This window comes from Bacillus sp. NPDC057893 (genome assembly GCF_042796455.1).
GTDB lineage: Bacteria > Bacillota > Bacilli > Bacillales > Bacillaceae_G > Bacillus_A.
Genome location: NZ_JBHVNG010000008.1, coordinates 57,672 through 114,911 on the forward strand (window position 1 = coordinate 57,672; position 57,240 = coordinate 114,911).

The 57,240-nt window shown below is 33.9% G+C and carries 37 protein-coding genes and 5 pseudogenes (1 of these 42 cut by a window edge); 9 read left to right on the forward strand and 33 right to left on the reverse strand.

Translation table 11 applies throughout. The features are described from left to right. On the forward strand, positions 1–870 hold the 3' portion of the coding sequence (locus ACFVQC_RS24755; RefSeq protein WP_002151156.1) for a TetR/AcrR family transcriptional regulator. 36 nt of this gene lie to the left of the window's left edge; the window shows 870 of its 906 coding nt (coding positions 37–906); its start codon lies beyond the left edge, outside the window; the stop codon is at positions 868–870. A gap of 169 nt (positions 871–1,039) precedes the next feature. Here the strand turns inward: ACFVQC_RS24755 and asnB are convergent, their stop codons facing one another. Next, on the reverse strand, positions 1,040–2,863 hold the full coding sequence (asnB, locus tag ACFVQC_RS24760) for an asparagine synthase (glutamine-hydrolyzing) (protein ID WP_377899497.1): 1,824 nt from the start codon (positions 2,861–2,863) through the stop codon (positions 1,040–1,042). A 410-nt stretch (positions 2,864–3,273) separates the two neighbouring features. Here asnB and ACFVQC_RS24765 point away from each other — a divergent pair, with 410 nt between their 5' ends. Together ACFVQC_RS24765 and ACFVQC_RS24770 are read left to right on the forward strand one after the other, a co-directional pair. Next, on the forward strand, positions 3,274–3,843 hold the full coding sequence (locus ACFVQC_RS24765; protein WP_002151152.1) for a TetR/AcrR family transcriptional regulator: 570 nt from the start codon (positions 3,274–3,276) through the stop codon (positions 3,841–3,843). Between the two features lie 362 nt (positions 3,844–4,205). Next, positions 4,206–4,301: pseudogene (locus ACFVQC_RS24770) on the forward strand (IS6 family transposase); the annotation flags it as partial. Between the two features lie 589 nt (positions 4,302–4,890). Here ACFVQC_RS24770 and ACFVQC_RS24775 read toward each other — a convergent pair. From ACFVQC_RS24775 to ACFVQC_RS24840, 14 genes are all read right to left on the reverse strand, one after another. Continuing rightward, positions 4,891–5,343: a CBO0543 family protein gene (locus ACFVQC_RS24775; RefSeq protein ID WP_002151150.1), complete on the reverse strand. Its 453-nt coding sequence runs from the start codon at positions 5,341–5,343 to the stop codon at positions 4,891–4,893. A gap of 463 nt (positions 5,344–5,806) precedes the next feature. Then, positions 5,807–6,244 (reverse strand): GNAT family N-acetyltransferase, encoded by a 438-nt coding sequence (locus ACFVQC_RS24780; RefSeq protein WP_002151149.1) that lies wholly within the window; start codon positions 6,242–6,244, stop codon positions 5,807–5,809. 44 nt (positions 6,245–6,288) lie between these two features. Further along, positions 6,289–6,660 (reverse strand): GNAT family N-acetyltransferase, encoded by a 372-nt coding sequence (locus tag ACFVQC_RS24785; protein ID WP_377895936.1) that lies wholly within the window; start codon positions 6,658–6,660, stop codon positions 6,289–6,291. Positions 6,661–7,199: 539 nt separating this feature from the next. Then, the gene (locus tag ACFVQC_RS24790) at positions 7,200–8,864 is read right to left on the reverse strand and encodes a M4 family metallopeptidase (protein WP_377899499.1); all 1,665 of its coding nucleotides are present in this window, start codon (positions 8,862–8,864) and stop codon (positions 7,200–7,202) included. A 431-nt stretch (positions 8,865–9,295) separates the two neighbouring features. Next, the gene (locus ACFVQC_RS24795; RefSeq protein WP_002151145.1) at positions 9,296–9,457 is read right to left on the reverse strand and encodes a glycine zipper domain-containing protein; all 162 of its coding nucleotides are present in this window, start codon (positions 9,455–9,457) and stop codon (positions 9,296–9,298) included. A gap of 970 nt (positions 9,458–10,427) precedes the next feature. Next, positions 10,428–12,674, reverse strand: coding sequence for a putative mucin/carbohydrate-binding domain-containing protein (locus ACFVQC_RS24800; protein WP_377899500.1), 2,247 nt, complete (start codon positions 12,672–12,674; stop codon positions 10,428–10,430). A gap of 262 nt (positions 12,675–12,936) precedes the next feature. After that, positions 12,937–14,934 carry a DUF3472 domain-containing protein gene (locus ACFVQC_RS24805; protein ID WP_377899501.1) on the reverse strand — a complete coding sequence of 666 codons (1,998 nt, stop codon included), beginning with the start codon at positions 14,932–14,934 and terminating at the stop codon, positions 12,937–12,939. 140 nt (positions 14,935–15,074) lie between these two features. Continuing rightward, a complete protein-coding gene (locus ACFVQC_RS24810) occupies positions 15,075–17,315 on the reverse strand; it encodes a M60 family metallopeptidase (protein WP_002166558.1) in 2,241 nt (746 codons plus the stop codon). Positions 17,316–18,554: 1,239 nt separating this feature from the next. Beyond that, positions 18,555–19,973 (reverse strand): 6-phospho-beta-glucosidase, encoded by a 1,419-nt coding sequence (locus ACFVQC_RS24815; protein ID WP_098361944.1) that lies wholly within the window; start codon positions 19,971–19,973, stop codon positions 18,555–18,557. A 12-nt stretch (positions 19,974–19,985) separates the two neighbouring features. Continuing rightward, on the reverse strand, positions 19,986–21,854 hold the full coding sequence (locus ACFVQC_RS24820) for a beta-glucoside-specific PTS transporter subunit IIABC (RefSeq protein WP_377899502.1): 1,869 nt from the start codon (positions 21,852–21,854) through the stop codon (positions 19,986–19,988). A 274-nt stretch (positions 21,855–22,128) separates the two neighbouring features. Then, positions 22,129–22,980: a BglG family transcription antiterminator LicT gene (licT, locus tag ACFVQC_RS24825; RefSeq protein ID WP_063218359.1), complete on the reverse strand. Its 852-nt coding sequence runs from the start codon at positions 22,978–22,980 to the stop codon at positions 22,129–22,131. Positions 22,981–23,466: 486 nt separating this feature from the next. Then, on the reverse strand, positions 23,467–24,882 hold the full coding sequence (locus tag ACFVQC_RS24830; protein WP_377899525.1) for a phosphatidylinositol-specific phospholipase C: 1,416 nt from the start codon (positions 24,880–24,882) through the stop codon (positions 23,467–23,469). A gap of 469 nt (positions 24,883–25,351) precedes the next feature. Next, positions 25,352–25,921 (reverse strand): methyltransferase, encoded by a 570-nt coding sequence (locus tag ACFVQC_RS24835; RefSeq protein ID WP_071745336.1) that lies wholly within the window; start codon positions 25,919–25,921, stop codon positions 25,352–25,354. Between the two features lie 1,816 nt (positions 25,922–27,737). After that, the gene (locus ACFVQC_RS24840) at positions 27,738–29,198 is read right to left on the reverse strand and encodes an alanine/glycine:cation symporter family protein (protein WP_377899503.1); all 1,461 of its coding nucleotides are present in this window, start codon (positions 29,196–29,198) and stop codon (positions 27,738–27,740) included. A gap of 563 nt (positions 29,199–29,761) precedes the next feature. Here ACFVQC_RS24840 and brnQ point away from each other — a divergent pair. From brnQ to glsA, 3 genes are all read left to right on the forward strand, one after another. Further along, positions 29,762–31,087: a branched-chain amino acid transport system II carrier protein gene (gene brnQ, locus ACFVQC_RS24845; RefSeq protein WP_377899504.1), complete on the forward strand. Its 1,326-nt coding sequence runs from the start codon at positions 29,762–29,764 to the stop codon at positions 31,085–31,087. 631 nt (positions 31,088–31,718) lie between these two features. Further along, a complete protein-coding gene (locus tag ACFVQC_RS24850; RefSeq protein ID WP_377899505.1) occupies positions 31,719–33,176 on the forward strand; it encodes an alanine/glycine:cation symporter family protein in 1,458 nt (485 codons plus the stop codon). Between the two features lie 243 nt (positions 33,177–33,419). Then, a complete protein-coding gene (glsA, locus tag ACFVQC_RS24855) occupies positions 33,420–34,349 on the forward strand; it encodes a glutaminase A (protein WP_377896022.1) in 930 nt (309 codons plus the stop codon). A 164-nt stretch (positions 34,350–34,513) separates the two neighbouring features. On the opposite strand, the pseudogene ACFVQC_RS24860 reads toward glsA, so the two are convergent. From ACFVQC_RS24860 to ACFVQC_RS24870, 3 genes and pseudogenes are all read right to left on the reverse strand, one after another. Then, positions 34,514–34,966, reverse strand: a pseudogene (locus tag ACFVQC_RS24860) (GNAT family N-acetyltransferase); the annotation flags it as partial. Positions 34,967–35,558: 592 nt separating this feature from the next. After that, positions 35,559–36,404 carry a DUF2785 domain-containing protein gene (locus tag ACFVQC_RS24865; protein ID WP_377896373.1) on the reverse strand — a complete coding sequence of 282 codons (846 nt, stop codon included), beginning with the start codon at positions 36,402–36,404 and terminating at the stop codon, positions 35,559–35,561. After that, positions 36,401–37,159, reverse strand: a complete 759-nt coding sequence (locus tag ACFVQC_RS24870; RefSeq protein WP_377899507.1) for an alpha/beta fold hydrolase — start codon at positions 37,157–37,159, stop codon at positions 36,401–36,403. The genes ACFVQC_RS24865 and ACFVQC_RS24870 overlap by 4 nt, the downstream gene beginning before the upstream one ends. A 348-nt stretch (positions 37,160–37,507) precedes the next feature. Between ACFVQC_RS24870 and ACFVQC_RS24875 the strand changes: the two genes are divergently transcribed. Continuing rightward, entirely contained in the window at positions 37,508–38,215 is a 708-nt protein-coding gene (locus tag ACFVQC_RS24875; protein ID WP_377899508.1) for an IS6 family transposase, read from the forward strand. A gap of 20 nt (positions 38,216–38,235) precedes the next feature. On the opposite strand, the gene ACFVQC_RS24880 is transcribed toward ACFVQC_RS24875, so the two are convergent. The 8 genes from ACFVQC_RS24880 to ACFVQC_RS24915 form a co-directional block, all read right to left on the reverse strand. Continuing rightward, positions 38,236–38,571 (reverse strand): GNAT family N-acetyltransferase, encoded by a 336-nt coding sequence (locus ACFVQC_RS24880; RefSeq protein WP_377899510.1) that lies wholly within the window; start codon positions 38,569–38,571, stop codon positions 38,236–38,238. 482 nt (positions 38,572–39,053) lie between these two features. Then, entirely contained in the window at positions 39,054–39,758 is a 705-nt protein-coding gene (locus tag ACFVQC_RS24885) for a CPBP family intramembrane glutamic endopeptidase (protein WP_377899511.1), read from the reverse strand. A 257-nt stretch (positions 39,759–40,015) separates the two neighbouring features. Beyond that, entirely contained in the window at positions 40,016–40,585 is a 570-nt protein-coding gene (locus ACFVQC_RS24890; RefSeq protein ID WP_377899512.1) for a GNAT family N-acetyltransferase, read from the reverse strand. 192 nt (positions 40,586–40,777) lie between these two features. Next, the gene (locus tag ACFVQC_RS24895) at positions 40,778–41,320 is read right to left on the reverse strand and encodes a GNAT family N-acetyltransferase (RefSeq protein WP_377896143.1); all 543 of its coding nucleotides are present in this window, start codon (positions 41,318–41,320) and stop codon (positions 40,778–40,780) included. Positions 41,321–41,624: 304 nt separating this feature from the next. After that, positions 41,625–42,038, reverse strand: coding sequence for a GNAT family N-acetyltransferase (locus ACFVQC_RS24900; RefSeq protein ID WP_377899513.1), 414 nt, complete (start codon positions 42,036–42,038; stop codon positions 41,625–41,627). A 21-nt stretch (positions 42,039–42,059) separates the two neighbouring features. Further along, positions 42,060–43,097: a serine hydrolase domain-containing protein gene (locus tag ACFVQC_RS24905; protein WP_377896141.1), complete on the reverse strand. Its 1,038-nt coding sequence runs from the start codon at positions 43,095–43,097 to the stop codon at positions 42,060–42,062. Between the two features lie 438 nt (positions 43,098–43,535). Continuing rightward, complete coding sequence (locus ACFVQC_RS24910; protein ID WP_377899514.1) at positions 43,536–44,609, reverse strand: phosphotransferase enzyme family protein; 1,074 nt, start codon at positions 44,607–44,609, stop codon at positions 43,536–43,538. Between the two features lie 251 nt (positions 44,610–44,860). Continuing rightward, positions 44,861–45,061: a hypothetical protein gene (locus ACFVQC_RS24915; protein WP_377899515.1), complete on the reverse strand. Its 201-nt coding sequence runs from the start codon at positions 45,059–45,061 to the stop codon at positions 44,861–44,863. A gap of 364 nt (positions 45,062–45,425) precedes the next feature. On the opposite strand from ACFVQC_RS24915, the pseudogene ACFVQC_RS24920 reads away from it, so the two are divergent. Continuing rightward, a pseudogene (locus ACFVQC_RS24920) lies at positions 45,426–45,626 on the forward strand (hypothetical protein); the annotation flags it as partial. A gap of 501 nt (positions 45,627–46,127) precedes the next feature. On the opposite strand, the gene ACFVQC_RS24925 reads toward ACFVQC_RS24920, so the two are convergent. The 5 genes and pseudogenes from ACFVQC_RS24925 to ACFVQC_RS24945 all read right to left on the reverse strand — a co-directional run bounded on the left by ACFVQC_RS24925 (position 46,128) and on the right by ACFVQC_RS24945 (position 51,510). Continuing rightward, positions 46,128–46,535 carry a hypothetical protein gene (locus tag ACFVQC_RS24925; protein ID WP_377899516.1) on the reverse strand — a complete coding sequence of 136 codons (408 nt, stop codon included), beginning with the start codon at positions 46,533–46,535 and terminating at the stop codon, positions 46,128–46,130. Positions 46,536–47,079: 544 nt separating this feature from the next. Then, positions 47,080–47,274: pseudogene (locus ACFVQC_RS24930) on the reverse strand (hypothetical protein); the annotation flags it as partial. Positions 47,275–47,573: 299 nt separating this feature from the next. Beyond that, complete coding sequence (locus ACFVQC_RS24935; protein ID WP_377899517.1) at positions 47,574–48,578, reverse strand: VanZ family protein; 1,005 nt, start codon at positions 48,576–48,578, stop codon at positions 47,574–47,576. Positions 48,579–48,830: 252 nt separating this feature from the next. Then, the gene (locus ACFVQC_RS24940) at positions 48,831–50,765 is read right to left on the reverse strand and encodes an FtsX-like permease family protein (RefSeq protein ID WP_377899518.1); all 1,935 of its coding nucleotides are present in this window, start codon (positions 50,763–50,765) and stop codon (positions 48,831–48,833) included. Further along, positions 50,740–51,510 (reverse strand): ABC transporter ATP-binding protein, encoded by a 771-nt coding sequence (locus ACFVQC_RS24945; RefSeq protein ID WP_377899519.1) that lies wholly within the window; start codon positions 51,508–51,510, stop codon positions 50,740–50,742. Before ACFVQC_RS24945 ends, ACFVQC_RS24940 begins: the two co-directional genes overlap by 26 nt. Positions 51,511–52,698: 1,188 nt before the next feature. Here ACFVQC_RS24945 and ACFVQC_RS24950 point away from each other — a divergent pair. Continuing rightward, positions 52,699–53,868 (forward strand): serine hydrolase domain-containing protein, encoded by a 1,170-nt coding sequence (locus ACFVQC_RS24950; protein WP_377899520.1) that lies wholly within the window; start codon positions 52,699–52,701, stop codon positions 53,866–53,868. Positions 53,869–54,377: 509 nt separating this feature from the next. Here ACFVQC_RS24950 and ACFVQC_RS24955 read toward each other — a convergent pair. Together ACFVQC_RS24955 and ACFVQC_RS24960 are read right to left on the reverse strand one after the other, a co-directional pair. Beyond that, entirely contained in the window at positions 54,378–56,462 is a 2,085-nt protein-coding gene (locus tag ACFVQC_RS24955; RefSeq protein ID WP_377899521.1) for a serine hydrolase domain-containing protein, read from the reverse strand. A gap of 94 nt (positions 56,463–56,556) precedes the next feature. Continuing rightward, positions 56,557–56,883: pseudogene (locus ACFVQC_RS24960) on the reverse strand (serine hydrolase); the annotation flags it as partial. Positions 56,884–57,240 lie beyond the last annotated feature (357 nt).

Sequence of the window (57,240 nt, forward strand, 5' to 3'; positions counted from 1 at the left end):
CATGAGCTATTTATAGAACAGGGATATCACGCGACATCTATTCAAGATATTTTAAATCATAGCAATATTTCCAAAGGTTCTTTTTATAATTATTTTTCTTCCAAAGGAGAACTATTCAAAGCTGTATTTAAACTTATCCAAGAAGAGATGCAAGTGGAAAGAGACAAATTACTTATTGGAGAAGATTGTAAAGATATTGCTATCTATATAGAACAAGTCAGCCTCATGATGGAACTTAATAAAAAAAACAAGTTAATGCAATTAATTGAAGATGTGCTTGTATCAAACGATCCAGATCTCATACAATTTATTAAGCAGTCTAAATACTTATTTTTAAGTTGGGTGTATAAACGCTTTACAAATATTTTCCCCGAGGATAAATCAAATTATTTAGTGGATTGTGCGGTTATTTTCATAGGTATGATGCAGAATATTCTTCATACCAATAATGCATGGAATCAAACAATTACCATAAAGCAAATTGTTACTTATTGTATGGATCGGATAATTATCATTTTGGAAGATATTAGTGAAAAGAGCATTCAATTATTTACACCCGCATATATAAATGAATTTTTACCTCAATCAGATTATAATGATTTTTTTAACAATGAATTTTCAATTGCTACGCTAAACTTAAAAAAAGTGATTGAGAAAAAAAATGGTTTCGAAAAGCAGAAAATGACAACATGTTTAAACCTGTTGTACTTTATTCAAGAAGAGATTATGTATAATAAAGCAGATTCAAGAAAATTTTTAATTGAAAGTGCTTTAACAACTTTAAAAAATAGTCCAGAAATCAATGCCACTCAGGAATATATACAATATGAACAAATTTTAGGGAAAATGGACTATTTTCCGATTACATAAAACGTGTTTTTTTAGTTAGGGCCTTTTGCTTTTGGTAATGAGTTTTAAAACTGGTTTTTGAGCGTATTTCTTTCAGTTCCGTTAAATCGATACATAAGAAACCCCCACCTCAGGTCTATACTTAGGTGGGGGAGTATTCATCTACACTCTATATTTGAAGTTACAGCCATTATACTAATTTAATATTATATTCCTGAAGCCAACTATTAACTTGAAGTAGATAATCTATTAGACCTCGTGCATCATTACCAGAAATAACTTTGTCTTTTCCTTCTGCAATAGTACGAACTCTTTCTACATTAATTAGCGGCAAAATTGGTGATTGAGAATCGTTCAACACATTGAGCATCCAATTACTAATCCCTTGTAAATAAGAAGCATCCTTTGTACTTGGATATGCACTTTTTTTGCGATAACATACATCCTCAGGAAGTATAGTTTGAAAAGCTCGACGTAAAATACCTTTTTCAATATTGTCTATACTTTTCATTTCGAATGGGACATTCCATAAGTATTCTACAAGCCGATAGTCGCAAAACGGAACTCGTACTTCAAAACCATTCATCATACTTGTACGGTCTTTACGTTCTAGCATAAATGGCAAGAAACGTGTAATAAACATATAAGACATTCGACGTTGCTTCATTTGCAGATCATTTTCGCCTTCTAAAAAGGGAATCTCACTAACTGCCTCTTGGAATTTTTGTTTATGATATTTTTCAGGACTAATCTTCGCTTTAAGATCTTCTGATAAAATGTCTGTACTATACCATAAGTTAACACTCCAAGGGAACACTTCTGCATCTAAAAACTGTTCTTGATGGAACCATGGGTATCCTGAGAAAACCTCATCAGCCGATTCTCCTGAGAGCGCGACTGTTGCGTCCTTTTTCATTTCCTTAAATAACAAATAAAGAGACGTTTCTAGTTCCCCAACTCCAGGTAGATCACGTGCTCGCATTGGAGCTAATAAATGCTCTATTAACTTATCTGATCCCAACTCTATAGAGTGGTGTTTTGTTCCAACATATTCAGCCACACGTTTCACCCAAGGTTCATCGCGATCAAAACGAAGGAAATCTTGTTCAAAGTCTTTTTCATCATTCGTAAAGGTAAGAGAATATGTATGAAGACGTTTCCCTTTATTCCCAAATTCATTTCCTGCTAAACCTGTTAGACCACTTGAATCTAGCCCTCCAGAAAGCATAGATACCACTGGTTTATCAGCAATTAACTGTCGTTTAACCGTATCTTGTAAAATGGAGCGGATTGTTGTGACTGTCGTATCAATATCATCTATATGTCTTTTACTTTCAAGTTTCCAATACTGTTTTGTATTCGAACCGTTGGACGTAAACGTCATATAATGACCAGCACGCACTTCATGTATGTCTTTAAAAATAGCATGACCAGGAGTACGTGTTGGCCCAAGACAAAATATTTCAGAAAGTCCTTCTTTATCTACTTCTGCTTCTACAAGTGGATGCGAGAGTAAAACTTTTAGTTCTGAACCAAAGAGAATTGCACTTCCACGTTGAGCGAAAAATAAAGGCTTCACACCCAGATGATCACGACCAAGCATCAATTTTCCAAACCTTTCATCCCAAATACCAAAAGCAAAAATTCCATTTAAGTGTTGCACACAATCTTCTTGCCATTCTAAGTAAGCATGTAGTAATACTTCTGTATCTGACTTAGTCTGAAATTCATGACCTTTCTCCTCAAGTTCTTTACGTAATTCTTGATAGTTATAGATTTCTCCATTGAACGTAAGGCCAATCGTATCATTTCCATCTTTATACAGCATAGGTTGAAGGCCACCTTCAGGATCAATGACGATGAGACGTCGATGACCCAATGCCGCTCGTTTTGAAAACCAAAACCCCTCTGCATCAGGTCCTCGGTGAATAATAGCATCTGTCATTTTTTTTAACGTTTCTTGTTGATCTGAAAGGTCTTTAGACCAGTCTATCCATCCTGCAATTCCACACATAGTGTCTACCTTCTCTCAAATAGTATAGAAATCGACTAAAACCAAGCATTGGTCGATTTCCCACAAAAAAATCCGACTAAAAATACATTTTAGTCATGTTTATATAATAAAATGAATTGAATAAAAAATCAAATTATTCACCCAAAAAAGAATTTTTCACCTCCCTTCACCTGAATTCTAAACATTCAATTAAAAAAATACTATTCCAAACTTTCATTTTTATCTTCAGCGTATAAAATTCTATTTCTTCATGGCATACTCTGGGTATACTTAAGTGAGTAGCATAGGAATAATATATGATATTCTATAACAAGCAAATAGGGGATTTTCTATTAGAAGCTACAAGTAGAATGATAGCGAATTTAATTAAAGAAAGCTTCGCTAAATATTTCAAGGATAGGGTGTAGACAATGATAAAATTAGAAAAAGAAAATAAAAAGATAAAAATTATTCAATCAGCCACAATACTTTTTTCTACGCGTGGTGTCCGCAGCACAACGGTTGACGAAATTGCAAAGAAAGCTAAAATTGGTAAAGGTACTATTTATTATTACTATACAGATAAAACTGAAATATTGCGTGACTGCTATATGCGTTATATTCAGCTTACACGCTCACAATTATTTAATTTATATAAAGAAGAAAAAGATGTTTTACTTCGAATACAAAGGGTCCTTCATCATATTAGTACAGAATACCATCAAGATCCTTTTGTCTCTACACTCTTTCAAGAATATAAAGAGTACCGTTCGCCTGAAATTACAGCTTGTTTTAAAGAATCTGAAGAAGAGGCAATTAAAATGATAAGTCATTTACTTGAAAAAGGTTATCAGCAAGGAGTTCTGCATAACCTACCGTTACCGCTAACAGCTTTTATGTTAGTACGAATGATTTTTGACTATGAACAGGATTATATAAAAAGTGAGAAAAGCGATAAAGAATTTTTACAATTACTAAAGCATATGCTTCTTAAAAACTAGTTTTACCAGCATAAAAAAACAACAAAATAGAAAATGTTAATTTAGCCAAGTGAACGATAACGTGTGTGATTCTAGTTTTAAAAGAGTGTTGATAATTGTATTGTGGGCAATAAGAATAGGAAATGTGAACTCCCCCCTTTTAGTAGCTCTTACGTGCTTACTTGAAGCAGGACTTCTTGGTTAGTCATTACTTTTGATAGCTAACGAATTCACCTAAGATATCTGGGTTATGTTCACGATTTATTTGTGAATTTAATACAAAAAAGGAATCCTTATAATAAGGGTTCTGGTGTGAAAATTCCAACACGCTTGTAAGTAGCCTCCTAAACTTGGACATACTGATACTAGTACTCTAAAAAAGGATGCATATAATTAAAAAAGGCCAACTTATTTTACAGGACAAGTCTGTCCAAAATGAAATGAAGTTTTTTCATCAACTATTCGGAATGGCTGCATAAGAATAGATTCCATTAGGAATCTATATACCTCTTTCAAATAAAGGACATCCAACCTTCTTTATATTCTTCATGTATATTACCATTTAGATTAGCCAGCTCCTTCAATTGGAATAGGTAATGCAGGGATATCAAATTTAATATCTGGAGGACGTCGATTCGAATCTAATCGATATTTTCCGAAGTGGTTCACATGAATTGTTAAATACGGAACTCAAATCAGACAATACTTCCGCATCCAATTTAGAGGAACTAAAAAATCCGATTTCTGAATTATTTAGAAATCGGATTTTTATTGACAAGATTTACTCATAGGGGCTGTTTAGTCTTTGGTTATTTTATTTTAGATTATCTGTATAAATCCATTGAGATTGTTACTTTGGATATTTCTGATACCCACTCTTTCATTTCTATTCCAAAAAAGTATATTTATCTAAAATCAATAACGAAAGTATACATTCAAAACACAATAAATAAAGAGGTTTAAATTTATGAACAAAAAAGAAAAACCTAGATCCATGCTAGCTTTTTTACATAATTTTCGTTATCGGCAATCAAAAATATTCGATTTCTATTATGTTTCCTTCAAAATTTAGCTAATGACTTGTAACTTTCTTAAATAGAGGTAATACCAGTACACCCACATATAAGGGATGATATAGGAGAAAAATGTCCAAACAATATTCCAACCGTTACCATATACGACCTTCCCGCTTAAAACTAATGTCATTTCAAGAGAAGTAGTAAATAGCGATATGAAAAAGACCATCAAGTACGGTCTTTTGGTTTTCTTTATAAAGAATATCAAGTAACTTGCCAAAATCGGATAAAGTCCTATATTGAAAGGTAAGCTAGACAAAGTTTTTTGACTAAGGAAAGGGGCAATTCTCCAAAAACCACAATAAAAGCCGAATTCATTTACAACAAAAGCAACAACACAAAAAAATGAGCCAATCAGAGGTATAATCATTCTATCTTTTTTGTAAAGATGACAAATTCCAACAGACCAAGGTAACACAAATGCAATTAGAATATTAAATAGCATTTTGACTCTACCTTCCTTTCCTTATAACCATCTTCACCTTACTCCTTATAATTTAAACTAAAAAAATTTTCCAAACCAACGCAATATGATAAGTACAATCAACTGAATTATGATTAAATTATAAGACTGCTTAACTTTTATTTTGTTTTCAAAAATATATCCCATATACAAATTTACTTTATATAACCCCACTTATCAGAAGTACAAAAAAGCTAGCCTTATGCTAGCTTTTCTTACAATTATAATTATCCATAAGTAAATAATATTATTGTTGATTTTCTTTTTCTTTTTCACCTACAACCCAAGCTAGTAATAAAATCGAGCTAGTTGCTAAGAATGCTGTGAAAACTCCCATTAATCATTTCTCCTTTTATAAACAGAATTAATCATATTACACCATAATAATTACAACGACTTACCCTATATAATTTTTGTTATTATAAAATCAATTATCGGTAGTTCATTATGTACAGGTTAAACTCATTGAAATCTGCCGATCTACAAAGCCAAATTCTTTATATAGTTCCCTTGCAAAGTTCTTTGCATGAACATTTAAGCGTATTTCTTTATGTCCTTTTAAAGATAATTCGTCTATCCCTGCCTTCATCAATTTCTTTGAAAGGTTTTGACCACGATACTCTGGTAAAACGTATAATTCGTAAATAAATCCTACATTTTCTTGCGAAAAATAATCTTTACCACTTCCAATTAGAATCCATCCCTTTAAGTCGTCATCTTCTTTAAGTACTAGGTAGTATGCTCCTTGTTCTAATGCTGTTTGTACAATCTCTTTTACTCGTTTTTGTGTAGGTTTAAAGGTCTTAGACGTTCCTTCATATAGAGCATTATCTGATTTTGCTAAAATTTCTTCTAGATCATTTTTACTAGCTTGTTTAAGCATATTTTTCCCCCTTTGTTTACATAGTTACCGAATATGGAAGTAATTTAATCTAAATATTCTTCTGCTAAAGCTGGATTTAAATACTGTGCCATAGCTGTTTTCATATCCCTGAATCCTGATTTACAATAAAATTCTTCATTACCAGTGGTTGAAACAAGATGAATACAAGAAATATCTTTGAGTTGATCGAGTAAGCTGCTCATAATCTGTTTGCCTATTCCTTTACTGTGATAATTCTTATGAATGACAACGTCGTATATAGCAGCATTAAATATGCCATCAGACATAGCTCTTCCAAAACCAATGATTTTATTTTGGTTATAGGCAATTGCTAGTATGTTACTAGCAGTAAATACCTGTTTTATTTTATCTTCATCATGTTTTCTCCAACCTACAGAATGATAAACCTCTTTCATTTGAGTCCAGTCCATATTGTCTAAGTTAGTATGAATCTTAATTTCTATATACTTACTCCTTTTCTTCTTATATATTAATGTTAAGTATTAATTCAATGCTGAGAAAGAAACTCCTTTATTGTGTAACTCCTAGTTAACACAACCAATCATTATTGGCACCCTTCCTAACTTTAAAAAAAGAGGGATTTTTCATAAAAAAGGTAAAGTTAAACATTATGTAGATTATAGCACCTCTAATTTAAAATTAGATTCAATTCAAACAATGAATAATACAAAATAAAAAAAGTGGATTCATAATCAAAAAAGCATCTAATGTATATTAGATGCTTTAGTTCTATAAAAATATATGAATAAAAGTGTTCTTATTTTTTAAAAATTAACTAGAATTGTATTGTGTTACTATAACCATTATGTTGTCATAGTTCATTGTTACCTATGTTTCTAACTAACACTTTTACACTAGAACCCCCTTTTTAGAGTCATACTATCAGTATGTTCAAGTTTAGGAGATTACTTGCAAGAGCTGCACCAGAACCAAATCATTTAACACCAACAGCATCAAATGCTTTGTTTACAGTGGTAACCTCAGCCGATTGTGTTCCATATAAATCTGCGGCTGACTGTACAAGGGCTTGTCTTGTCTGAGAGAATGTTGCCGATTCTGTGAGATATTGAGTGTTTGCGCGATAAAATATTTTACCCATTTTATCTTTACCAATACCGTTCACAGTTACTCCATAATGAGTACCGCCCTCTGCAACAAGATACGCTGCTTTATTGATGATCCCACTATTTGTGTGTACTAATGTGCTTTGATCCTTTCCTGTATAACGTTTAGAATAATGGTCTGGATCACCGTATTGTGTTGGATCACTCATAGAACGAAGGGCTTGTCCCGATTGGAAGAATAAATCTTCTCCAATTAGATAATCGGGATTTGAGTTATTATAATATTCGATCAATGTCCCGAAAATATCTGACATTGATTCATTAAGTGCACCAGATTCATTCTGATAAATTAAGTTGGATGAAGATTCTGTTACTGCATGTGTTAGTTCATGACCAACAGCATCAATTGCGGCTGTAAATGAACGTGTTGATCCATCCCCATCTCCATAAACCATTTGTTTTAGGTCTGGATCCCAAAATGCGTTTTCATACTGTTTTCCAAAATGAACAGATGAAACAATTTTGGCCCCATTTCCGTCATAGGAATCTCTTCCCTGAACATTTTTATAATAATCATATACAATTCCGGCATAAGTATGAGCATCCACAGCTGCCTGTGCATTTTTGCTTGTAAAACTGTTAGTGCTATTACTTAAAAGGACACCTGGGAGAAACGAAGTGTCATCCTCACTTCCTTGACTTTGTGCATCGTACGTATAAACTCCCTTTCCGCGGGTCTGATCTACTAAATAAAAAGTATTATTAGATTGTAAGAGATTCAACTTTTTTGTATTTCCAAATGAATCTTTTCCTGTTCCCGTTGTTGTTGTCCCAATAATATTTTTTTTGGTGCTTGCTGTATGTAAAACTTCAATATGATCTAAGATTTTTCCAGTCTCTGCTTCTACAAAATAATCATGGTTACCTGGTTGTGGAGATAAAAACCCTAAATGAACATGATATGCATAGGATACTGTGTCATTTTTTGCATATACTACAAGTTCAGATGTCGGTTTTACATCATAGTTTGGTTTAAAACCTAGTTCCTTTTCAGCAATAGACACTGCCTCATCGGCAGAGACTTTTTGATTTGGTTGTTGTAATTTTTTATCTAAATCAGGAATCACGGTTCCAGAAAAAACGGTTAATACTCCCTTATTATCAACATGTGCAACTTGTGTAGATCCCCATACTGGAACACCACTATATGTTTGTTGTAATCGAACAACTTTTGCACCCAACTTGTCATCTTCTTGTTTCTTTACAGTGAATGATTCTTTAGCACTTTTTGTACCTAGTTTATATTTGTCCTTATTTTCATCAACATATCGAAATACTACATCCTCAGTTTTTGTTGAAGATGGTGTAGTCAGCTGTCCAGAAATAAATTCTGGAGACTTGATGACCTCATTATACTTCTCTGTAGACAGCACATTACTTGATGTAGCGGCATAGCTATGTGTCGGTAAACTAATTGATGTAGCAATAACACCAGCTGACAATAAAACTGCTAGACTTTGTTTCTTTGTTTTCATATTTTATTCTCCTTTGTTTTTACACCCTGTTTTAAACAGAATATTTATATTTTTTGAAAATTATATTTTTATATATAGATTCTGTAAAGGTAGGAGATTGTAATAAATGGGAAATAATTCATATTATTTATACCTATTTACTTATAATTCTGGTTGTACAAGACCTTAAAGTGTTGAGTTTTCTAGGTTTTCATAATGAATATGCAATTTCGCATATCGGATAAATTTTAATTGGGAATCGTTGTCCATCCTCCGAAAAAGGGGTACGGCAACGATTACTTCTTTTTGGATCCACTTACAAAACTAAAACAAGAAGCTGTATATAAAAGGGGGCATCATACACGCCCATCAAGCTAAAATTTATAAGAATAACCCCTTACTACTTCAAAAGTAAGGGGTTATTCTACCGCTGTTGTATAGTATAAATATAGTTATTTTTTTTGTTTTATTTTAGAAACTCCGAATCCAATAGTAATGCCAATCATCATCCCCAGAGCAAGGTTATTAATAAGCAACCCGAAAGTTGTCCCCAAAAACAGTCCTATAGATATTCCAATTACCGTTTTTGCATCACTTTGTATATTTTTATTCAAAAAGGTATACCTCCTTTCATTAGAATTATGAATTGTAATTTTTAAATAAATTCCATATTTATAGTGTCTTAAAGATAACCAACAACGTATTATTTTAATTATATAATACGTTGCTGTCGGTTGTTAATCTATATTATAACCTCTTAATTTGCAGCGTTTTGAATGTATACTTTTTCACGATTTTTGAGGATATCAGGAGATTTGGATTGAGATTAATGCTTTTATTCCTTGAATAATTTATATCTAATTTTGTAATAAATTTCTCAATATAAATTTACTTGTTAATTGTGGTATTAATATTCAAAATTAACAAAAATTAAATTACAATAAAAATATAATGGTTATCACTTTTGTTTACTCCTTGCGCTAAAGATAAGATTGTGTTCCCGATCTTATCTTTTTTCTTTGTAGATTTTTGATACAAAAAAGAGAATCCTTAATATCTTAAGGATTCTGCAACAGGAATATTCTTTATTTTTCTTCGATATCATCTGGTAGTGAACTACTCACCACTTAGCAAAGCTTGAAGTGGGAGCTTCTCAGTTCCACGACGAAAGTAACCTTTCGTCTCCCTGAGCGTTACTTAGGGGTGTTCCATCCCTAGATGTCCAACGCTTGGACGCTCTTTTGGTACGGTTGATATTTTACGCAGGAACCGAATGGCTTGGTTTTCGCACTCTATTTTCTTCCTGCAACCTCATATATCAAGTTATCAAAGAACTTCATATAGCTAATTTATCAAAAGTTTTTGGCTATGCCAAACCGAAATTCATCTCCCTCCTACCGTTGGGCTACGCCCTTCACACGCTTGAGGAAGGAGCATTCTTTCGGGGAATTCGTTAAATATTTAAAATTTGCACCCGGTGATGGAAGATCATTCTTTTCACCTTTCATCCTTACAAAGAGCAAAACTTCTCCCTGACCATAATTACCATAAACATTTGGGCGTAGTTTCAATATATATCAGCCCCTATGTAAGTGGCTTCCATAATGCCAAAGCGAATATCCAATTCGGATCACCATTACCTTGATGATTTTGAACAGCTTCATACACTTTCCCTTGATGTTCTACTTTGTCGCCCTTTGTATATGCCTTCCTTGGATCCCATTTTTCATAAGATACATTTTGATCTTTTGTTTTTATCAGAAGAATGTTACTTTGGATCGATGTATTTCCAGCTGCATCTACAGCCTTCACTGTATATTTATATTCCTTATTAGCTATAAGATTTTGATCAGTAAACGTCGTTCCTTGTAGCGTTTGAATCAATTGTCCATCACGTAATACCTGATATTCTTTTACACCCACATTATCTGTAGAAGGATTCCATTTTAGCTCTACACTGTTAGAAGTAACGTTGCTTGCATATAATCCTTGTGGCTGTGTGGGAGCTTCTGTATCTGGTTTCGGATTAACAATTTTATCTACTTTTTTCAATCCCTCTTTTGTAATCTCATAGACTGCTTTATTCCCAAAGCTTTCCTGCATGTTATTTTCCATATTTTTGATAATAGCTCTGTTCGCACCTTCTAAATGTGTGAATTCAATAAAATCGCCTACTTTTACCGGAACTTTGGCTTGCACAGCATTTTGTTGCTTATTTCCATAAATTTCTTTGTTATATACCACTTTACCTGATGTGTTTTGCACTTTAATACTTGCGTATGTACTATCAAAGTAAGGGTGTGGTACACCTGCTTTTAGATCCATTTGCATTTCTTCTGTTGATTTATTTAAATTTACTTTTGCGAATTCAAAATCTCCAATCCCTTTCAGTGACCATGAAAACTGTTTTCCTTCCAAGATATCATCTGTATTTGGTACATGGCTTTTTATTTGAGTAAGAAGATCCATCATCGGTCGCGGTTCATTCGCAAAAACAGAAATGATACTGTTATTTAATGCTTTCCACTCAGCATCTGTTACATTTAGGCTTTGTAACATAAGAGAAACGTAATCTTTCCATACTAAAAAATTGATTGGTAAAATATTGGTGGATATTTTATAAATTGCAATTTTATTATCTGCTGAAGTCATCGCTTTCGCTAACCAGCGTAATCGCTCTGATTGATCTAGTTTTACTGGATCACGTTCAGCATTTTCAAATAGTAGCATATACGGTACTTGATTTGTCGGGCTATTATCTGACCAAGGAATAACAGTTGCATCATGACGGCTCGATTCACTCCATCCGGATATATCATTTCCTAAATTCCAAGAAGATGGTTTGTTGTTCCATATAAGTGCACAATGTCCAGGTTGTCCAACAGGCATAGCTGCCACTCCAAAGGCTTGGCTTACTTGCGTACCAAACTTCGAAATATTACCGCATACCCCGCCAAATCTGTAAATGGAAGAAAGATTCCAACCTAAACCGTAGAATGCATCATTTCCAGCGTGAATGCTAACTCCATCTTTGTTATGGGTTACATAATTAATCAAATATGCACTTTCCCCTACCTTATCTTGTTTTTTAAGTTCTGGATGTTCCGTATTAATCATATTTCTTGCCCAAGTTAAATCTTCTTCTGGTGACCAAGTATTCACTACTAATCTTAAATGCCAAACATCATATGTTCTAAAGCAAGGAAGTAACTCATTATTTTGATCTGCTAATTTATAATGTTGGTACCTTGTTAATGGATTAATAGGTTTATTGTTTGTCCAATATTTTATAGGTTCAGCATGAGCTAACGATGTAGCTATCGCTAATTTTAAATACAATCCTTCGTGAGAATTTGCATCCGCATTCCAAATTGTATTCCATATCTCAAGTGCATTTACAGGATTTTTTCCAGTTGGACTACCACCTTCAAGATAGGTATTCATCACATCTGTATTTTTCATAGCCCAGCCAAGAAATTTCTGATGGTCAGCATTTTTTTTAGCAAATGTAGCCATTGTTGCAGCACCTGTTTGTGATATGAATTGCCACTGAGCCAATGCTGCTGCAAATACTGGGTCTGCAAGCTTCTTTTTTAAATTTTCTTCAGTCATACCCCCAATATTTCCATTCAGATATGCTGTTAGATTATTCAAATGAGCTTCAAAATTACCATTTGCAATTGCTTGATCCGTCTGTTGGCTCAATGTTTCTAAAGTGAATGTTCCTTGATTGAGTGAAATCGTTTCAGCTGAAACTTTTGTATGCGGAATCGTAGCAATACTTCCTAAAATAATCGGCATAGTTAATAATAAAGATGAAATCCTTTTCAAAATAATTTCCCCTTTTTTTGTTTTTGACCTTTGACTGCTGCATGATTCTCGTTTATATAAAATAATTTCCATACTTAAAGGCATGAGGAATTAAACAGCCAACATGAATATAATTTGGTAGTTTCCAAACCTTTCGCAACTGGCTGACATAGTGGAATGCACCTTAGTCCCTATAACTTTCACTAATTTTACCTTTATCGAATTTCATTCTCAGATGAAATCATAACAAATTTCATTTTATAACGTGGTATTCCCACGCCCATCAACTTAAAAAATTCAAAGTAAGTGGTTTCCATAACGATAAGGCAAATATCCAATTCGGATCACCATTTCCTTGATGATTTTGAACAGCTTCATACACTTTACCTTGATGTTCTACTTTGTCGCCCTTTGTATATGCCTTCTTCGGATCCCATTTTTCATAAGATATATTTTGATCTTTTGTTTTTATCAGAAGAATGTTACTTTGATTTGATGTATTCCCAGCTGCATCTACAGCCTTTACTGCGTATTTATATTCCTTATTAGCTGTTAGATTTTGATCAATAAACGTCGTACCTTGTATTGTTTGAATTAGTTGTCCATCACGTAATACCTGATATTCTTTTACACCTACATTATCTGTAGAAGGATTCCATTTTAGTTCTACACTGTTAGAAGTAACATTGCTTGCATATAATCCTTGTGGCTGCGTGGGAGCTTCTGTATCTGGTTTCGGATTAACAATTTTATCTACTTTCTTCAATCCCTCTTTTGTAATCTCATAGACTGCTTTATTCCCAAAGCTTTCCTGCATGTTCTTTTCCCTATTTGTAATAGTAGCTCGGTTCTCTCCTTCTAAATGTGTGAATTCGATAAAATCGCCTATTTTTACCGGAACTTTGGCTTGCTCAGCATTTTGTTGCTTATTTCCATAAATCTCTTTGTTATAGATCACTTTACCTGATGTGTTTTGCACTTTAATACTTGCATATGTACTATCAAAGTAGTTATGTGGTACACCTGCTCTTAGATCAATTTGCATTTCTTCTGTTGATTTATTTAAATTTACTTTCGCAAATTCAAAGTCTCCAATCCCTTTCAGCGACCATGCAAATTCGTTACCTTCAAAAATGTTTGGAGATTGATTTTTGATTTGTACCTTTTTCTCAACAGTTTGATCAAATAAATCCGTTAATACAATTTTTGCATAAGCATTTGTTGGTAATGATATAGATTGACTGATTCCATTTTGATAAGATTTAATATCATCAATTACGTTAATAGGTTGGCCCGTCATATTTTCATTGTTATAAATTTCAATTTTCCCCTTAAATTGCGGTGTACTATTTTCTTTTAGTTTCCAAGATACATTTAATTTTTCATTTTCATAATATATAGATTGGATATCAAAATCTAGTTTTCCTATTTCAGGTTGATTAGGTTGATTTAGCGTGAATATTTTTCCTGATCCAATGGTAGACTGCGTATTACCTCCTGCTTTGACCCATACATATTCTGAAGTAGCTCCTCCATCATATTGATAAGTATTATCATGCGTTCCGGAAATATTTTGATTATTCCAAGAACTCCATTGTTTATCTACTAACTTTCGGCTATAACCATTTTTTAGGCGCGCTTCCCGAACATTCTGTCCACTATCCGCCCAGTCTTCTTGAAACATTCCTAATCCATGATTAAATGCCACATTAGCTACCGGAAAGTCCATAATTGCAATTAGATGCCATTTATTCTTTGTTACATCTTTCATCCATTGTCCAAATTTAGTATGACCATCTTCTTGCCATGAACGCATTGTCATTCTGTACCAATTGTAGTCTTTCCAACCATAAGTTGTTTGAACCTTCAGTCCTGTTCCTTCTCCTCCAAAGAGTCCAGCTTGTGAATTCGGAGATAAGTATTCGGCCTTTATTGCTTCTTTAGAGGAAATTGGATCCCATATGGCAAAATGTAAAGTACGTTTTCCATTTTCATCAAACCCACTTTGTTGTTGAAAACCAGCATATCCTCCAGCTTCACCACCTGCATTCCAGTTGTGTACAGCCCAATACGTATAAGGTGCAGTCTGAACTGGTGACCAGTCTATACTAATAATATCTGAGGCAGGTATATTTTGAGGACTCACATAAACTGCTGGAGCAGCTGAATGTGTTTCGGCTTTAGTGTGCGAAATAGACGTCCCAAACATAGAAAACATGCTACATGCTGCGGTAATTATAATAACTTTATTAAAACTTCTCCTAGTTTTCTGAATAATCACTAATCTACTTCCTTTCCTAATTTTTATTATTGAATAATAACTTAGTAGAGAAATCTATCAAAATTCAAGCAACATCCAGTAATTCTTTAAAATACTGCCCCAATTTATGTTGTTCTATCTTCACATCTGATTCTTACATATTACTTGATTGTAATTGGTTTCCATAACGATAATGCAAATATCCAATTCTGGTCACCATTTCCCTGATGATTTTGAACAGCTTCATACACTTTCCCTTGATGTTCTACTTTGTCACCCTTTGTATATGCCTTCTTCGGATCCCATTTTTCATAAGATACATTTTGATCTTTTGTTTTTACCGGAAGAATGTTACTTTGAATTGATGTATTTCCAGCTGCATCTACAGCCTTCACTGCATATTTATATTCCTTGTTAGCTGTTAAGTTTTGATCAGTAAACGTCGTTCCTTGTACCGTTTGAATCAATTGTCCATCGCGTAGTACCTGATATTCTTTTACACCTACATTATCTGTAGAAGGGTTCCATTTTAGCTCTACACTGTTAGAAGTTAGGTTGCTTGCATATAATTCTTGTGGCTGTGTCGGAGCCTCTGTATCTGGTTTCGGATTAACAATTTGATTTACTTTTTTCAGGCCATCCTTTGTAACTTCGTATATGGCTTTTTTTCCAAAGCTCTCTTGTTTACTATTATCGACATTCATAAAAGTAGCTCTATGCACACCTTCTAAATGTGTTAACTCGATAAAATCTCCTACTTTGACTGGTACCTTTTGCGATTCAGCATTTTGCTGTTCGTTTCCATAAATATCTTTATTGTATACTACTTTCCCTGATGCACTTTGTACTTTAATACTCGCGTATGTTTCATTAAAATAATGATGCGGTATGCCTGCTTTTAAGTCGATTTGCATTTCTTCTGTCGACTTATTGAAATTGATTTTAGCAAACTCGAAATCGCTAATTCCTTTTAGTGACCATGCAAACTGTTTTCCTTCTAAAATATTATTTCCATTAGGCATATCTGGTTTAATTGGATTAGAATCCGTACCCTTCCAAATTTCTGCTGTTAATATTGGATATCCTAATGCAGTCACTTTTTGAATGGTATCGTTATTTGGACGTAATCCCCACTTCTCAAAGAAAGGAATCAAATTTTGTTTGGCTACTTTTGATGCTGAAATCATAAATAATTGTTTTTTATTTTCATCAGTTTGTGGAAGTTCATTTGAAGGCATGTCTCTATACAATTGATGCAAATTAGGATAGAAATCCTCTCCATATGCTAACTGTAGTTGCCAAAGCATAACAAGCTTAACAAAAACATCACTAATTTCGTCATAATTTTTATTCGTTTGTTCTAGATATTGAAACGCTTTTGGATAAATTCCACTTTTCTCTAAATTGGATGGTTGATTAAATGCTTTTTCTACAGAAAGGCTGTATATATTATTTTGTACTTCTGTCATATTATAAAAATTCCAGGGCCATTGTTGTCTCAAATGCCCTGCCTCATGCCATGGACCCCAGCCATCTTTTACAAATTTATTAATATCTAACACGTATTGGATTGCATCTCCTACATAAGCGGTTCGATAAGGATACGCATACATATAATAATCAGGAGAATGATTTTCCTCTACGTAATGAACATAATGTTTATCTACTTGTTCTTCGGATAATCCAGCTACTTTGTCTTGAATTCGAGTAGCTTCATCCATCTTTTTTAAGAGTTGTACAGGATCTGTATTAGAACCCAACAAATATTTCTTAACACGTGCCGGGCTGGCCGTAATTAATACACGTTCTCCTTTTAACTCTACTGCATGTGCATTAGGATATTGGTCCAGCATGTTTATTAAATCTTGTTTCGTATGCTTTCCTAGTTCAAAGAAAGGCGTAGTCGTTCCACCTGTTGTGACTGTTGTTCGAATGGTACCGCCTTGTTGTTTATTATAAAAATAAATCATCCCTCCATTTGGAGATTGGATTGTGTTTATCCCCGGTTTTAATGTAAATGATTTTATTTTAGAATCTTCTCTCCAAGAAGCATCATACGAATACGTTCCAATGTATGCTTGAATATCTTGATTTCCTTCTACATTAATCGTTATTTGTTCATTTGGTTTTGCATATAAACCAGTTGGTTCATATGGACTAAATGCCATACTTTTTCTTTCCTGTTGTTTTAGTACCTCAACATCCCCTTTTCCTGGGACTGTATACGTTCTATTTTCTGATTTAACTGACTTTTCTTCTTGCAGTGATGTTGATAATTTTTTTTGCTGCTGCCTTTCCTCTGCAAAGACATCCGATGAAGAAATCATTCCAGTCGCAAGCATAGTTACTGTAGCAGTAGCTGCAAGCATTTTTCTAGTTTTATTTTTTGAATTATTCCCCATATTTTCTCCCTCTCATTTCCTTGATAAATTTAATAGTTTTCGTTTCTTTAGCATGTGCTTACGTGTTAAAACAGTTCATGAACTCGTATTTATTACTTTTTACGTAGCCCTTCCTTTATTATGTTTATATTTAGATGTTATTTTATGACACATATTATTACAACTTTATAAAATATCAATCAATAATGCGCTTTTATGTTTTGATTTGGTATTCTTAATTATCATATAAATCGAACAAATTACATAAAGGTATTCATTTCGTGTGAATAATACTCTAAATCAAATTATTTACAGATTAATAATTCACAAAAAATTAATATTATGTAAAATCCTATCAAGGAAATAAATACAAGCTGATTCGTCATGTATACATTGAAATCACTAAGGTGATTACTACCATCAGATTACTTCATTCCTTTTTCTATTTCAGTTTAAGTTTGTAAGTTATTAGAAGATAAAAAACGTTATTTTTTCTAATTTCAATATTAAATAAAGCCACTTTATTTAATATTGAAATAACTGTTGGTTTGGAATAAAGTTTAATCAGAAATATTACGCAAACACATATTATATGGTAAATAAGAAGCATCCATTTTGAAATAGTATACAATTTTTATAAAAAAGTTTGATCATTTTGTTCTCTGTAAATTTAAGTGCCTTTATTCGGATCATATAATACCATTTGAACTCAAAAAATATCACTGTCCGTGAAACCTAAAATATTCATTTCTTCTTTCAATGAACGCCATGGTTCTATTTTAATGAATTTCGTAATTTTGTCCCTTAGCACACATGCAGATAATATGCTTCTTCTTTCTTTTTCAAAATCCCCCCTACTGCAAAATAATAAACCATATAGCTATATAAAAATTATATAATTACTAAGTGCATTATGAAGTAATATGTGTTAGTTAGGTGGTTCATAACTTTACTTTATTTCTTCTCTTTATACTCTTTAATTATAGATTCCAACGAAATAAACAAAGACGAAGTCTTCAATCAGACCTCGTCTTTTCGTCGTATAACGTATTACAAAAATTATTAGCGGCTTCATAAAATTCAATTGTAATTTCCTCACCGTTTTATGTGTTAAGAAACTTTACAACAGAACCGTTTCTAGTTTATCAGAAATCTTTTGGCTGCACCAAACCGAAAGATTTCTCCCACCTATCGTTGGGCTATCCCCCTGTACACACTTGAGAAAGAGAATTTTTTCGGATAATGTGTTAAAATTTAATTTCAAAATGAATCCAAATTATCACCATTAGAGGCAATAACATTTTTATACCATGCAAAGCTTTTTTTTCTATAACGTTTTAGGGTCCCATTTCCATCATTATCCTTATCTACATAGATGAATCCATAACGCTTTTTCATTTCTGCTGTTGATGCACTTACTAAATCAATTGGTCCCCATGTAGTATAACCTAATAAATCGACTCCATCAGCGATGGCCTCTTTCATTTCTGTAATATGAGATTTCAAATAATTAATTCGATAATCATCATGTACTGTCCCCTCTGTATTTAGTACATCTACTGCTCCAAAACCATTTTCAACAATGAATAGAGGTATTTGGTATCGATCATATAACAAATTCAAGGCTATGCGTAAACCTTTTGGATCAATTTCCCATCCCCAATCTGAGACCTTTAGGTATGGGTTTTTAACACCGCCAACCTGTAAGTTACCGGCAGAAGTTTCATGTTTATCAGGAGAAGCAGATGCCGTACCGCTATTATAGTAGCTAAAACCTAGGTAATCTACTTTATGGGATGAGAGAATTTCCTCATCACCAGGTTCCATTGTGATTTGTATTTGATTTTCAGCGAAATATTTTTCAGTATATGAAGGATAATACCCTCGAACTTGAACATCAGTAAAGAATACTGTTTCACGATCTAACATCATGGCTTTCCATACATCTTCAGGATTACAAGTATGCGGATAAGTTGGCGCATAGGCAAGCATGCAACCTATCTTACTATTCTTTATCGTTTCATGACCTGCTTTTACAGCTAAAGCGCTTGCGATAAATTGATGATGAGCCGATTGATACTGTATATTTTGCTTATGATCCCCTTCTTTAAACTCGAGTCCCCCACCAGTAAAAGGAGCATGAATTACAAAATTAATTTCATTAAACGTCAACCAATATTTCACGTGTTTATAGCGTTCAAATAAAGTAGTGGCAAAATTTAAATAAAAATCAATAAGTTTACGATTTCGCCATCCTCCATATTTTCTCACTAAATTGAGAGGCATTTCATAATGAGATATTGTTACGATAGGCTCAATGTGGTATTTTTTCAATTCGGCAAATACTTGATCATAGAAAGCTAATCCCTCTATACTTGGTTGAGACTCATCACCATTTGGAAAAATTCGAGTCCATGCTATACTCATACGGAAGCATTTAAATCCCATTTCTGCAAAGAGAGCAATATCTTGTTTATAGTTATGATAATAGTCAATTGCAGTATGATAAGGGCAATCTCCATTTAGTAAGAAATTTGGTGGGCTAAAGACACCATTTGGTAGTACATCTGCTGTAGAAAGACCCTTTCCACCTTCTTTATAAGCCCCTTCAATTTGATTCGCTGCTGTTGCTCCACCCCATAAAAAATTTTCAGGAAACGGTTTAGTGAATGGTTTCATATTTAATACCCCCTATTTAACTATTGTTAATAAATTAGTATTAGTTGAGACGGATTGATTCGTCGTTTGAATAATATCTAGAAATTGATTGCTATTTGTCACAATAATAGGTGTCGTTGTTTCATATCCAGCTTCTTTAATTTTATCGATTTCAAATTGAATTAAAGATTGCCCCATCGACACTGAATCTCCTGTCTCTACAAGCTTAGTGTAATACTTTCCATCTAATTGAACTGTATCAATTCCTACATGAATCAAAATCTCGATTCCATCATCTGAGGTAATTCCCACTGCATGTCCAGTTGGAAACATAGTAGTCACAGTCCCGTTTACTGGGGAAATCACCTCACCCTTATTAGGATTAATGGCTATACCTTTACCCATTGCTTCGGATGAAAATACTTGATCTTTTACTTGTGATAATGGGATGACTTGTCCAGATAATGGACTGTTAATTATTTGTTTGTTTAATACTTTTTTCGTGTTATTAGGATTACTCAGCTGCTTAGGTTCCCCTTCCATCTTTCCCTTCTGTTTTGAAGGTTTATCTTCATATCCAAAGAAATAAGTAAGCAGTGTAGTTCCACCAACTGTAAGTAAGATCATTAAAAAGTAAGGTAACCATGGAGTGGTAGAACCACCTAGTGTAAAAATACTATGCAGCATAAACGCTTTCGCTTCGGCTTTAAATGACCCAATAAATGCGCCTCCGATAGCACCAACAATAATGACGTAAGCTAGGGTACGTTTATGAGTTAAAATTAAGCCATAAATAATTGGTTCTGTTACACCAGAAAGTAAACCAGTAATTGTAGTAGATCCTGCTAGAGATTTTAGTTTTTTGTCTTTCGTTTTCAGGAAAATCCCTAAAGCGATTCCCATTTGTGCAAATGTACTTGCTGCCCACATTGGATCTATTGGATCTCCACCATTCGTTAAGTTTTCGATACTCATTGGAATGAGTGCCCAATGAAGTCCAAAGACAACTAAAATAATCATTGTACCTCCAATCACAGCACCAGTCAGTAATCCACTGTGTTCGCTTAAAAAGTTAATACTAGAGGTAATCATTTTTCCTACATAAATTCCGAATGGCCCAAACGCTAGTACTGTTAATGGAACTATAATAATCAATGAAATCATTGGAGAAAGAAATAATTGTAAATCTTTATGGATAACTTTTTTTAGGAACTTCTCCAATTGTGCATAAATAAGTACAGCAATAAAGGATGGAACGATACTTGAAGAATAATCCATTAATAGGACAGGAATTCCCAAGAATGAAGTTGTATCTCCATTACTCATTAGACTAGTAAAATTCGGTTCTAATAATGAAGCTCCAATAATTCCACCCATATATCCATTAGCACCAAGTTTAATAGCAAGAGTAATACCAATCATAACAGGTAAAAAGTATAAAATAGCATTTCCTGCTGCTGCTAGGATTCCATACGTACCACTTTTTTCAGAAAGAACACCAAACATAACTAATACTGCTAATATCGCCTTTAACATCCCAGCTCCAGCAAGTGGTGCTAAGAGTGGTGTAAACGTACCAGAGATTAATTCGAAAATCATTGCTGTGAGCTTTACCTTTTCTTTTGGTTGATTATTTGATTGAACAGATCCACTATTAAAGTTTCCTACTTGAACTAAATCATTGTACACATCTGCAACATTTGAACCAATTACAATTTGAATTTGTCCTGTACTCTCAACAACACTAAGTATCCCTTCTAAATGTTCTAACTTTTCTTTGTCTAAAAGCGTTTTATTATTTAGTTGGAAGCGAAGACGCGTAGCGCAATGGACAACGCTTTTGACATTCTCCTTTCCTCCAATTCCTTGTATAATCTTTTTTGATAATTTTTCATATTTCATTCTACACACTCCTTTATTATTAAAAATTATTATATATATCAAGATATCCTGAATTTCCTTAGAGATTTGTACTCAAAATCTTAATCCCTTGGACACAAAAAAGGAAATTGGAGAAACAAAAGGTTTCTTCTAAGAGAATTTCTTAATTTTTGATTAGATAAGGATCAATGCTATAAAATGTAGCATCAGAAATATAAAAAACCTGAGTTGAAACTATGTATATACATAAGCTTCAACTCAGGTTTTGCCTGCCAAACAGTCACAATCCTGTAAATTAATCATTTTGATTTAATTTTCTTTGAGTAACACGATTTATATGAATAACAAAATAAGTAATCTCATTTTTTGTAAGTTTTTGATTGTAGTTAGATTTTAAAAGTGCCATTATCTTCTTTGCACAACCGTAAGCTTCCGGATAACTTTCCTTCACTTGTTGATATAATAAGCTATCTTCTTCTACTATTTGTTCATTACGAGAGAGACGATAAGCAAAATACCTTAAATGTGTAACAAAACGATTATAGTTCAGAGATTTTTCATCTAATTTGATTCCAAAATGGTAGTTTACAATTTTTAAAATTTCTCCTACTATTTTTGTTACCATAATGGTTTCTTCCATTACTATATTATCTTGTTGTGCATTAATTACATGTAAGGCAATGGAACCAGCTTCTTCTTCTGGTAGTTCAAATCCAGTATGTTCTTTAATTATTGTAAGAGCTGTTAAACTAACATTATACTCTTCTGGATAAAACTTTTTTATTTCCCAAAATAAAGGATTCCTAATAATTTGACCTTGTTGAAATCGATTAATTGCGAAGTTAATATGATCAGTTAAGGTAAGATAAATATTATCACTAATTGAGTTAGAAATTTGTTTCTTTATATATTCCACAATTTGGGTAGTAAGCTCGAAGTGTTCCGTAGGAATCTCATTAATTAATTGTAATAATTTATTCGATACTTGACTTTCCTTCTCTAGCACAAATACTTTATCCACTATGGATTCATCAATATATTCACCTACTTTTTTTTGAAAAGCAATTCCTTTACCCATGACAATCATTTCTGTTCCAGTTCGGTTTACCAAAGCAACATTATTATTAAAAACTTTTTTTATGAGCATATATCATCACCTTATTAGGTTTTTAGATATTGATTGCTCAGCAGCAGCTACATACTTTAGAGTATAAAAAAACCTAAATTAATTAGAATCCAGTATTTCAAAATCTGGTTTCACCATAATTTAGGTTTTGCCTGCCGAACAGTCACAATCCATTTGAAGTTTTATACCCTGATTATAGCCAACTATGTTAGCGTTTTCAATAAGTTTTTATAATTACATATTATTTCCTGTTTTTTTAACTGGTTTGACAGTACATGTTGACCATAAGGTTCGTAGCATAAATTGAATACGAATCATAGCTAGCAATACTCCACTATGCTTTGATTTGAACTACTCAACACTTCAAATAGTCCGTGAGGGTATTAAGTATTGACGCTCTTTTTTGTTATCATAAGAAAACGAACAGTTCTATTAGCATAGTCTGTTCGTTTAAAAAAGAGATAAGAATAGAGCCTTACCCTTATGAAGAAACTTTACACTAAAACCTTAATTTGTAATAGCGTATATTTTCACTGTAAATTTGTTAGTTGCGCCACTTGGGTTTGCAATATAGTATTTAGAATTTGTATATGCTTCAGTCCTAGATCCATTCGAAATGTTTCCCCAACGAACAGAATCCGTCCCCAGAGAAACATCAATCATAACATTGAAGGAAATAGTAGAAGCATTATCTTTTTCTGTAGGCTCGATAACCCATTTTAATCCCTTTGTTCCTGTGGGTAAATTATTAACGCTAAAGTTTTGACTTGATCGATTTTTTTGTCCAGATAATGGCTTCGATTCAGAAGAAATTTGGGAAATTAATATATCTTTTTCACTTGAGTCTATCCCATTTAATCTGATAATACTATCTATTAAACCTGGTCCAGGAAAATCAGCAGCAATAATACCAGAATGCTTAATCCCACCTTGCTGTATGAAATCAGTTCCAAGTGTATTCATTCCCCCATAAAATACTTGTCCATTTATGTCACGAGGGAAATCCCTCCATTCATTTGTTACATTTTTTTGAATCAGTTTTGGATTACTATTAGTATTTCTGCTCTCTTTTCCGCTTGCAACAAACCAAGGGTAACAATTATTCAATAATGCTGCTGCACCACCCGTGCCACTAAAATGGTTGAGATAGATCTTACCATTGTTAAAGTTATTATTTGCATTTAGAAGATGGGTTTTCACCGCATTCCATTTTTCATACATTCCGTCTGGTCCAGTGCCAACTTCAAACTTATCTTGGATATTCAAAGATTCATAATTAATACCATATTCTTGAGATGCCGAGAAATTTTGTAATATTACAATTTTCCCTCGAACATCTCCTAGCTTAGGATTATTTTTTTCTGAGGATGGTACAGAATTCGGATCCCAAAAATAGGAAGCATTACGGTCTTTATAATTTTTAAATATTTCCTCGAATGATAGCGAGCTACTTTCAGGATCAGTATCTTCCTTTAAACGCATTAAAATAGTTTCTTTAGGATTATCTCTTAGAAATTGAATTGTCTCTTTTAATACATCTTCAAACATTGCTTTTTGATTTACAATTCCATGGTGCATCGCAAAAGAATCTTTTACACGTTTAACACGCATGTCTACATAACGAATTCCTGCATTGAATTGTTGAGATAGGGTCATTGTTTGATTTCTTGTCAAATTTTCATCAATAAAACTTGCCCCATGTAAAGCCATTGAACCATGAGTCCCCGGGATAGATACTTCGCTTATTCTTTTTGTATCTTCTAGTTTTGACATCCATGTTGGATTTTGATAGCCTATATTGGATTCATAGGAATAACCTGGATGACTATCAGCAAATACTGTAGAAGTCGTACATAAACTTGCAAGTGTAAAACAAGTAAGGATTCCACTTTTTAAGATGTTTTTCATTTTTATTTTCTTCATTATATCTCTCCTAATTTTTAATAGATTAGTCTCATAAAATAAGGTGCGTTTTTTTACAATATACATTGCTTCTTTTCCCAGAATAATGAGATTTTCTGCTTGAAAATATTTTTGATAGCGGTCAGTTACTTGAAATTTTGAAGGGCCATAGCGGTTCATCCAACAACCATCAGATTCATACATATACAAATCTGAACCCTAGACATGTAAAGACACCATTCTTCATCATACTTCACGGATTTTAAAAAGAATCGAAGCCACTCATTTTTTAAACAAACAAAACAGAAGTCTTAAACAAGACTCCTATTTTGTGACATATAATGATAGACAAGATGCTTAACAAATTAAGAAAATACAACAGATGTGTTAATACTTGGTTTATATTTATATAAAAGTTTTTTATAACAAGGATGCTTACGAAAAATGGGCTTCTGCAAAACTAAACAATAACTTATTTCCCCTTCAATTTCTACTCATTAAAAGTTAAACTAACTACAGTGGCAATTGATTGTGCTGCTTGTTCCCAGCTTCCATCTATAACTTTTCCAAGCTGTTGACCAAGTGAGTTTAAATCGTTTGGATTAACTGGGATTCCATTATACGCAGCAAGAATTGATAAAAGCGGAGCCACAAATGGTGTAAAACCACCCCTATCAATATTAAATACAGGCTTATCTATCACCTTTCCATCTTGTACTGTAAACTCATAATAAAATTGATCATCTGGACGAAAACTTAAATGATGAGAAATTTGTCCCTTAACATATTTTTTACCGCCAGCTAAATTTACAACTTCAATTGGTTTTACATTAAATTCATGATCGAATACTTTGATTTTTTTGACTTCTGGACCATTTAAAGCAGCATTAACAGCTGTTTCCAAATTACTCTGTGCAAACGGTTGAATACTAATTTGTGACTCTTTTTGTTGGATAGGAGCTTCTTTTTCTGCAGCAAATACCGATGTAGTAGGTAATGCACCTGTAGCTAAAGTAGCTGCAAGCGCTGTTGTCATGATCATCTTACTCTTCATTTTCATAGTTTTCTTCCCCCTTTAAGTTATGATATATAACCTTTTAAATACTGACACCGTACATTGTATTTATCACAATATACACCAAAGATTATTATAAGAATACCGATAATTAATGTCAGAAAATTAAAATGAATTATATATGTATTTACAATAATATCTATCTACACATCTTTTCGCAATTTTCAGATAAATGATTAGATAATAGCCTTTTATAAGATAGTTTATCATCTTAAATCTTTATATATACTCTATAAACATAGTAAAATCATATTGCTAATACTATAATTGAAGCGAAAAATCATATTAAAGTTAATAAATTAACACAAATTTTCATATTCATTTTTAGGTTCTGTTGCAAACTTTCTTAACAGGTAAAAGATGAGAGGGTTTACAAATTGTGTATCTTAAATTCATAAGTTATTATCTAACTGGTGGTGCTCACCATCCAATGAAACCAGTAACTGCATCAAAAAGAAGTGCTCCTAGATTTATCTAGGAGCACTTCTTTTTGAAATACTCTTCTCTCTTTCAGGTCAATTTTTTTCATAAATTGAACCCCAATGATTTCACTATTTTGGTTAAGTTTCTTCCATAGAAAAATTAAATTTGATATGAAAGATTGGAATACCTTCGCATTATACTTATTTTTTCATTATAATATTCAAGGGAAGTAGGCAAAATGCAACATAATAATTCATCAGACGGAGAGAGAATAATATATGTACCCAAAATTCATTGACAAAATAGCACTTTCGAAAGCTCATAAAGATTTATTAATTAAACTGTATAATAAAGAAATTTCAAGAAGTGAGTATAATCGGTTGGTAGATAAGTTTTATCGGCCACAACAGAAAGAAACTATGAAGTAAGCGTTTATGTAAAAATAAGGAATCACATATAAAGTAAAGCTACATCAAGAACACTTCAAAACCTATATATCAAGTAACCATTATAAAATATACCTTTCAGGTACCATGCGGATCGACAGAATCAAAGCGTTGCCAGATGTACAAAAAATAATTATGAGCGGTGAAGAAATTCAAAATAATATCAACTTTTTCTGTTTTACCGCTTAGTATGATGTTATTAATTTTTAAAAAGAAGAAAATGATTACATTTTTTAACTATTCCACTAAAATATAACGATAATTTTAGTGCCCTATCACAAGCTGGATAAATAAAATCCCACCTGAAATGAAAAAATACGCTATCCTTTCTGTAGAATCATAGGAAAGGATGGCGTATTTTTGAGTGAATTTATACCCAGGTCTATTTACTTAATATGGTGACCCTCATTGTAAAAACTAAAATAAATTACATTTTGCAGCAAAATCAATTCATAATAATTAATCAAGAGACGATTATACAAATAGCTGCTGATCCTTTCTATATAGACGTTTTCATCCCCCTTAAAAATAATGAATTAACTAAATTTCACCACAATTAAATGACATAATCACTCATTATCTTAGTAGACAAAAAAGCTAGTTTTGGGGGTACCTCAAAACACTACTATCAAGCTAGCCCCCAAAAAACTAATATTTTAGGCATATAAAAACACCATAAACCATCATTTATGATGTTATAGTAACTATCTTGGTTTAATCATAATAAAAAAGTAAAAGGAACTAGTATTATACTAGTTCCTTTTACTTAGAGGCTCATATTAGGCAGGGTACCATAGAATATGAATCAATTAAACATGAAGAAAAAAGATACCAATCTTTTATAATTAAATACTAGCAAATAATTTCAGAAAAATCAGCATTTATTTGTTGGATATTTATTCCTTATTATATTATCTATTCACACTAGGATTTCATGAAGCGTTTTTTTCATTATCTTTTTTGTATTTAGTCTCCCAAAAATCAGCATTTTTAATGCCCAATCCTTGCGGATTAAATACAGGATCCTTGCCTTTTTTCTTTTGCCTTTCATAATCTTTTAAAGTTAAAAGTGCTGGTTTTTGTAGCAATAAAATAGCAACAATATTAATCCAAGCCATAATCCCAACACCAATATCACCCAAAATCCATGCAGTCGTAGAACTTTTTACACAGCTATAGAACACAGCTCCTAGAAAAATAAATCTTAATACAAATGACATCCACGGACGATCTTTATATCGGTTTAAATATTCAATATTTGTTTCGGCAATATAGTAATATGCCATAATGGTTGTAATAGCAAAAAATAGTAAGCTAATCGCAATAAAACTATTTCCGAAACCAGGGAATACTGATTCAACAGCTGCCTGTGTATATCCAGGGCCCGGTTGTGCCCCATTCAAATTATTCACAATAAACGATTTTCCGCTTACATCAAATACGTTATACATACCCGTAATAATCATCATAAACGCTGTTGCTGAACAAACAAATAATGTATCAATGTAAACGGAAAATGCCTGTACAAGACCTTGCTTAGCCGGATGTGACACTTCAGCTGCCGCAGCAGCATGTGGGCCAGTTCCTTGTCCAGCCTCATTTGAATAAATACCCCGTTTTACACCCCAAGAAATCGCTAACCCAATAATCCCTCCGAAAGTAGCTTCTAATGCAAATGCACTCTTTAAAATCAACATGAATGCTTCTGGTAATTTTTCAATATTCATAAACACAATTACGCAGGCAACCAGAATATATCCAACGGCCATAAACGGCACAATAACCTGTGCAACATTAACAATACGTTTAACCCCACCAAAAATAATAAGTGCCAATACTATAACTAATATGACACCTGAAATAGATGTATTTATACCAAAAGCTGTTTCTAAACTAGAGACTATACTATTTGCTTGTACGCCTGGAAGCAGTATTCCTGTTGCTAGAATGGTTGCTATAGCAAAGAAAATTGCATACCATTTAATTCCCAATCCTTTTTCAATGTAATACGCTGGGCCACCGCGAAATTGACCTCGATGCTTAGTTTTGTATATTTGAGCCAGTGTCGATTCTACATAAGCTGAGCCTGAACCTAAGAAAGCTACAATCCACATCCAAAACACGGCTCCTGGTCCTCCAAAAGCAATCGCTGTTGCAACACCAGCGATATTACCCGTTCCAACACGTCCTGATAAAGAAAGAGCTAATGCTTGAAATGAAGAGACACCAGCTTCGGATTTTTCTCCTTGAAAAGTAAGCTTTATCATTTCGCGCACATGGCGTATCTGTAGAAATTTCGTGCGGGCTGAAAAATATAACCCCGTTCCTAGACATAAATAAACCAATGCAGGACTCCAAATAAGATTATTTAACCAATTTATGAAAGAATCCACGTATCTCACTCCTTTTATTTTTCTTAAAAACTGAATAGACAGATTTTAAAAACACATCTGTTTTTTGAAGCCATTTTAGGTGTTAATAGACATCCCATTGAACTTATGATTAAGATTATAAACAGGAGCGTAGTGCAAGAAATGCAATAAAATAAATTTCTAAAATTACTATTATTGATAAAAATCAGTTCATAAAACCCCTCCTTTTCGCGAAAAATGTCGATTTTTCTGCAATTCCTGTCCATAATAACATGATATTTGATAAAACACATTTATTTTTTAAAAAAATCAGATTATTGAGAAGAAGGCGATACGAAATACAAGATAAATATAACTTATACATTAAATTTCAATATAATAATGTTCAGTGTAAAGATATTTCTATAATTAGAGTAAGACAGCACAATGAATTTGAGTATTCATATCATCTTATTTAAAATAGTATTTTAAGTAAAACAAGGGATTTTTTTCATTTTTATTTTTCTGTATTTTCTAATTTCATATGTTATAATGAAAAAAACTTAAATTTCGACATTTTTCGTCAAATAAAAGGAGAGTGCTTTATGAAACAATCGTTAACTTTTAAAGAAACAATCCCTATTGGACTTATGTTATTTGCAATATTTTTCGGTGCGGGTAATATGATATTCCCTCCATTATTAGGATATTCATCTGGAACAAATATTTGGATATCAATTTCGGGATTTGTTGTGAGTAGTATTGGACTTCCATTATTAGCCATCGCTGCTATTTCCCTTTTTGGTGGAAATGTTAGTACCCTTGCTAGTAGGATTCACCCCGCCTGTGGTGTTATTATCCCTCTAATCATTTATTTAGCAATCGGCCCTTTTTTCGCCATTCCTCGTACAGGCACTGTTTCATATGAAATGGCAGTTGCCCCCTTTTTAAGTACCACCATGCAAAATCAATGGTATATATTACTTTTATATACATTTATATATTTTAGTATAACGTTTTATCTATCTTTAAATCCCTCTAAATTGGTAGATAGAATTGGAAAATATTTAACCCCGCTGTTACTAATCATGATTAGTATTATTATCGTTAAAGCAATTTCTTCACCAGTTGGATCTATTTCAACACCCTCTGATTCATATCAGGAAGCTCCTTTTTTCAAAGGATTTATTGAAGGATTTTTAACAATGGATGCCCTTGCTGCTCTCGTATTTGGAATTATTGTAATTAACGCTATAAAAGAAAAAGGTGTTACAAATAAAAAATCCATTGCTAAATCTACTATAGTAGCAGGGCTTATAGCCGCACTTGGATTATCTATCATATATATATCACTTGCTTATATTGGAGCTACTTCTCAAACATTTGGCACATTTGAAAACGGAAGTGTGTTATTAACAAATGTAGTACAACATTTATTTGGTCAATATGGTCTTTCCTTATTAGGAATTACAATGTTATTTGCATGTTTAACTACATCTGTAGGACTCGTTTCAGCATGTGGGAGATTTTTCACAACACTATTTCCAAAGATTTCTTATAACAAAATCATTTTAATTATTTGCTTATTTAGCTTTGGAGTATCAAACCTTGGTTTGTCTATGCTAATTAAACTTTCCCTACCTATCCTAATTGTTATCTATCCTGTAGCAATTGTGCTAATTATCCTCGCTTTTTTTGATCGGTTTATAAAAGATAAGCAGGCTGTCTATGTTGGATCAGTTTTAGGAGCATTACTGATTAGTATAGTACAAGGATTAGAAACAGCAGAACTTGCTAGTGACTCGTTGCTTACTTTCATGCAATACGTTCCTCTATACAATGAAGGAATGGGATGGATTTTAATAGCCTTACTTGGTAGTTTGATTGGTTTGATGATTTCAGGAAGAACTAAACAATGTTCTACTACCTAAAATCATTAAGGCAATTGTAATCATTGGAACAATGTAACTCTACAGGGGCGTCTGATTCGTGTACAAAAAGAAAATATATAAACGAAAATAGTATCGGGATTGAATTTTTCCTGGTAATAACATTATGGTAGCTTCTTTGAACTCCCCCCACTTAACACTCTTACTAGATGTTTGAAGTGGGGGATTCCTGCGAACATCGATATATCCACCAGTTATCTTAGCAGGCTCTTCCCGTAGTTCCTACGGTAAGAACTGAAGTGTCTTGTACGTTGACTCATCACGCTTCCTACTTTATCTTGGTTTTCGCAACTTCGGCAAACGTGGGACGATGGAACGTTGAAGATTTTACGATTGCAACGATTTTTCTGCAACCATCCTCATATCTTCAGTTTTCAAAGAGCAATCTGTACAAGTATATGGTAGCAAACGTTTTGACTTACGCCATCCGACATTTATCTCCCACCCACCTGCTGGTGCTATCACACCTTCACACAAATTGAGGAGGAAGTGTTCTGTCGGAAAAAGATAAAATAATCTTTGCACATCATGTTTCCGCTTATTTTCTTTGTCATACTGAATCCACGTCTTTTTAGATAAATATATATTCATTAGAATAAGGAGGAGTAAGCATATGGATTTTATTAAAGATGTAATCACTCCCATCCACAAATTCATTGGAATTACAAATGAATTTTTATGGGGTTACATCCTAATTGCTCTTTTAATTGGGGTTGGATGCTATTTTACAATTCGAACAAGGTTTGTACAATTTCGCTATGTTGGTGAAATGATTCGCTTACTTAGTGATGGTGCAAGTTCCTCAACCCGTAAAGCACAAAAAGAAAAAAATGGAGTTTCTTCTTTTCAAGCATTTTGCATGAGTACAGCTTCTCGCGTTGGTACAGGAAATCTAGCTGGTGTCGCCATTGCGATCTCCACCGGCGGACCCGGTGCAATATTTTGGATGTGGCTTATCGCAATAATTGGAGGAGCTTCTGCATTTGTTGAAAGTACACTTGCTCAAATATACAAAGTAAAAGATGGAAATAAATTTCGAGGCGGTCCAGCTTACTATATGGAAAAAGGATTAAATAAACGCTGGATGGGAGTTATTTTCTCAATTTTAATTACAGTTTGCTTTGGTCTTGTGTTTAATGCTGTTCAAGCGAATACGGTTACGCTAGCATTTGAAAACGCATTCAACCTAGAGCCTAAAATTGTCGGCTGTATACTAGTAGGTTTGATAGCACTAATCATTTTTGGAGGCGTAAAACGGATTGCTCGTGTCGCAGAAATGATTGTACCATTTATGGCGATTCTTTATGTTGGTGTTGCACTATTTGTGGTTATTACAAATATTACGCAAGTTCCTATTTTATTCAAAGAAATTTTGCTGCATGCTTTTGGTATTAAGGAAGTTGTAGGCGGAGGGCTTGGTGCTGCGATTCTTCTAGGAGTAAAGCGTGGTTTATTTTCAAATGAAGCTGGCATGGGAAGTGCGCCAAACGCAGCTGCGACTGCCAATGTTACACATCCTGTTAAACAAGGATTTATTCAAACGCTTGGTGTTTTTACGGATACACTAATAATTTGTAGTTGTACTGCATTTATGATCCTTCTATCCGATATGCACAATGCTACAGACCTGAATGGGATTCAATTAACACAAGAAGCATTAAAAACTCATATTGGACCATGGGCACCTACCTTTGTAGCAATAGCTATTTTTCTATTTGCCTTTAGTTCTCTCGTTGGGAACTATTATTATGGGGAAACAAACATTGAGTTCTTAAGTGGTAGTAAGACATTATTACTGATATATCGTATTTCGGTAATTGGTATGGTAATGCTAGGTTCTATAGCAACGGTTAAAATTGTGTGGGATATTGCAGATTTATTCATGGGGATTATGGCCATTTTCAACCTAATTGCAATCATCCTCCTTGGAAAATATGCTTTCTCCGCCCTCAAAGATTATATAAGGCAAAAGAAAGCCGGAAAAGATCCTATTTTCTATGCAACTAATATTCCTAATTTAAATAATACTGAATGCTGGAACAGCGAAAGCACCCAAGAAAAGATTGGATAACAAAAATCTTTTCTTAAATACAGAGGAGTCAATTTTTAGAATACCGAAGATGCACCTTTATTCAGGTCGTTTATTAAATACAGATTATATGAACACAACTAAAAAGTTGTGAAAATAGGAAATTATGAACTTGCACGTTTATAATATTTCAGACAATATCTATCCATTTCACCAAAAATTTTATTAACCTTCAGATGAATTAGAGAGAATACATTTAATAAAAAGGAAAAGGACGTTTTAGTTATGCACTGTATTCAAACAAATAACCTAGAACAATTACTAGAGCAAGTACAATCATATACAAAAAAAGGGAAACTGGCTACTTATATCCCAGAACTAAGAAATGCAAATCCAGATGATTTAGGGATTGCAATTTATCATAAAGAAACAGATTATATCCATGCTGGGAACTCCCAAACGCTTTTTACCCTTCAAAGTATTTCAAAAGTAATTACGCTTGCACTTGCACTTTTAGAGCGTGGCAAAGAGAATGTATTTTCTAAAGTTGGAATGGAGCCAACTGGTGACCCATTTAATTCTATTATTAAACTAGAAACAGCTAACCCTTCTAAACCACTCAATCCAATGATTAACGCAGGAGCATTAGCGATTACAAGTATACTAACAGGGAATAGTAATGACGAGAAGATGGAACGGATTCTTTCCTTTGTGCGTGATATTACGGACAATCCTACAATTAATTACTCTTCAAAAGTAGCCGGCTCTGAATTAGAAACAGCTTACTTAAATCGTTCTCTTTGCTACTATATGAAACAAAATGACATTATCAATGGCGATGTAGAGGCGTTAATGGACTTATACACACGTCAATGTGCAATTGAGGTAAACTGCATTGATTTAGCACGGATTGGTTTGATTTTTGCAATGGATGGATATGATCCATATAGAAAAAAACAAATCGTTCCGAAACATATAACAAAAATTTGTAAAACATTTATGGTCACATGCGGCATGTACAACGAATCTGGTGAATTTGCAATTCGTGTCGGAATTCCCGCCAAGAGTGGGGTTGCCGGTGGGATATTCGGCTGCGTAAAAGGAGAAATGGGAGTTGGTATTTTTGGACCCGCTCTAGATGCTAACGGAAATAGTATAGCTGGTTTTAAAATACTAGAACTACTTTCCGCACAAGAAGGCTGGAGTATGTTTTAACGAATGCCGCGAAAGAATTCTCCTTCTGTAGCTTTAGAATAAAGATTGATCAAATTAATACTATTAGCCTTGATAAACAAGCAAAAAGAAAGAGCGTGTTTTGAAAAAAGATTAATCAAAACACGCCCTTTAGTTAAACAAGAAAATATCCTAATAATATCGTTTGATTTAGTAGTCATAATAATTGAACGTGGATAGAATCCCAATTTCTGATAAAACGATACAGCTTCATTCCCGTACACTACTGTTAATTCAATTTCATATACTTGTTTTTCTTTAAACCATTCCATTGTACTATTCATTAATTTCAAACCCAATCCGTTTCTTCGATATTTTTCGTCAACAAATAGAACCTCGATCTTCCCGCTTACTTTTTTACTATATGCTATACAAAATCCTAATATATTATCTGTTTCCGACTCAATCAATAATTCTATTCTGTATTCTCCATACTTTGAATTTTTTTCATATTCTTTAATGCGTTCCTCAAATGTAATTCTTGGATAATCACCAGAAAAAAATTCCGATTTACTGTTATGGTATTCATGCAATTTATCTAATGGTTTTCTTATTATTTCTATTTCTTCGAGAGTTATCTGTTTATTAATAATTCTCATACTTCAACATTTCCAATAATATATATTTATTTAAGTATAAATATATATTATTTATTAAACTAAAATACTTCATTACTTCAATAAGAAAAAAACGGAATTCTTCTTTATTGAAATAAGATATTTCGATCATCTTTTTACAAACGGTTGAACTTTTTTCAAAGCGGTACGACTTTTTTATTTTATTTAGAACCAAGAAATAGGTATTTAGCATATGTATATCAATAATAATTATATAATGTTACACATTGTATAGACGAAAAAGAAGAGGATAGATAAAGCAGAAAGTATATGCCTTATCTATCCTTTTTTGTACTACATATGACCTCATTTACTACAACAACATTTTTAGACCTTATTGAACTAACGCATGCGTTAGTTCAATAAGCATTTTTTCACAATCTTTACAGAAATGCTGCCCTTTAGTTCAATGAGAAAAAACTGCCTTAATTGCAGCCCTTGCCTCTCCTTTTGTGCGTGGTGGGTGGTACTTCCATTTTACCAATGGATGGTTTTTTTTGTTTTTCTTGACATAAAAAGGGGCAAAATCCCTCAGCCAATTTTCCATGACTTTTGGGACGGCCCCTCTAACCCTTTAACTGAAAGAAAACCTGTTCAATATTGCCTCAGTACCAAGTATGACAGTGTTAAGCTCATTCCCTCGGCTATCTTGTCCCCTTCTGAAATAGAGACTGCGTAAAAAATTCTTGCTGTTCACGCGAGCAATCATTTGACTGCGACTTCTCGGAAAATTATAGCATTGCGCTAAGCCGCTAATCCAATCAGCGATTTCTTGATGTGGAAGTAACTCTTTGTCAATCATCGTATCCACGATGTTTACCAACCGCTCATCATCCTCATCGCTAAAAATGTGTCTACCATTATGAAGCATGCCAGAAATAGCGACAAGAACCTCACGCAGCATTGCGACGCTGCTCTCCTCGCACTGAACCAGCTCGACAAAAACATCCGCACCGTGAGACGCGCTGTGAGCCCAGCCTCCTACTGAAAGGTAACCTCGCAGATCCTTCTCCTCTTTATAATAACGGAACATTGCATGCATTAATTGCTCAATTTCCGCTTGATTGAAAAATGGATTCTGTCTGTGGCGTTGCACAATCAAAGCGATAGGCAAGGCAGAGAACGTCCTTGTAAAAACTGACTGATCATCCTCGCTGCCAATTCTATAGAACAAATGGTTCTCATCAGTCAGAACAGTTAAGAGGCTGCGCAACTCCTCTCCACTGAACCTATTCTCTTCCTTAATCCACATATAAAACATCGGATAAATCAGGTTATCCCGTAATTCTGGCTGAGGATCGCCAATATATTGAAGTAACAAAGGTAAGAAATCTTGATGCTGCTCACCTTCGCGTAACTGATACTCATCCTTCTCAATTCTTTGCAAATCCATCATGAATTTCAATCTTATATCGCTCATTTTCCTATCTCCTTCAACATTAACATAATCTCCTCTATAACAATTTCTGGCTCATCATGTTGAATATAATGTCCACTTCGACTAGCAATCCGGTACTTGCTTGACGTTGACAGCCATTGGAATTCTGCTTGGAGTCTTTGCTCAATTTCCAATATTTCTTGAGATGGCCATCCCTCTTCACTATTGTCAGGTAAACCTCTTGTAATAATTGCGAGAGGGAGGTTACTTTGTTTTGAATGATCAACAATTTGCTTATAGCTTTGTATTTTATCAATCTTCTCACTATTCAACATAGGATTCTCGTAATATTCCCTATTTCCTGCAAGCAGATTTTCGGGTAGAACCTTTTCATAGGCAAGTTCTTTATATTCCGGTGCAGCGTCAACCAAAACCATACCACAGATGTTCAGTGGATAAAGGCTGGCATATAATCTAGCGACCAAACCACCAAAAGAATGTCCCACCAATATATAGGGCTTCTCCACTTCAAGCGCTAGCAACAATTCGTTGAGCTCCTCGACTAGATCATAGCAAGTCGTCGGGACGGATGCGACTTGACTCCTGCCAATACCCGACCTGTTATAGGAAAAGGTTGATGTTTTTTGCGATATTCGGTCTTGGACTTTTTTCCATGTCTCATAGCTATCTCCTAACCCTGCTATGAAGATTACGCTTGGAATACTGTTACGTGAATATTTATTTAATAGTCTGCGGTTATCACAGATATCAATTATCTTTTTATTTTGTATAGTCACTTTTAATCACCCAGTTCAATTATAAGCTGCACACTATCAATATTTCCATAATAATTTAATTATTATATATTTTGTGAACTTTCCCGTTTTTTATTTTGTAACTTCAGCTGAAACCACTCCAAAAGAAATCTGTAGAATACCAATTGATAATTTGCTTACTTCCAAGTTTTTGTCGTTTTAAACATTTCACACTGAATCGCCGAAATCTACTTGATGTTCTGTACATAAAAATAAACCATCGAAATGATGGTCTTGTTGGTTCTGGTGCAAAAACTTCAAAATATCTAAAAAAAGTCTTTCAGACTTGGACATACTGATACTATTACTCTAAAAAAGGATGTGATTGGTATGGAAAAGCAAAATCTATTCAAGTGGAAACATTATCAACCGGATATTATTTTATTAACCGTGAGATGGTACCTACGGTACAACCTCAGTTTTCGTGATTTAGTCGAAATGATGGAAGAACGCGGGCTATCCCTGGCCCATACAACTATCATGCGATGGGTTCATCAATATGGTCCCGAATTAGATAAGCGAGTACGACGTCATCTTAAGTCAACCAATGATTCTTGGCGAGTCGATGAGACGTATGTGAAAGTCAAAGGTCAATGGATGTACCTATATCGTGCTGTTGATTCAAAAGGATATACAATTGATTTTCATTTAAGCAAAACAAGAGATCATAGGGCTGCAAAGCGTTTTTTCAAGAAAGCTTTGCAGTCTATTCATGTTTCAAAGCCCCGCGTGATTACAGTGGACAAAAAACCGGCCTATCCTATAGCGATTGAAGAGTTGAAGACAGAGAAAAAGATGCCTGTGGGCATCCAAATAAGGCAGGTAAAATACCTTAATAACATTGTAGAGCAAGATCATCGTTTTATTAAAAAGAGAGTTCGTTCAATGCTAGGATTAAACTCTTTTCGTACAGCTAAATCTATTCTTTCAGGAATAGAAGCGATGCATATCATTAAAAAAGGCCAACTTATTTTACGGGACAAGTCTGTCCAAAATGAAGTGAAGTTTATTCATCAACTATTCGGAATGGTTGCATAAGAATAGATTCCATTAGGAATCTATATACCTCTTTCAAATAAATACAATCTTTGCACCAGAACCCTTTTTATCTCGAAACCGTATTTTCGATAAAAATCCACTGCATCATTATCCGTCTCAGCATAAATCAATGAATATTTATTAGAGACATAATTAATCATAGTACTACCAATACCTTTACCTCGTTGAAATGAAGATACTGCAATATGCTTAATTTCACACTCTTTTACACTATTAATTTCAATACCCATACAGCCAACGATTTCTCCTTCAAGTTCAAAACTATATAATTTTCGGTTTAATAACTTTAAATATTTTTTCGTATTCTTTCTCAATTTTAAAATCTGATGTAGCAAAGGATAAGAGCTTCCTAATAGATGGATGAATCGTATTCGAATTAACTTCTTTCATAAGCATCCCCTTTAAATCTTCCTATTCATTAGATAATTCTTTACTTAAACATAATTTCGTTTTAAAGCCAACAACTTCTGTTAAGATTAAGTGCATTTCTTCATAATCTTTTTTATATTTTAACACAAATATCTATTCCAAATGAGTCCCACAAACGACCGTTTTCAGTGATTTGAATGTAAAACACTGGGCAAAAGTTTACATTCGGTTTTATTAGAAAAACAAAGAGAACTTGTAGTAATTACTACTGTAGGTTTCGAATAAAGTTTGATTAAAAATACCTCATAAACCCTTAATTTATGATAAATAAAAAGGAACCATTTTGAAAAAAGTTTGATTATTTTTATTCAACTACAGCTCCCCGATAGTTATTTTTGAATATAGTTCACTATCTAAAGATACTTCACCTACTTACAACAAACTTCTACTATCCCATCGCTGTCAGCAGAACCATAATTCCATTAGTTAGGCCATGAATGATAACTGAAGGCCAAATTGAATTGGTTCGTTCATACGCCCATGCAAAGACTATACCACTCAAGAAGTTTACAGGCATCGCATTATAAGTTGGAATGTGGACAATGGTAAAGATTAATGAGCTTAGAAAAATAGCCCCCCTCATACCAAAACGTGTACGTAGCCATCGATATAAAAAACCACGATAAAATATTTCCTCATATATTGGTGAAATGACCGCCGCAGAAATAAAAGCAATAAGAACCGTAAAGAAATTTACGTTTTGCTGTATCGCCTCAGTTTTGCTGTTCTCATAAGAATTACCTATAAAGCTAGTAAGTACCATAACTATTACATCACCAACCAGTAATATAATAGTTAGAAAGACAATAAATTTCCAATCCTTTATAGAGAATGACCTGATTCCTACTTCACTCCAAGAAAGTTTCTTTGGACGAAGGATCATAAAATACACACCTGAAACTAAAACAATCGCTATTGTTAATCCTATTAAAGTTCCTGAATATAGCTCATTATCAAACCACTGAGAATAAATTGGCTTTACTAAGAATTTTATGCATCCTATAACAAATACAAATTCGAGTAGCATCATTAATAGAAATTCTTTTAATCCCCAAGGGTCTTGGTCCTTCCAATTCATGTCCTTTTTCTTCATTCATCATTCCTCTTTCTTTGTATGATATAACCTAACTATAATAGGTGACGTAACGTCACTTACAACCTTTATTTTCAGGGGGAATTAAATAAATCGATGGATTACAGGAGGATATGCATCCAAATGACTTTATTTCACTCCCACAATAAAAATACCCCTTTAGATATGATTACCTAAAGGGGTAAAGCATTGCGACTTTATTTCAAATCTACATAAATCTTTAGAGATCTCTTCAAAAATAAGAAACTTTTACAATATCACTCTCCCGTATTATCCTTTCTCTGGATAGCCTTCCAATCATTGTGCAAGACTCCCATAACAATAACATCGAATCTTTTTCCGTCCCGATATACTACCGACCTTTTTCTACCTTCCTGTTGAAAACCAACCTTTTCGTACGCCTTTATTCCACCTTCGTTATACTCAATCACTTCCAAACCAACTCGATCCAAATTTAATTCATGGAAAGCATAACGAAGTATCAGCTTCAAAGCATCTGATCCGTAACCTTTATTTCGATTAGAGGATTCTCCAATCCCTATGGACAAGAGTCCCGTACGGTTGTTCCATTCAATACTATGAATAGCAACAAATCCAATTAAACGATCTTTATCAATTGTTCTTAGTCGGAAATACACTTCATTTAAGTCCGTTTTTCCTTCTGAAACCAATTGTTCTTTAGTTTTAGGAAGGGCTATTTCTGTATCTACATTACGAAGATATTCAGAATCTTCTCCCCACCTCAGCATAAATTCAACGTCTTCTTCTCTAGGTAATGAAAGTTTTACACTATTCCCGTAAAAAAGATTAGAATTAATAGTTGTCATATGAATCTCCTTAATACTAGTTAGTTTTATATACCTCACCGTTATGTGATAAATCTCTAACCGTACGCAATACCTCAGCCCCTTAATTTTCAGATAATTTAATCTTAATAATTTATTGAATTTTTAGCAATAAAATTACTTCTGTTATTTTTATATATTTACATAACCTTCGAAAGCGGAAGTAGAATGATTTTAATTATTCCACTCACTTCTTAGTAGAGAATAACTGATAACATCGTTCGGATAATTATTTTGATACATGTATTCTCTTAATACTCCATCTTGTTTAAAACCAAATTTTTGTATCGATCTATGTGAGGCGACATTATCTGTAAAGATAATTGCACCAATCCTATTTAAATCCCATTCATTAAATCCATATGTAATAACAGTTCTCACGGCTTCCGATATATATCCTTTTCTCCAATAATCCGGATGAATCTCGTAGCCTATTTCTGTACGTTTATGTTGAGGACTCCAAGCATGAAACCCTACTGTTCCGATGAATTTATTTTCTGTTTTTGTAACAATCCCCCATCGAATTCCTCTTTTATCATGAGAAGTACGCTGAAAGTTCTCGACAAGAGTCTCGGCTTCCTTTAAATCTTTAAAAGAATTCATACCATAAAATCGTGTTACATCGTCACTTGAAAAGTAATCAAAAATAGCTTTTGAGTCCTCTTTTGTAATTTCTCTTAGTATTAATCTTTCTGTTTCTAGAACTGGAAATGACATAATAGTTACTCCTCCTTTGTATTCAGTATATTTCGCCATGAATATATTTAAATCCTATGTAAAAAATAATGAATAGAAATGCCGTTCTGGGGGTGCTACAAATTGTTAGCTTGATAGCGATGGGGTAGCACCAACTAAACGCGAATTTCGTAAGCTAAGCGGCTTTTCACATAGAAAAAGCCGATTTCCTGTACGTTAGGAACCGACTTTTTTAGAGTGGCTTGTTCAACTAAAGCTCCTCGATAAGACATAACCCCTCTGTCCCATAGTAGATAAAATCCTAATAACAAGAATTCCCCTATGTTTAGTCATTAAAAACCCACACTTTAAACTTTTTATTTTGTTCTAGTAGTTTCCAACCTGTCTTGTAAAAATATTGATTAAATTCGCAATCAGTTAGACATAGTGCAACGATAGGTAAATCATTTATAGTTTTTAACATCTTTTTTAACAAGCCTTGGCCACGATAGATCTCGCTTATAGCAAATTGATATAGAGAAATGGTGTTTGATGTTTTTTTTCGGTAAAATCGAAATGCTCCTACTACTTGACCATTAACTGTCGCCACTATCATTTGTTTTCTTCTTATAGCTGCTTTAATCCCAAGAGGACATAAAAACTCTTCAGAATAAACTTCACTATTGTTACCATCTAAATTTTCTTTGAAGAAAGACACAACTTTAGGGATATGGGTTATATCAACTAATGCTATCTGCATACTTCGCCCCTTTAAGGTTTCTTAGGACATAAGAGATTTATATATTTCCCCTATAATCCCTTCCATTTGATGAACACCTAATTCTGCATTTGTCATGATCACTGCACCTTTTTCTAAATACGGAAACGCCACCATCATACATTGAAAACCTACTCCCCAACCGAGTGATGTAATTTCTAATTCTTTTTTAGAACCTTCTAGAAACACACTTAATCCAGTCCAATTCTTACCTCTTTGTGGGGTTATCATTTCTTTTGCTATATTTGCCGATATACCAACCTTACTTTCTCCTTTTACAGCATTTATCAATTCAAGGACTAATTTGGCTAGATCTAAAGAGGTTGTCCATAGCCCAGAAGCAGCTGGATATGGATATATAGGATATTTTCCATTCACCAATTCACCGTTTCTGTTATGACCACAAGAAAAATCATTTCTATCCATTTCTAAAGGTGTTGTGTTTAATTTGCTATTTTTCATTCTTAATGGTTCAAATATAAGTTCGTTCATAACTCGATGAAACGGTCTTCCAGTTACATCTTCTATTAGTTGCTGGATAATACAAAAACCTGCATCTGAATAGTGGAATTCACTCTCAGGTTCATATTTCACTTCAATAGGATTTTTACAATAAAGAGTTTTTCCCTCTAATAATTCAACCATCGAAGGGACCTCCGTAACTAAATTAAGCTCAATGAAACTATTTTCAGGATCAATAATCCCAGATTGATGGCTAAGCAAATTTCGTAATGTAACTCTTTTATTTTTAGTTAAATCATTTTCAGGCACCTTCCACGATACAAGTTTTTTGTTTATATCCTCATCTACATCAAGAATTCCTTGCTCAGTTAGTTTCATAACAAGCATTCCTGTTAGAAATTTGCTAATTGAACACGCACTAAAAATAGAATCTATATTTACATTTTTATCGCTTCCTACCTCCAGTATGCCGTAATTTTCTGTACTACTAATTTGACCATGATCAATTAATGTAATACTTAAACCTGGCACATTATAATGTTTCATTCGTTCCTTAATGGTTATATTTTTTAATTTCATAGTTATCCCCCTCGTATATTAGTACCACTAATATAAGCTTAACACGAATATACGTTCTGTTGTATGTATTTGGAAAATAAATTTATGCCCAATTGGGGTACTGACGCATGTCCATCAAGCTAGTAAAAATAAATACCCCAAAATAGTAAAATTGACATCCCCAGAGTAAAAATGTAAAAAATTATTGTTTTTGGGGCAGCATAAAACCTTAGCTTGATAGCCATGGGGTACTGACGACAAAACGCGGATATTATACGACAATACATTATTTGGAAATAAAAACCCTGAATTTTCTACGATAAGCAGAAGAATCAGGGTTTCTATAAAGCCTTATTGTTTAATAATTTTTCAATTTACAAGTAATGTCATCTTAAGCTAACGCTTCCTTTAAGTACATATTTTCACAATATCACCAAAGCAAAGGTTGCTACAAAAAGACTAAACATTTCGTTTCTCATATTCGAAGGGTTCTTCACACGAGTAAATTTCATGGAAAAAACCTTTATACGGAATATCGTCCTCCAAGCATTTTATGAGATACGACAACTCCTCATCACACTCCGGTTCTTCACCATTGTTCCGCATTACCTCAAATGCATCTACAATACCTTCCATGAGGGTTACTTGGATAAATAAGGGCAAGTTATCCAATATTGAATTTTCGATTCTGGTCTCGGATTTATATCCCTCGAGGACTGTTTCAAAGTAATTATCCATGAACTTTTTCCGTTTACCGGCATCTGGTTCAAATTGTATCCAGCCAACTCCGTGTGTCCAAAGACCTGCCAAATCAAACATATACCAACAGTAACAGGAATTATCGAAATCATATACGGTAATTTGCCCGGTATCAAAATCTATCGAATAATTCCCATCATTGTAATCAAAATGGACCATACCGAAAGACTCACGGTTCCTGTCCAATCCTTCTAAGGTTTTAAGGAGGTCTAACAGCTTCTCCTTCAGAAGAGGTAACGAATAGGGTATCAGTTTCTCAATATATTCAGCATTGTATTTGTCAAAAAAACTATACCGGCTATGGACTGGAGTATATCCTTTTGATAATTGGTGCAGTTTCCCCAAGACTTTACCGCAATTATAATAATATTCGGTAACTGGAACTCCTTCCCGATATCTATAATTATTTTCCACAAGCATTTTTCCCTTAGCCTTTTGAAACAAGCAAATAAAAAAAGTATGATTATTATGAGTTATCTCTTCCAGCAAATTCCCCTTCCGGGAGTTGACTACATCCGAAACACTTCCGCCATGTTCGAATAAATACCTGATATACTCAACTTCACTCTGAAAATCCTCACGGATTCTGTCATTTAAGTAGGCGATTCTGAGTATTTTTGCGTCGGTGCCCTTTTTCTCACAGGTATAAACGACATTGCGCCCTCCAATATGCGCCTTAACCGGCTTGATTTCATAACCTTCCAACCCGTACAACTCTGATATTAATGGAAGTAAATATGCATCACCGATTTTAACAACCTCGTTATAAATCATAAATTTCCTCCTAATTTTTTATATTGGTTAAAAGTATTCTATAAATTCTAACACGCCCCTTTTTGCTATTGAAAAAACTTTTTGGCAAATAATTGCTTCTTGAACTATACTGACTTTAGTTTAAGTTCAAATATTCATAACTCTACTTCTACATTAACATAAATATCCAATTTATCCCTATAAAGATAGAACCAAAAACGACCGTTTATGGAACATCTTAGGTTTATGAAATTCGTAGTTATTTTTTAAATTCAACTATCACATGATTCTTTACTATATCTTTTAAAAAAAAACATTGTTATTAAAATTATAATACCTACGCTCAAACCAAGTAATTGATCTAGTGCAATTACATTACGCAAAACCCAACGGAAAATAAATCCAAAACCAAATACACATACACACATAAAACCAAAATAGTTTAACCCTTTATACACATCATTCACTCTCATCTCCCCCCCTTAACTATATTTTACCATTTTAAACGCTGCTTAGCGTACGAACTTCGCGTTATGTTGGTGCTATCCCATGTCCATCAACTTAAGATTTTAAGACATCCCCATAACGAGAATTTTACCTTTTTACATATATTTATTTATGAGAATTCGGCTCATTTTTTCCGTTTTGGGAAGCAATCAATTTCTTAAATCCATGGCGATGTGGCCATGCAAGACCATTATAAAAAAGCTCAGAGCTAAAACTCCGAATTTTTTTACGTGCTAGTTACTTTATGATTAACCCTATAAATGCCAATGTTATTTAAGATTTTCTCCACAAGAACTAAATTAATTATCTTTAAACTGCACTTCTTCCGTAGAACCTTTCAGCGATGATTACATGACACAGAATTACGTAGCAGAGGAACAAGCTAAGGCGTTTGACCATTTAAATGGTATTGAACTTAAATCCCAGGAAGAACTAAGCGTTATGAAAAATGCGATCAGCGACTTCCCTATCGACTTCATGACTACTAAATATGTGTATGAAGAACAGATAAAAGCTATGAACAAGCAGTAATAAGATACTATGTTGTTCATTTTTTCCTGATCGAAAATATGGATAAATACGTTAAAGCAATATTTGTATGGGAGTCCAATACATATTATTAAAGTTAAGGTGGTTCAAGTCAGAGAAAGGCACCTTATGGTGTCTTTTCTTTATTTCCAAAAAGGGGATCGACAGCATTTCGGAAAAAACACGCTAAGAACATGCAAGATTTTATACAGATTTTCGGCTAATACAATAACAAACGAGAGTCCTAAAATCCATGTCAGGATAGGAATGTATAAAAGGATGAATAGAGTTATAGAAAATAAAAAAGAGAATTCCTCCCGAGAGTAAGGATTCGTCTTTGTATTGCTACCAATAATGAGACGTTATGTTAACTTAATAAGAATATTTGTTCATAAGCAAAATTAAAAAGAGTAACAATATGTTACTCTCATCAAAAAAATCAAACCAATGTTTTCTAAATTATGCTCCAAACACAGTCATTCTTACTCTCGAAATTTCGCTTTCTTAATTAAGTTTGCTATTTTTTTCTTTAAATCCTTTGTTGATTAAATCCTCTGTTGATCGTATTACTTGTACATCTTTTGGAAGTTCACTTTCATCAATTTCTTTATACGTTATATTTCCATCTTTATCTTTATCTTCAATAATAAATTGTACTTTATCTGTGATAGATGTCTCTTCTTTTTTATCTGTTTCTACACCCTCTGTTGATTGTACTTGTACATCTTTTGGAAGTTCACTTTCATCAATTTCTTTAAACGTTATATTTCCATCTTTATCTTTATCTTGAATAGCATATTGTACTTTATCTTTGATAGATGTTTCTTCTTTTTTATCTGGTACTTCACCTGCTATACCACCAGTTAATAACCCTGTACTTAAAAGTGTTCCTGCTAATAATGTTTTAAACATTTTTTACTACCTCCTTGTTTGAAATTATATTAAACATAAAACAAAAATCTGTAGTTAATATGGATTATATCTAGAGATTATGTGAGTTTTATGATTGGGCTATCCTTTGTTTTTGGGTGTGAGTGCTGGCTTATCGTGTGGGGGCGAACCCCCACATAGCGTTGATTCAATATGGAAAAAGAAGAATATCTTGAACGGAAGAATTGGCGGTTCGGCTGGTACAATTGCTAATCCAAGTCGAGCAACCTAAGTCCTCGTTTTTGGTCTGTTCGGCTTGGCGATATACCAACCCCCGCCGAATTTCGGAATGCAAGGAGAAAGGAGGAAGATTTTTTGAGTGGGATTCTCAAAAAATACTCTCCGTTCCTTGTATGGAGAAAAGCCCTTATATAGAGAATGAGAAGAGACATACTTTTAAAAGTGTAAAAAACATTGTTATATCAAGGTTTTTTAGGTTTTTTGTCTGTGTTCAAAATAACACACACAAAAAACCTATATAAATAAAAAGTCGTAGTTGTCAAATTAAACAACTACGACTTAATTTTTAAAATAACTTATTAGGTAAATCTTTTAATATTGGTATTTTCATAGCTTTATAAAACATAAGTTTTAAAGCTTCATTTACATTATCTTTATCTCCTGCATAAATAATGTGAGGATTTACAAAGATTACAGATGCTCTAGCATTATTACCTTCTACACCAGATTCACCTTTAAATAACAAACCGTTTTGACACAACAAGAGGGTCTTAAGAATAGTGAATCTGATCAACTCCTTATCCTCCCTTCGGTCCGGTACCGTTGACAGACGCTTTAAATTATCTTCTAATAATCACAACATAATTACCCATATTTTTTGACTTAAAACGAAATAAGACCTTTTAAAATCCAAAATAAAAGTTCTCAGTGATACTTGGATCCTTTCCTTTTTTTAAACTTAACCTTATATAAAAAATCTATGGAAAAGTTCTACAAAAAAAAGTATCCCTACTTTTTTAGATAGGAATACTCTTTTTTGTATTAGAATAATTTACACTTTTATTTTTTTGCAGCAATATAGTATAAAGCCTCTTGTTTACCATTTATTATTCCTTCAAATTGATATACAGGCTGTTGGAAATCTTTTGTATCTGAATAAGATGATAATGTACATTTTGTAATAGTTATTATATCTCCTTTTTTTAAAGATTCTAGAGGTAAAAATTCTCCACGTTTTAATTTTTGGAATGCTTCTTTTGAAGAAATAATTTCTATATCTTTAATCTTTATTTGTTCTGAAGAATTTTTCTTAAATTTATAAACAGGCATTTTTTTAGAATCTGCATCTAATGATATAGTTGTTTTCATAGTAATATCAGACATATCCATTTTAGTTTCTGGGTTAATACGTAAATTACCAAATTCTTGCATTTTGTAAGAAATAATAATTCCCAATGTTAATAAACAAACTATCACTGGTAAAGATATATATTTAACAATTTGTTTAAATGGTACTGATTGTTTATCTAAAAAAACAATCAATAAATTACTTATACAATATCCAAGCATACCTCCTAAGGTGTTATGTAATACATCGGATATATCTATACGTCCAATATCTGTTACAAATTGAATTATTTCAATAAAAAAACTTGTACTAAATACGACTAATAATACTGCCCCTGCTTTTTTAAAGAAATTACTAATTAAGGGTAACAAAAACCCTACTGGAAAAAGTAAAGCAATATTTATAATAATATCTTGAAAAGAAACAAGTGAAAAATTATTCCAAGCAACTCTATATCCACGTAAAATATCAAAATTAATTATCCCTTCAGGCCGAATAATATTTTCACGACCAAATAAAGTTCCAGCTAATACAATAAGGTAATATCCTATCAATAGTGTAATCAAAACAATTTGTTTTTTTTCAAATGAATATTTCCCTTTATATATTCGTTTATACAAAACAAAATAACCTAAATTCAACAAAATGGGAACCAATAAAATTATTATTATACTAATAATACTTAAACTTCCTAATGTAGAATTGATTAAATTCATATAATACCTCCATATTTATCTATATATTATCGTTTTTGTTGAACAATTTAAAACCTTATAAGAATTCGATGTTATCGAAGTTTGATTGTAATTCTTTCGCTCGTCCCATGGGAGTTTGTCAAATCATTGTTTTATATCTAATATAGGGGAACAAAAACATACTAATCTTGGCATATTTTCAATATTCTAAAGGTGCATTTTTAACCATAATTAGTGATTGAGTATGCACCTTCAATTTTTTGTTTATCTTTTTTATGAATATATTTTTGTACATATGCGTTTTATATAGTGATTTCTAATAATAAGGAAGTAAATAATTTGCATACAAATAAAGCTTACTAATACAACAATTGAGCTTTGAATAACGGACATATCCCTACTCATTGTTTGTCCTAATTGGTGCAGATTTAGAAATGCAAAACTGCTGTGAACCATAGCCACTACAATCGGTAAGAAAAATAGGATCATCATTTGTCTTGTCACAATTTGCTTTAACTCTTTTTGGCGTAAACCTAATTTTGAAAGCATCTGATATTGCTCTTTATCACGTTCTAAATCAGTAAATAGACGGAAATATAAAAAACTTAGCGTAAATACGAAAAATACAATCCCCACCAATACACTTGAAATAGAAAGTAATCCATTTTGTTGTTTCAGTTCAAGCCAATTTAAATTTAAAGATGAAAAAGCATAATAATCATCTTGACTCGTACCAATGAATTTCATAAGTTTTTTCGAAACTGCAGTTGTTTCAGGCCAATTTTTTATGATAAAACCGTATATAGTGTAATCTCGGAGGACGCTTTCTTCTTGTATATTTAGGAATTTACTGTAAACAGCATCTGAGACAATAACAGGTTTTTCGATTTTGGAGAATTCTGGGATATAAATTGTTTTTTGAACAGAAAGTGTTACTTCTAGTTCACCATGTTTTAATTCAAAAGGTTTTAAATCCTCTGCATGTTTGTGTTTTTTTCTTAATTTTATAGCGGTATTTTCGTTTGTTAATTTCTCTATTTCATATCCTAATTTTTTAGCGTATTCATTATATGTAGAAAGATTAATGAATGGCGAACCGTTTATCCTTTTAAATTCTGTTGCTACAAGTTTATAAGAAAATCCTGACTCTTTTAATTGTTTTTTTATCTCTTCAATATGGGATTTTTCTAGTGTATTCCCCTTATCCGATTGATAGGTAAATGCATATGGGGTCTCATGTTTTGCCAATTCAGGATTTGCGATAGCCGTACAAACTCCAATTGCTGTAAAAGATATAGCCGATATAATTGTAACGATAAAGAACGTTCTCGCATTATCTTTCATTCGGTACATTAAATCTGAGATAACAAGAAGATTGGTTCTTTTAAAGAATGTAGTTTCTCTATTTTTTAAAGTGTATATCACATATACACACAATTGAGTGAAGAAAAAATAGGTTCCAAATACGATAAATATGACACCCACTCCTACGAGTAGTAATAATTGTAACAAATTCATGTAATCCACCGCGGCGATACTGTGGTGGACGGAGGCGTAACCTGCTCCAATTAAAATAATTGCCAACAAGGATATCCAAACGGACGCTTTCGGCTCAGGTTTTGGTTTTTCCTCTGATTTTATGAGTTCTACAAGTTCATTCATTTTCACCATTTTTGATGTAAATAATGAAATGAGTAGGAATAAAACAAAAAAGGAAATAGCTGTTACTCCCATAGACTTTAATGGAAAGTAAAATGCTAACGTATTCTCTATTCCCAATAAAGACCCACTAATTAGTAAAAATAATTTAGAAAAAATCATCCCCATCCCAATGCCTACTAGTATAGAAGGGATTCCAATCAACATGTTTTCGAAAAAAATTAATCGATGAAGCTGTTGATGAGACATTCCATGTAACATTAATAATCCAAACTCTTTTTTTCTATTTTTTAAAAATGCGCTAACAGAATAGAAAATAAATAAGAAAGAGAAAACAAAGATTAAGTAATACGATAGTTGAAATCCTATTTTCCCAAATGTATTCATTATGGTACTAGCATGAGTCAGTTCGCCTTGTAGATTCGGATGAAAGACAAGTAGCCCATAAGTAAAGAAAATCATTACCGCAAATGTACTACTAAAAAAATGTCCAAGATATATTCGTTTATTCCGTATAACATTATTAAATGCGAGCTGTCGAAAATTCATTTTTGTTCCCTCCTAACATAGAAAGAATGTCCATAATATTTTGATAAAATAACGAACGATTGTCATTGTAGAAAATTTCATTATATAACTGTCCATCTTTAATAAAAATAACGCGGTCACAGTAACTTGCAGCAACTGGATCGTGCGTTACTAACATCATTGTTGCCTTTTCCTCTTTATTTAATTGTGTTAATATCTCCATTACATCTTGAGAAGCTTTAGAATCTAAGTTTCCTGTTGGCTCATCGGCAAGAACCAATTTAGGAGAATGAATGAGTGCACGAGCAATCGCTGTTCGCTGTGCTTGTCCTCCTGATATTTCATATGTTCGTTTATTCAATATTTCACTGATTCCTAATTTTTTTGAAATAGATTCTACTCGTTTATTTATTCTTTTCACATTCATGCCATCTAATACGAGCGGAAGAACTATATTCTCTTTTACTGTTAATGTATGCAACAGGTTAAAGGATTGAAAGACGAACCCTAATTCCTGTCTGCGAAATACGGCCAAATCATTGGGTGATAGTTGATAAGGATTTTTACTATTAATGAATACACTGCCTGATGTTGGCGAGTCAATAGTAGAAATCATATTCAATAACGTTGTTTTCCCACTACCCGATGGGCCCATAATCCCAACAAATTCTCCCTCTATAATTGTTAAATTAATATTTGAAAGTGCTGTATGTGAAACCTTTCCTGTGTATTCTTTACTAAGATCTTTTACTTTTACTATTTTCATATGAGAAATCCCCTCCAAATTTACAAACTGAGTATGAGCGTTGATAGATGATGCCTGCCGACATTTTTCCTTTTTAAAAATACGAATAATTTTCTATTAATTGACGGTCTAGTTTCGTATTTCCTTATTTAACCTGTAATTCTTAATCGAATGTTTTAAACACTAAAATAACTTGATATCGTACCTCAGAATTTTTATGAATGTTTCTGTTTTCATTGTAGTATTAAGATTGTTATTCTCATATTGAATTACCTTTCATTTTTCTTACACGCTTGCAATGTTTCTGAAAATACAGTTTATAGAGTCTGCAGCCATGATTCTTTTTTGGGAGATAGCAAAGAGGGATTTATCATATGCACTTTACTATACGGAACTAGATTTCTGTATAGTTTTTATTTGCAATTCATTGTGTTTTTCTTTACCAAACACGTATCAAAATCAATATTATGAAAGTAAACTACTGGGTATTAGTTTACTTTCGGTTTTTATTAGAAAAACAAAGAGAACTTGTAGGAATTTCTACAAGTTCTCTTTGAGATAATGTAACATCCATTTAGCGGATTAATTCAACATAAAGGGGGCACCATACACATCCATCAACTTAAGAAAAGTAAACACCCAAAAACAAAAAAATGAGCTGACTTCTCAAAATAACTAACTGTAGAGAAAGAAAAATTTCATTTAGTGGGTACTTCAAAACCTTAGCTTGATGGCGATGGGGTCACCATATCAAAAAAAAAAAATTGTGCGTATAGACATATTTTTCAACCACTTCCTGTTCGTTAAGGGACTCGTTATTTTTTTTACAGTTTTTTATTATGAAATTCTAAATAACTAATTATAATAGGTGAAAAAAACGATCAATAGTTGGGGTACGGAAAGGATTCGAATTTACATTCTTTCTCAATACATATTATGGATAAATAAAGTAAAATATGGGTTGGGGTTATGTCTCATGTTGTGTTAATCCTAACAATAACTAAGGGTACATAATATGCTTTCATACCTTTGAATAATTTTGTTATAGAAGGGATGGAGATTTAAATGGCTCAAATTGTTGGTATTGATAGATACCTTTGTACTGGGGCTTTAATCTATATGCGTGATGGCCTTTCCCTAAGTCTTGTCAGGAAGTAAGGAACAGTAAGCAAACACTTATACAATATGAATAGAGGAGAGGAATGCCTTATGAAAATACGTAGTCAAATTACATGTGCAAGTCTGGCCCTTTTAATAGCTGGAAGTTCCCTGTTATATACAACACCAACCTCAATTGTAAAAGCAGAGCCCACTCAAAATGTATCTAGTTCGTTACAAACAAATACTCAACGAGATCGTACTTCCGTCAAGCAAGCAATGCGGGATACATTGCAACTTGGATACCCGGGGATACTTGCTAAAACTTCTGAGGGTGGAAAAACGTGGGGGTATGCCGCTGGGATAGCGGATCTGAGAACCAAGAAACCAATGAAAACAGATTTTCGCTTTCGCATTGGGAGTGTGACGAAGACGTTCACCGCAACAGTTGTACTTCAATTAGCTGGAGAGAATCGCCTGAATCTAGACGACTACATCGAAAAATGGTTGCCTGGTGCCATTCAAGGAAATGGATATGATGGTAACCAGATTACTATTCGGCAGATATTGAACCATACAAGTGGTATCGCTGAATACTCAAGGTCAAAAGAAGCTGATTTTACGGATACAAAAAAATCGTATACGGCTGAAGAGTTAGTGAAGATGGGGATTTCTCTGCCCCCAGACTTTCCCCCAGGAAAGGGATGGTCTTATTCAAACACAGGATATGTATTACTGGGTATTCTTATTGAAAAAGTAACCAGAAACAGCTATGCGGAAGAGATTGAAAATCGGATTATTGAACCGCTTGAATTGTCGAATACATTCCTACCTGGAAATTCAAGCGTTATTCCAGGCACCAACCATGCCCGTGGATATGTCCAACCAGACGGAGCAAGTGAGCTAAAAGACGTTACTTATTATAACCCAAGTGCAGGTAGCTCTGCTGGAGATATGATTTCTACTGCTGACGACTTAAACAAATTCTTCTCTTACTTGCTCGGTGGCAAATTACTGAAAGAACAGCAGCTAAAACAAATGCTTACTACAGTTCCTACAGGAAAAGAAGGAATCGATGGATATGGTCTTGGAATCTATGAAACTAAGCTTCCAAGCGGTGTCTCGATATGGGGACACACAGGTGGCATTCTAGGGTTTACTACTCTTGTTGGAGGTAAACTTGGAGGCAAGCATACGTTGGTCGTCAATTGGAATAGTTTGGGTAGAACTGACAGTCCTAATCCTTTTAAAAATATTTTACTTGCTGAATTTAACAAGTAGGAAAAAAGGAAAAATTTATCGTAGTTTTCATAGTTAAAAATATACTTTTCTGGTTCGAAAGCCCCAACTTATTTTCAAGAAAAATTTGGGGCTTTTTTTGTTTTGGTGGCGTTTATTCTTCTTAAGTCGATGGGAATGTGGTAGGGCCCTGTATTTGACTCTTTTTCTACACCTAGATATTCTAGTGTTCGTTCTAACATAAGTGCAGCCTGTTGATGTGTGAGTGTGCCATGTTGGTTAAACTTAGTAGCCGAAACACCTCGGATAATTCCTGCATCGTATAGGGCTTGTACATCATAATGCCGGCTGCGAACGTATTTACACCGAGAAGGTGAGTGGGGCAAAAGATGATTGCCCAGAACTGGTATGCTAGCTGTTCTTGCAGAGTTTGAGCGTGATATTATTCGTGGAAAGCCTCTTCGTAAAGATCATACGTAAATACAAACAAAACCAGCAAAACACCTCTTCTGTGTCGTACTGGTTTTGTTGAAATCCATCTAGAATTGTAGCTAGTTCAACGTGATTGCAAATTCCGAGTTCGGCGCGCCAGCAAATACAACCGTTCCGTTCTTCGGCAGCTTTACTTTGTTATTGCCGCTCACAACGGTAAAATTGACACATACTCCCTTCTCATCATACACCGCGAACGAACTCTTCGATGGCAACGCCACGGTCATCGTTTTCCCCGCTGCCGCTTGTGGGATCGTAAACCATTTCGCATACCCATTTGCTTGCAGCGTAACTTTGGATGATTGGCCTGCATCAAGCGGTTTTACGCTGGATCCACTTACGTATAACAATCCGGCCATCTCCATATATTCACTGCCGCCTTCTGTATAGAAATGAGTTTCCGTCGTATCACGGCCATTCATCACGGGAATCTGGAGCTGATGCGCCGCGGTGTTCGGACCTGTAATTTTTCTGCCGTCCCAATAGCCCGCCAGGCCTTCCTTGCGAGTAATTTGTGTGGTAATAAGTTTCGGTTGAACGAGATATTCAATAGAACTAAATTTCTCGTTCACGAGATAGAACTTGACGCCTTCCCGCTTCGCCCATGCGGCAGCGGTTTTCTTCGATAGCACGTTGTCTTCTAGTTTCTCGGCTAAATAGTGAGTCATCACATTTTGCCCTAAGCCTGGCGTCGATTTATATGTGCTCTCCTTCAAATAAGTTCTTCCATTCTTCTCAGTGACGAAGCTGAGCTTGGAAGTACCCTTCTCATTAATAAAGCTTCCATTCGCAGTATATACATATTTTTCTTCTCGATTAGATGGTAAGAACAGTTCTCCATTCTTCGTAATTTCTATTTTGAAATGACTGTCGCTATTGCCGTAAAAGCCCGCTTTCTTCGCCACGTCTTGAGGCATCTTGGCCTTGACCGGCTTGCCAAAGGATTTGTTTGGCTTGATGTCCTTAATTGTGCCCTTCTCTTTAAGCGCGGCGAGCAGTAATTCAGTTGCCAGTAGTTGATTTGTAGAGCTTCGGCCGCCAGATGACAACACAGCCACTGCCATCTTCTGTTCCGGAAGCACGACCAGTATAGCATGTTGCAGTGACGTGTCGCCGCCCTTAGCCAAGCCTTTTATCCCATATTCACTGAATGGGTATAGTTTCACACTATCCCAGCCAAGACCATAGTTGAAAATATTATCTCCATCCCCCGGCCACATTCCTTTTTTATATTCCTCTTGCTCCATCGCCTTGACTGCCTTATCAGAGAGGATCCCTTTTCCCTGTCCCATAAATAATTGTGAGAATCGTACCGTATCTTCTGCCGTGGAAGAGATCCCTCCCGAACCAATCACATTCACCGATTCAATGGGAAGTTGCCCTTGGTACGCCGGAAAATAAAGTTCAGCCCGCTTTTCGCCTTCCCATTTGTCCTGCGGCGTTTTCGTATGATTCAGCTTTAAGGGTTCTGTAAACCGTTGATGTAGAAATTCGGTAAAGCTCATACCGCTGACTCTTTCCACCAAAATCTCAGCCAGCGTAAAGCCGTCGTTGCAGTAAACCGAGAGAGCGCCAGGATCCGCCTTCAAGCTCTGGTTGGACAATTGCCGCAACAAGACATCATGGGCATAGGTATCATTATCGTTAAATAAAAATGCATTACTTAACGTGGAACCTTGCAAGCCGGAGGAGTGGTTTAACAGCATACGCGGCGTAATGCGTTTGTACCGCTCGTCTTTCATCTTGAAATCAGGAACATAGTGGACGACAGGAGCATCCAAATCGACTTTTCCTTCGTCGATCAATTTCATTACAGCCGTTGCTGCATACATTTTACTGACTGAACCAATCCCGTATAGAGTATCTTTAGTCGGCGACTGTTTCCTTTTCATATCGTTCTTGTCTGTCTGACCCGACAAAATAAGTTTGCCATTATCAATCAGCGCATACTGCACGCTAGTCGTCCCATGGGACTCCGTGAGTAGGGCAGCCTTATCTGCCGCAATCTTCTCCAGTTCTTGGCTAGCAACTTCTTGGTTAGCTACAACCGGAGTCTTACTGCTAGAAGACGCCATCGCGCCTGTTGGTAGGGTCATCGTTAGCGCCAATGTAGCGGCTAATACCCCAGATAGTTTATTTTTCATGAGAGAATTGCCTCCTTAGATAAGTGATCGATTTCATCACTTATTTGTTTAACTATAAAAAATATGACAAAATCTATCCGTTTTTCCTCTTTGCCTACTTGCTAAATTCAGCAAGTAAAATATTTTTATAAAAATCAGGACTGTCAGCTTTACCCAAGCGGTTCAAATTGACGGCTAACGTATGCTTACCTCCAAGTGTGCCTCCAGCAAAAGTAAGAAACCCTGGAATGGCGCCTCCGTGTCCCCATATCGAGACACAGTTTGGAAGCTTAATTTCATAGATTGCAAGACTCTATCCATCGATTCCTTTTCTTCCTGTAGGAACTGTAGTAAGCATTTGTTTTAGTTGCTGTTCCTTCAGTCATTTGCCACTGAATAAGTAAGAGAAGAATTTATTTAAGTCGTCAGCAGTAGAAATCATATATCTGTTCCGCCTTTCATGCTTATTTATATTTTGATCATACACAATGAAAATCTCTTTTTCCTTACCTATTCCTTACAAATCCCTTACGATCAAAATAGTTTCTATAATAGGGGTCACCATCATATCCATCAACTTAAGAATTTTCTTTACCCCCAAGTGTTAAAAAAACGCCATCCTTTCCTATAAGTCTACAGAAAGAATAGCGTATTTTTTTATTTTAGGGGGTATTTTATTTTGTTAGGTTGATAGTGATGTGGTGCTACCCCATCGCTATCAAGCTAAGCTCATGTAATGTCAATGATAAGAGAGATTGTTTCTTTTTTTCGAAAGTCTATATGTAGGTGCTTTAAAGAT

Bases quoted from the DNA above. Each gene is read 5' to 3' on its own strand.
- ACFVQC_RS24790 (WP_377899499.1), bottom strand. From the start codon at position 8,864: ATGAAAACAAAGAAACAAAGTCTAGCAGTTTTATTGTCAGCTGGTGTT.
- ACFVQC_RS24875 (WP_377899508.1), top strand. From the start codon at position 37,508: ATGGAAAAGCAAAATCTATTCAAGTGGAAACATTATCAACCGGATATT.
- asnB (WP_377899497.1), bottom strand. From the start codon at position 2,863: ATGTGTGGAATTGCAGGATGGATAGACTGGTCTAAAGACCTTTCAGAT.
- ACFVQC_RS24915 (WP_377899515.1), bottom strand. From the start codon at position 45,061: ATGAGAGTGAATGATGTGTATAAAGGGTTAAACTATTTTGGTTTTATG.
- ACFVQC_RS24885 (WP_377899511.1), bottom strand. From the start codon at position 39,758: ATGAAGAAAAAGGACATGAATTGGAAGGACCAAGACCCTTGGGGATTA.
- ACFVQC_RS24950 (WP_377899520.1), top strand. From the start codon at position 52,699: ATGAAAATACGTAGTCAAATTACATGTGCAAGTCTGGCCCTTTTAATA.
- ACFVQC_RS24815 (WP_098361944.1), bottom strand. From the start codon at position 19,973: ATGAAACCATTCACTAAACCGTTTCCTGAAAATTTTTTATGGGGTGGA.
- ACFVQC_RS24775 (WP_002151150.1), bottom strand. From the start codon at position 5,343: ATGCTATTTAATATTCTAATTGCATTTGTGTTACCTTGGTCTGTTGGA.
- brnQ (WP_377899504.1), top strand. From the start codon at position 29,762: ATGAAACAATCGTTAACTTTTAAAGAAACAATCCCTATTGGACTTATG.
- ACFVQC_RS24820 (WP_377899502.1), bottom strand. From the start codon at position 21,854: ATGAAATATGAAAAATTATCAAAAAAGATTATACAAGGAATTGGAGGA.
- ACFVQC_RS24925 (WP_377899516.1), bottom strand. From the start codon at position 46,535: ATGTTTAAAACATTATTAGCAGGAACACTTTTAAGTACAGGGTTATTA.
- ACFVQC_RS24780 (WP_002151149.1), bottom strand. From the start codon at position 6,244: ATGCTTAAACAAGCTAGTAAAAATGATCTAGAAGAAATTTTAGCAAAA.
- licT (WP_063218359.1), bottom strand. From the start codon at position 22,980: ATGCTCATAAAAAAAGTTTTTAATAATAATGTTGCTTTGGTAAACCGA.
- ACFVQC_RS24895 (WP_377896143.1), bottom strand. From the start codon at position 41,320: ATGTCATTTCCAGTTCTAGAAACAGAAAGATTAATACTAAGAGAAATT.
- ACFVQC_RS24830 (WP_377899525.1), bottom strand. From the start codon at position 24,882: ATGAAGAAAATAAAAATGAAAAACATCTTAAAAAGTGGAATCCTTACT.
- ACFVQC_RS24935 (WP_377899517.1), bottom strand. From the start codon at position 48,578: ATGAATTTAATCAATTCTACATTAGGAAGTTTAAGTATTATTAGTATA.
- ACFVQC_RS24850 (WP_377899505.1), top strand. From the start codon at position 31,719: ATGGATTTTATTAAAGATGTAATCACTCCCATCCACAAATTCATTGGA.
- ACFVQC_RS24910 (WP_377899514.1), bottom strand. From the start codon at position 44,609: ATGATTTATAACGAGGTTGTTAAAATCGGTGATGCATATTTACTTCCA.
- ACFVQC_RS24890 (WP_377899512.1), bottom strand. From the start codon at position 40,585: ATGACAACTATTAATTCTAATCTTTTTTACGGGAATAGTGTAAAACTT.
- ACFVQC_RS24945 (WP_377899519.1), bottom strand. From the start codon at position 51,510: ATGAAAATAGTAAAAGTAAAAGATCTTAGTAAAGAATACACAGGAAAG.
- ACFVQC_RS24900 (WP_377899513.1), bottom strand. From the start codon at position 42,038: ATGCAGATAGCATTAGTTGATATAACCCATATCCCTAAAGTTGTGTCT.
- ACFVQC_RS24865 (WP_377896373.1), bottom strand. From the start codon at position 36,404: ATGAGCGATATAAGATTGAAATTCATGATGGATTTGCAAAGAATTGAG.
- ACFVQC_RS24765 (WP_002151152.1), top strand. From the start codon at position 3,274: ATGATAAAATTAGAAAAAGAAAATAAAAAGATAAAAATTATTCAATCA.
- ACFVQC_RS24835 (WP_071745336.1), bottom strand. From the start codon at position 25,921: ATGAAAATGAAGAGTAAGATGATCATGACAACAGCGCTTGCAGCTACT.
- ACFVQC_RS24785 (WP_377895936.1), bottom strand. From the start codon at position 6,660: ATGAAAGAGGTTTATCATTCTGTAGGTTGGAGAAAACATGATGAAGAT.
- ACFVQC_RS24810 (WP_002166558.1), bottom strand. From the start codon at position 17,315: ATGGGGAATAATTCAAAAAATAAAACTAGAAAAATGCTTGCAGCTACT.
- ACFVQC_RS24940 (WP_377899518.1), bottom strand. From the start codon at position 50,765: ATGAATTTTCGACAGCTCGCATTTAATAATGTTATACGGAATAAACGA.
- glsA (WP_377896022.1), top strand. From the start codon at position 33,420: ATGCACTGTATTCAAACAAATAACCTAGAACAATTACTAGAGCAAGTA.
- ACFVQC_RS24955 (WP_377899521.1), bottom strand. From the start codon at position 56,462: ATGAAAAATAAACTATCTGGGGTATTAGCCGCTACATTGGCGCTAACG.
- ACFVQC_RS24905 (WP_377896141.1), bottom strand. From the start codon at position 43,097: ATGAAATTAAAAAATATAACCATTAAGGAACGAATGAAACATTATAAT.